This is a genomic window from Sinorhizobium sp. P24N7 (genome assembly GCF_042436655.1).
Classification (GTDB): Bacteria; Pseudomonadota; Alphaproteobacteria; order Rhizobiales; family Rhizobiaceae; genus Sinorhizobium; species Sinorhizobium meliloti_A.
In genome coordinates this window covers 57,672-114,569 of the sequence record NZ_JBHMIW010000010.1, presented here as the reverse complement: position 1 = coordinate 114,569, position 56,898 = coordinate 57,672, and the positions used below count along the sequence as shown (strand labels likewise).

The following is a 56,898-nucleotide window of genomic DNA, read 5'->3' as shown; positions in this document are numbered from 1 at the left end:
GCCCCAGCCGGTCACCAGGACCTCTGCCTCCGCCAGCAATCGCTGCGACCGCTCATCGGCGAACTCCGTCACCGGGCGTTGATCCGGTATTCGGGCGAAGGCGCCGAGCCGCGCGAAAAGCTCCGGCGTCAGAACATGACGCGTCCTTTCCGGCTGCATCGCAAAGAAGACGGTCGGGAGGGTCATGGCATCGATCCGGGCGCTTGCATGGCGCTGACGGTCAAGCCTTCCGTCCTCAGCGCGTCGAGCGCCTCCATATCGGGCATCGACGGCGGGTTGGACCAGTCGTCGGCAGCGGCGGAAGCGTTGCGGGCGGCGAGCACGGCGCAGGCGAGTATCGTTTCCCCCGTGGGGATTTTGGCCCGCAACTGCGGGACCAGTGTCTTTGCGGCAATCAGATTGGTGTTGGGCGGCGCCTTCTGGACCAGGCCTTCGCGCAGGACGGTCGAGCCGAGATCGCGGATCCCGCTGAAATCTTCCGCGCCGATTGCATGGGCCCTCCCTTCCGCAGCGGCGAGCGTGTCCGCCTCGAAATCCCGTCGGGGAATGGCGAAGCCGCCTTCAGCAGTCTGCAAGGGCCGGGGCGTCGTGATCCGGTGCACGCGCACGTGCCAGGGCGAAGCGGGAACAAGCCACGTCTCGACAACGACGTCCGGCCAGGGGGACCATTCGGAAAACAGCACATCGTCCGCAAGCCGCACCACCTCATTGGCCTCGCGCACCCGGTAATGAATGCCGTCGTCGCTGAATGCCAGCATCGAATCGAAGGCGCCGCCGGCAAATGCCCGTTCGTCGCTCTCGACGCTGAAGGCGTATCGCGTCGAATAGGCGAATTTCGCATATTTCTCCGAGCCGAAACGCATCTGGCGGTTTTCCTGGCCGGAGGAAAGCGCCACCACGTCCCCTCCGACCGGCATCATGACCATGCCCGGATGGCGAAGAGCAACCGGTTCGGCCAGTGGCCGCAGCGGTTCTTCCGCGCTCGTCCAGAAGGGATGGTCTTCGCCGACGCCAAGCGGCAGGAAGGCCTTGAAGGCCCAATAGGGCGAACCGGCCGAATTGTAGTTTTCCGACATCAGGAGGTTCGGATAGCCGTAGCCGATGGAGAGAACGCCGTCCCGATCCGCTATCGGCTTGTCTGCCCACCATCTGAGGTGGCGGAGGCAGAGCCCCTTGATCTCGCCCCAGGGCAGCGCCTCGAGGTCGGCAAAGGCCAGTGCTGCCCAGAAGCCGGCGCAGGCGAAGCGATAGGTGAGACTACGGCCGAAGGGGAGGGTCGCTCCGTCTTCGGCGAACCAGTGGCGGAAATCCCGGGCGAAGGCGACCGCCCGCTCGCGATATCGTTCCGCATGGTCGTCTTCGACGAGGCGCGCATAGATCAGCCCGTAGAAGTGCATGGCAAAGGCGATGTAGTGGTCGACGCGCCGCACATTGCCGTCGCGATACCAGCCGTCCCCTATGTAGAAGCCGTCCAGTTCGGCGAGATAGGCCTTGGTCAGGCTGCGATCGTGCTCGATGCCGAGGCGATCGAGAGCGATGTCGACGAAAACGCGAAAGAACTTCCAGTTATTGTCGGCGTAGTCGAACTTGCGGGCATGGAGGAGATAAGCGACGAGATTGTCTCTTGCACGCCCGCTCAAGGGATCCCACAGTTTCTCCGGCGCCAGCGCCAGGGCGAAGCCGAGGGCGGCAAGCTCCACCATGCGCTGGTCCCGGCCGTTCACTTGTCCCCAATATTCCGGATGTTCAGGGTCGGTGCCGTTGGCGATCCCTTCCGCATAACGGTCCCAATGCGCGAAACTTCCGCCGCCTGCCGCAAAGGGAGCAAGACCCCAGAGAGGCCGCGCGAAGCCTTCCAGATCGGCAGCGGCCCGGTCGAAATGAGCCGCGGCGGCGTCGAGACGGACCCGCGCATTTCCTCTGGAGAAACAGGGGACCAGCGGATCGAAGAGATCGAGCAGCGCGCGCTGCATGTCGCCGCGTGTCTCGAGCGGATTTCCGGCAAGCGGGTTGGCGCTGGCGGGATCATAGGTCATGGGGTGTCTTTCGTGGCAATTGTGCCGCCGGGCACCGGGACGACGGCCTGAGTGACATGCCGGGCGGGCACGCCCGGATGACGGAAGCGAAACTGCATCATAGCGACCGCTTCACGGCCGAGCGCTGCGCGGTCGACGCGCATCGTCGATAGGCGCGGATTGGCCATGTCGGCGCAGGGCAGATCGTCGAAACCGATGATCGCGAAATCGTCCGGTACGCGCCGGCCGAGTTCGGTCACCGCCTCGAGAACGCCGACGGCGATGAAGTCGTTCATGCAGAAAGCCGCGGTGAAACCCTCGTCCTCGGCAAGAGCGGCGAGCGTTGCCGCGTGGGCTTCGGCGCTGGAGTTGTTCGCGAACGGCAGGCGGATGATACGCGCATCGCCGCCATCCACGGAGGCGACGGCCGCTTCGAAGCCGCGCACGCGCTCGCGGATCGTATGTCGATGCGATCCGGTCAGGTGGAGGATACGCCGGTGGCCGGCGTCCAGGAGCATCCGTGTCGCCGCGAAGGCGCCGAAGAAGTTCGGTGGCGAGACACCGTCGAAGCGCAATTGCGGATCGACGCCGTTGACGAGGACGATGGGGGTCCGGCTCTCCACGAGCCATTCCGCAAGAGCCTCGCAGGGATCTATGCCGACCAGGAAAAGCCCTTGCGCACCGACCGATTGCATATGTCCGCCAACGGCTTGCGGCGTCGCCTTCGCCTCGTTCACGAGGCGGATGTCGAAGGACATGCCCTGCTCGGCCGCCTCGGAGCGCAGGCCATCGACAATGCCCTGGTAAAATGCGCTCAGATTGCCGGTAACGCCGTTGCTTGCGATAAGCGCCAGCGTGCGAGGGCCTGCCGCGGCACCGGCTTTGAGAGGGTAGCCGAGGTCGTTGGCGACCTTGAGGATCTGCACCCGGACATCCTCGCTGATACCGGGCTCATTCGCGAGGACGCGTGAGACGGTGGAGACGGAAACGCCTGCGTGCGCGGCAATGTCGGCTTGACGGAGTCTTCGGGAGGGCCTTTCGATCATGGTGCAAACATTGCGCAATCAACGCAAATTTGCAAGAACGAAAAGAAATATTGCGCATGGAAGATTTTTGCATAAGCTCTTGCGCTGATTGGAACCTGCAGCCGCTGGAGGAGAGCGCTGGGCAGGGCAGCACAGGGGAGGACTGGCATGCTACTCAACAGACGCGGTTTTATGGTCGGCGCGGCTGGCGCGGCGACGGGCATCGCCCTCGGTTCCCGTTCCGGCTTTGCCGCCGAAAGCGTGCAGTTGCGCGCGATGTGGTGGGGATCGAACGACCGCTCGAAACGGACATTGGCGGTCGCCAAGCTTTTCGAGGAGAAGTACCCGGATATCAGGATCGTCGGCGAGAGCTTGAGCGGAGACGGGTACTGGACGAAGCTCGCCACGCAGATGGCCGGCCGCGCCATTGCCGATATCTTCCAGCTCGAGCCCAGCACGATTTCCGATTATTCCAAGCGCGGCGCCTGCATGGCGCTCGATCCCTTCATCTCTTCGGCGCTCGAAGTCGACGCCTTCGGCAAGGACGTGCTGAAGTTGACAACGGTGGACGGAAAGCTTTGGGGCATCGGCCTCGGTCTCAATTCCTTCGCGCTGTTCTATGACGCCGATGCCTTCGCCAAAGCTGGCATCACGCCGCCAGGGATCGACACCACTTGGGCGGAATATGCCGACATCGCCGTCGAGATGACCAAGGCGGCCGGCAAGAAGAATGTCTGGGGCGGGCCCTATGGAGCCCGCTATGCCTATGTTTTCGACGCCTGGCTCCGCCAGCGTGGCAGCAGCCTCTACACCGATACCGGCCTTGGATTCGGCGCCGAGGAGGCGAAGGAGTGGTATGCCTATTGGGAGGAACTGCGCAAGCGCGGCGGCACCGTCGGCGCCGATATCCAGACGCTCGACCAGAACACGATCGACACCAATTGCCTGGCGCTCGGCTACTCGGCGATGGGCATGGCCTATTCCAACCAGATGGTCGGCTACCAGCTCATCATGAAAAGCAAGCTCGGTATCGGCATGCTGCCACGTGCCGAAAAGGGCGGCCCCTCCGGCCATTACTATCGCCCTGCGCTGATCTGGAGCATCGGCGCGTCGACGGAAAACGGGGAAGAGGCAGCCAAATTCATCAACTTCTTCGTCAATGATGTCGAGGCCGGCAAGATCCTCGGAGTCGAGCGCGGCGTTCCCATGTCACCGACGGTTCGCGAAGCCATCCTGCCTTCGCTCAACCCCACGGAGACGGAAACGGTGAAATACATCAATGCCCTCAAGGATCAGGTGGGCGGCTATCCGTCGCCGGCGCCGCTCGGATCGACCGAATTCGACCAGCGCGTGCTGCGCCCGATTGCCGACGAGCTCGCCTTCGAGCGGATATCGATTGAAGACGCGGCGACACGGCTGGTGGAGGAAGGCAAGGCCACGGTCCGCGCCGGCTGATCCAGTCAGCGGAATTCGAGTTGCAGACATTCTTGGCATTTGCATGTGATGTGCATGTGGCAGGCTCAACGATCCGTTCGGCAGACGTGTGATTGAGACCTCGGAAGCTGCCGATGCAGCCGTGCGAATTATGGCCGCCTGGCTTTGTCTGTCCTGACAAGTTCGATCGATTGGTGCGCCCTGCGCACATCCATCATTCGCTCGATCGTTTACAGCAGCCGCGAAGACGCGTGATTACGACGTGGAGTGCGACCCTTTAATGACGCGCAGGAGGCAGCATAGAGCGACGTCGCCATCATCGAGGGGCAAGCCAGGAGCGCGTGAAGGTCGACAGGCTCCGAAATCGGAGCGCTTGAACGCTGGTCGAGGGCCGATGACGAGCGGTGTCACCATGATGAGTGCCGTCGCAGCTCGTCTGCAAAGGGTCAGCCCGCGTGACCTCGGCTAAAGGTCTTGAGCTTCGCCTCTTCAATCGCTGCTATGAAAGCGTCTCGTGCTCGGCGCCGCAGGGGCGGCGCCGAGCATCGCGTCTGTGCAGGCGTTCAAAGCAGCAGCGTATGTGCGTCCGTCCATCTTCGGCCAGTTTTTCGCTAAGCCAGGCGAGCTGCAAACGTGGGCGACCACACGATCTGGACACCATCCAGATTGAGAACCGCGACGATCACGCATTCATCCCATGTCTCGTCCATGTTGATATTCCTGTTCTTTTCGGGGTCCTAACCGAGTTCACTCTCAATCGTTCCAGCGCGTCTATCACTGCGTGCGAGGTGCGAAGAGCTATAGGAGGCGCACGACATTTGTGTTGCGCGCCTTGGCTAGATTGAAGCGCAAGTTCGACCGTTTTCGGCTCGCCTGACAGAGACATTCACTAGCCGCTGGAGTATAATCGCCTTTGGCCTGGGACATGGCACCCCGAGCGTGGCAGAACACGAAAACTGGGTGGTCACATGGACGATCCGACCGTGCACAGACGTCTGACGGCCATCCTTGCCGCAGACGTAGTGACCTACAGCCGCCTCATGGCCCGGGATGAGGCAGGTACTCATGCGGCATGGAAATCGCACCGAAAGGACCTAATCGTCCCCAAGATCGCGGAGTATGAGGGGCGTATCGTCAAGCTCACCGGCGATGGATTCCTGGCGGAGTTTCCAAGCGTCGTGAATGCAGTCACCTGCGCTGCCACGGTCCAGCGGTGTATGCTAGAGCGCAATGCGGATGTGCCGCGGCCAAGCCGGATCGAGCTTCGCATGGGCATCAATCTTGGCGACGTAATCGTTGAAAGCGACGACATTTTCGGGGACGGCGTCAACGTGGCTGTGCGCCTCGAAAAAATTGCGGCGCCGGGCGGTATCGCCGTATCTGCGGCCGTGCGAGATAACGTTGGCAATAGGCTCGATCTTCGATTTGAGGACATGGGCGAACAGGCGCTCAAGAACATCGACCGGCCAGTGCGCGCCTATAGCATTTCTCTGGATTTTCCTGTGGCTCAAAAAACGGTCGGCTCGGATACAGGCAGCCAAGACCCTTGGGAGATCGAGAAGCCGTCCATCGCGGTGCTGCCCTTCAACAATATAAGCGGTGACCCTGAGCAAGAATATTTCAGCGACGGGATCACGGAGGACATCATCACCGACCTGTCGAAAATCTCCGGCCTGTTCGTTGTCGCCCGCAATACGGCATATACCTACAAGAATAAGCCGGTGAAGGTGCAGCAGGTGAGCCAGGATCTCAGGGTGGGCTATATCCTAGAAGGAAGCGTGCGTAGGGTCGGCTCTCGTGTGCGCGTCACCGCGCAACTCGTCGAGGGCAAGGGCGGTGGTCATCTCTGGGCCGATCGCTACGACTGGGACCTCACCGAAATCTTCGCCCTTCAAGACGAGATCACCCATACCATTGTGGACCACTTGAAGGTCAAGCTGCTTCCGGAGGAGAAAAAGGACATCGGTCGAGTGCCTACCGGGAACTTCGAGGCCTATGCGTATTACCTTAGAGGACGGCAATTCCTGCACTGGCACTCAAAGTCGCATTATGTTCTGGCGAAGCGTATGTTCGCCATGGCGGTCGCACTCGACCCGCATTATGCACGGGCATACGCCGGAATTGCTGATTGCGACTCCTTCCTCTTCCTACACTACAACGCTGACGTGTCGATCGACGGCATTTTGGCCACCAGCGCAAAGGCGCTGGATCTTGAGAGCGGTCTCGCAGAAGCGCACGCTTCACTTGGCCTCGCCCTGTCGCTTCGCGAGCGACATTCGGAAGCGATGGCGGAGTTCGATCAGGCCATCGCCCTCGATCCCGATCTGTTTGAGGCCCATTATTTCTATGCCCGCGCCTGCTTCACCCAGGGTAAACTGGACGAAGCGGCCAGGCTTTTCCAGCGCGCCGCAGACATCAAACCTGACGATTACCAGGCCTTACTTGTGCTCATTAACGTTCTCCGCTCGCTCGGGCGCGAGCAGGAAATGAATACCGCGGCGCGGGAAGGCGTCGCGCGCGCCGAGCGTGAGCTCATGATGCGTCCGGAAAATCCAAGACCCGCCTATTTGGGAGCTGTGGGGCTTGCGGCACTTGGTGAGCTTGATCGCGCTAAGGAATGGGCGGGACGAGCTTTGGCGATCGATCCCGACGATCGCCTGGCCAAATATAATGTGGCTTGCTTTTACTCGCTCCAGGGCGAGCCTGATCGGGCGATCGACTTGCTAGTCGAGCTTCTCCCGGGGGCCACCCATGAAACAAAGAGGTGGGTAAAATACGACTCGGATCTCGACCCGGTCCGTAGTCATCCGCGTTTCCCCGAGGTACTTGAGCTCCTCGGGTGACAGATACTCCCGGCGATGATTTTTCGGCAACTTAGGCGAAGAGCAGGTCGAATGAGCTCTTGGGGTTGGCTTAAGACGTCCAAGTGCACCGCGAAAGGTTTAGCGGACGCATCGGGAACATCTACGAAACGCTCTGGCCAACCCTCGTCGAAAGACGATTCACCTTTCCGGACCTCCGGGACCGATATGCCGGACATGTATTCGTTGCCGGCAACCTGCGACCGGCCGGCAACGTCCGCACCCCGCCAGATGCACCAACGACTCCCGGAGTCCCAAGGGCCTGCCGCCCCGCAAATCTCGCCAGCCTCGCTACAACGGCACGCCCCCTTCGCTGAGATGGCTATTTGAAAACCATGCTGATCTCGCGAAGGCATTCGCGCAGCGCTTCCCAGCAGCAACTGGCGCGACTCTGCAGACGACAACAAACAAGAGATTGGCCGATTGGCCCGACTTTCGGCAAATTGATGCAGGCGGCCAGCGATGCGTTCCGCGTCTTCGTCAGAGATGGGATTCGCCACATTAGGCCCGGACTGGTAGTGAAAGCGGACGACGATGGCAAACGTACCACTCTTGCCTCGCTGAAGGTACACGACGGTCGGCTGGTTGAATGGGCCGCGACGCAGAAGGGCACCGACTCGCCCCTTGATCGCGTGAAGTCTGGCCTAACTAGCCAAGCGTCGCGACGTGATCCGATGCTCTATTTAAGCAGAGCGACTGCGCCTTCGCCGATGCACGCGTCGCCCTTGCCAAGGAACGTGTCCTACAGAACGGTCCTGCTACCTATGCTCGATCCCACTGACCGGCGTCGAAGCAATCGTGAGCTGCTGCGTAGCCTCGGCGTCGACTGCTCGGTTCGTCTCGACAAACTGCCGGTGCCTGCAACAAAGTGCGATAACGCCGTTGCAAACGGCGCTGGATTTCTGGGTGGCGTGTCATGTCCGAGCGGCAATTCGTCACGCGGTGCACAAGCGTGGTACGCTCCCGAATTCAGCAGGGCGACTTCGCAGCGGTGCTCAAAGAAGTCGCCGCGCGCGGCACGTTGAAATGCATTGGCTTACGCCTTGGTTAAAGCGACGCACACGCCGATCGAGCCGGCAAGGCTGCGCTCGTCGATGCCGCGAAAGTGATGGCTGCCGCGAACGATAATAAAAAGGTAGCGCAGCACGTGCGTTCGTGGCGCGATTTGACGTGATCCGTATGAAGGGATGAAATCCAATGCCCGCCTCGTGCGGGCGTTTTCCTTTCCGTCGGTGTGATCGCGACGGGACTCTGTGCCGCGTGCGAGCTTGGGGGTAACTATACGGCGCCATAGAACATAAGTACGCCCCTAATCAGAGGAACGGTGCTTCTTTGCGGAGGCCGCAGCGAGGTCCACAGATTTGATTCTGTTTTTGCTCCAGTGCATCGCGATTATCGGCGCGAGGTGCCGCAATTTTTATTGCCTACGCCGAGGCCGATCTTAGTGCCGCGCATATCCGCGAGTTGTCAGTGGTTCGTCATGCGCATCTCGGTCGGGATTTGCCACCTGCCAGCACATATACGCTGGCAGCGTACTGTCTACAGCGGTCGGCAATCCCGGTCTACAGCGGTCGGCAATCCCGCCTATCGTACCACCTCCCTCTCTAAGATGCGCACCCCCTGTGGTCACTAATATGTCAGTACCGCCACCTCGGCGCGCGCTTGGCATTGTGAAGCAACTCCGAAGCCTCCGCGAAATCGCCAAAAAGGCTGGTCAAGCGCTTCTCCTCCTCTTGAGGCAAGCGTTGCTGCCGGCAAAAAACGTGTATGTTCCATACCTTAGTAGTAGTTTGCTTAAAAAACTTATCGGCTTCAACGCGTTCTACCATCTTGCTCCTCCCAAAGCCAAGGAGGTTAGCCTATGCTACTTAAGTCTAATAAAGCAAGAACTAACTAAGTAATACTTATTGCCTGATCGTGATGGCTGCGATTAGTAGCTGACGCTAGAAAGATCTGCAGTGAAGTTGATGCCAGGTGCTGGCGGCGACGTCCCTTTGGCCAAGATGCTGTGGTCGGAAACACCCCCATGGGGATTTATGGTGACCTTCTCGACTCCGAAAACCGACGTGATGCCGTTGTGCGTCGTTGGGCGGTTTGTGGTTACGGCGGACGTCAGCCGGTCGCCTTCGGTCGCGTACTGACCCGACATATATAACCCGGCGTCCACCTGATATCTTGCCGTGGGTAGCGTGACGCTGGATGTCGCATTGCCTCAAGCAAAATGTTACCGATAGTGTTGATGCTCCCGATGGGATGGTCATGGTTCGCTGTCCCGGCTCGGGGGATGGATGGCACGGCGGATCAGCATGGCGACACGGACGGAACTGATTGAAGCAATCATCGAGCGTTATCGATCGAGCTGTCGCGCTGACAAGCATAGAATCCTAGATGAGTTCGTCGCGGTTACCGGCTACCACCGCAAGCATGCGATCAGAGTGCTCCGCCATCGTAGGTCCGAGCCGCCTTCCGCTAGGCAGCATGTTGTCCAGTATGGTCCCGACGTCAGGGAAGCGCCGGTGGCTCTATGGGAAGCGTCCGATCGTCTTTGCTCGAAACGCCTGAAGCCGCTGATTCCGATTTTACTGCCCGCCCTCGAGCGTCACGGCCGGCTCGAGCTGAACAGCGAGCTTCGCGATAAACTGCTAATGGTCAGTGCAGCGACGATGGATCGGTTGCTGTCAGGGGTACGTGTGGTGGCTCGCGGTGGCCAGCGTCGGCGTGCCGGAATGAGTTCCGCGGTTCGCCGGTCGGTCCCGGTGCGCACATTCGGGGACTGGAACGATCCGTTGCCCGGTTACGTCGAAGTCGATTTCGTGGCCCATTCGGGTACCTCTTCGTCCGGCAGCTTCGCGCAGACGATGGTGCTGACCGATATCGCCACGGGCTGGACCGAGTGCGTGCCGGTGCGGACGCGCGAAAGCGGCCTCGTGATCGCTGCCATCAAGCAGGCCCGCTCGCAGTTTCCATTTCCGCTGCTTGGCGTCGACTTCGACAATGACAGCGCCTTCATGAACGAACTGGTGGTCTGCTGGTGTCGAAGCCAGGGCTTGGAGGTGACCCGTTCGCGCGCGTATCGAAAGAACGATCAAGCCTGGGTCGAGCAGAAGAACGGTGCGATCGTGCGACGGCTGGTCGGTTACGGAAGGTTCGTCGGCGCGGAGGCGACGACAGCGTGGCTCGCCTCTATGAGGTGGTGCGTCTGCATGGCAACCTGTTCCAACCTTCGTTCAAGTTGCGGGAGAAGACGCGGATCGGCGCTCGTGTCATCAAACGCTACCATCCGCCCGTGCCGCCTGTTGCGCGGGTGCTGGCCCATTCCGGTGTGGCCGAGGCCGACAAGGATCGGCTGAAGGCGATGTTGGAAAGCGCGGATCCAGTGATACTGTTTGCCGGGATCCGCGCCGCCCAGGAGGAGCTCGGAAGGCGGGTCGATCGGCGTGGCCTAAACGCCAGATCCGAAGAACCGGTCGCCGTCGATCTGCAACGCTTCACCTTGAGCCTGAAGACCGCCTGGCAGGTTGGGGAGAAACGGCCGACACATCGGAGGCCATATCGTCGGACCAAGCCTTACCCGAAAAGGCAGAGCATGCTGGAGCCATTCGAGCCCCAGATTCGAGCGTGGCTTGAGGCGGATCCGGCGGTCTCGGCAGCCTCGGTCCTAGAGCGTCTAATGAGCGCCGATCCGTCACGCTTCACGAAGAAAAGCCTGCGGACGGTGCAAATGGCCGTCAAGGCTTGGCGCATCGAAACAGCCGGGCAGATTATTCGCGATGGAGACTGGATGAAGCGCGCGCCGTTATCTTCTCCCGTCGCGGCAGGAGAAGATAACGGCCATCTCAGCGCACCAAACTTCGGTAACATTCCTGGGTGAGGCAATAGGAGGGGTCAGTTTTTCATTTCGCCCGACACCTCGACCACACGTTCGGGGATGAGGCTGCGTGTTCGTTAAGTCCCGGACACCGATCAGTAAGTCCCCGCACAGCTATTCCGCGAAGATTCCATGGGGAGTGAATAGCGGCCGGCGCTCTGGCAAGGTGAGGCTGCTCATAGGTCAGGAGAGGTTGCTTCAGGCGGATGGTCTGGCTCGGCCAATGTCGGTAGTGGCTCAACCGGCCTTGCTGCTAAAGCTTTGAGGTCTTCGGCCAGGCCGGCAAGCTGCGCCGCAAAGTCCAGAAGGTCCGCAGCGGCACACTGTGCTGCGACTTCAGAAAGGTCCGGAGCCGGTTCAGCATCGCCGGCGCTTCTCGCTTCGCGATCGTCCATGTCCCAATCCCTTAACAACGGTGCTGGGTCAACGGCGAGGCCCGCCCACGGCTGCGGCCGGTGACGAGCCTCCCGAGCCGCCTACGAGGTGTGAGACGACCAGTTGCATTCTAAGCCGGACCAATTCGGCCCGCCATTAGCCAGTGTGGCTTAGTCCCGCTGAGCATTTTCAACAACTATCAGGAGTTACCATTGAGCGGCATCACCCCTCAGCACGTTCGCGACGCCGCAAAGGGCAGAGTGAACGAGATCAATCTTGCGTCCGTGCTGGTCGCTTTGGACAGATATGGAGATGTGTTCGGGGGGTGCGGCGCCTGTGTCAGGCACTACCCGGGCGGGGCCCGTCGCTGGAGGCAGGCGCCAGGCCTCTAACTGCCCCGTCCGCTGCGAGACGGCAGGACGGCTGCGCGGCGTTACCACAATGCGCCGGCAGTCTCAGCCTATTGCGGCTAAACCAAAGCCACGATCAGAGAAATCCATGAACAAGACTGTGCCGTCTCTGCAGCGTCAACCATTCTTGACATAAAGACCCGCGATCCGGGCGGGGATCACGGGTCAGCCGTACGCACGACACCAGGTGTATTTTGGGCGAGGCTCGTCGCCTTCTGCGGATAGTAACGAGCCTCTGGTCGCCTTAAATTAGGCGGCTGCTAACAGAAGCAAACCACAGAATAAGCTCCGGCAACCATTCAGCTGTTTGGCTTAATCCGCTCGTTCTTACGGCGAAGAGGATATCCCTTACGCCGTGGAGGTGAAGCCACAGGCACACTCCCATCGAGTAAACCAGGAGATACGATGAGCGACATAACCGCTAAGCAGGTTCGCGATGCGGCAAAGGGCAGAGTGAACGAGAACCATCTTGCATCCGCCTGTGTCAAGCGACACGAGGAATTGACCCCTTTGCCGACATCAGGAATTGACCCCCTTTACTGGCTGGACGTTTCGTTGGGTTCAAGCGCCGCTCCGGTCTTCTGCAGAAGGCCGGAGCGGCGCTTTTCGCGAAGCCGGTAGCTGTCGCCCCGGATGGTGATGACCGCGGAATGATGAAGCAAGCGGTCCAGGATCGCCGTGGCGACGACGGGGTCCCCGAAGACACCTCCCCATTCGCCGACGGATCTGTTTGAGGTGATCAGGATCGAGCCCTTCTCATAGCGCCGGGACACCAACTGGAAGAACAGGTGGGCGGCATTGGCCTCGAAGGGCAGATAGCCCAATTCATCGATGATCAGCAGTTTCGGCCGCGACAGAAGCGTCAACTGCTTGTCGAGCAAGCCGTCGCTATGGGCCTTGGCCAACGTCGCCACCAACGTCGCCGCCGTGATGAACTGCACGTTGTAGTTCTGGCGGATCGCCTCGCGGCCGAGGCTGACGGCAAGATGCGTCTTACCCGTTCCGGGAGGGCCAAGGAGCAAGAGCGTGTCGCCATGCGCAATCCAGCGGCAGGTCGCAAGCTCCCGGATCTGCCCTTGATCCAGCGAAGGCTGGGCATCGAAGTCGAAGCCATCCAGCTCGCGTACGAAGGGGAACTGGGCGATCTTGCTCGACATGGAGATACGCGCTCATCACGCCGGGCGATCTCCCGCGATACCAGGAAGCCCAGAGCCTCGCGCAGGTTCATCTTCGAGCGAGCCGCCTCGTCGAGCAGCGTGTCGAGCTGGTCGCGGATCGCCGTCAGCTTCAGCCGGTCGAGCGTTGCGATGAGCAGGTCATGGTCCACGTTCGTCATCACCAGCCTCCTCCGACAACGGCTTCATATTCCGCAAGCGGCCGCAGCAGCGCCGCGGGCGCGATCTCGATCGGCGCCAGGCGCACGGGTCCCTCGACACCGGCAATGCCGACAAAATGGGATCGGTCGACAATCCGTTGCCGTCGCCCTCGGTTCAGGGCATGGTCGGCCACAACCTGGCCCGCATGGCGAATGATCACGCGACCGGCCAGCACCACGACCTGGACACTCTCGCCGATCAGGCGCCAGGGCACCGAATAGCTGTTCGTGTCGAGATCGATGGCGCAGTCGGCCTGAACCTTGCGGACCAGATCCCGCAACTGCCCGAACGCAGCCCTGCCGGAAAGCGGACGTAGCGCCCCGGCCTCCGCAGCAAAGCGTTCCGCCGGCGCAACACCGGTGGTGCCGTGTTCCCGCTGGTCGGCAACCTCGCGCGTCCACCGATCCAAATGCGCCTCGAATGCCGCCCAGGTCTCGAAGCGGCGGCCGGCGATCGCGTTCTTCTTGACATAGCCGACTCCGCGCTCGTCCTTGCCCTTTGTGCGCGCCCGATACGGAGCGCAGGCGCGCGGCCTGAAGCCCCAGTAACGGGCAAAGGCGTGGAGCCGGGCATTGAACCTGACCTCGCGTGTCACCGCATCATGGTGCTCGACCAGCGCCTTCGCATTGTCGATCAGCACTTCCGCGGGAACGCCGCCAAAGCGCAGGAAAGCGCCCTCCATCCCCTCGAACCAGTCCGTCTGCCGCTGCCGCTGCGAAGCCCGGATATGCAGCCGGCGCGAATAGCCGAGCGTGGCGACAAACACATGAATCCGCACCCGCTCGCCGCCGATCCAGACCCGCGTGTCGCCGAAATCGATCTGCATCTGATGGCCAGGCGCCGTCTCATAGCGCACCGTCGCCCGCTTCTGCGCTTTCAGTTCACGCCGCCATTCCCGAACCCGGCGCTCCACCTGCCGTAGGCTGATGGCGATCCCGTGCTCGCTTTCCAGCTCCTGGCGAATGACGTCCGCGTTGCCTTCGTGGCGGAAGAAGCGCTCCCGCAACCACTCATCCAGACCATCCAGCGCCGACGCGCGCGGGCGTCCTTTGTAAGCAATAATCCCGCCTTCCCGAAGATAACGGCGAACCGTATTGCGGGCGCACTTGAATTCCTTCGCTATCCGTTTGGCTCCCCAGCCACTCTTATGCAGACGCACCATCGACATCACTTCGTCAGGTTCAAGCATCGCATCTCCCCGCATCCCTCTCGGCAATGCAGGATTCATCGAATTCTCAATCGACATCTATTCCTCCTCTCTAACGAGAGGGGTCAGTTCTTTATGTCGCTAGGGGGTCAATTGTGCATGTCGCCCGACAGCCTGGTCGCTTTGGGCAGATACGGCGACCGCTTCGGCCTGGATCGGCCGCACCGCCTCGCGCAGTATTTCGCCCAGCTCATGCATGAAAGCGGAGACTTCCCCTATGATGAGGAGATCTGGGGCCGAGGCCGGCCCAGCAGCGCTACGACACGCGCACCGATCTCGGAAACACGCCGGAGAAGGACGGAGACGGGCACCGCTATCGCGGTCGGACTGGTATGCAGCTCACCGGCAAGTACAACTACCGCCAGTTTCGCGACGGGTGCCGAGCGGCCGACCTTGCCTGCCCGGACTTTGTCGAGGATCCCGATGCCGTAAACACGCGTCCTTGGGAAGGTCTCGTACTGCTGTTCTATTGGGACACGCGCGGCCTTAACCGCTGGGCCGACGAAGGCGCTGCCGAGACCATCACGAAGAAGATCAATGGCGGTCAGAACGGTGTCGCCGATCGCTTTGATAGGTTGGCGCCGATCGTGCTGCTAGGGTGCCCCGACAACATCCGCGAGTTTCAGGCTGATCAGCGGTCCGGCGGCTGGGTGCCTTCGCTCGGGGGGGAAGAAGACGAAGAAGAAAAAGAAGAGGCGATCTGGTCTCCTGCGGTCTGCAACTCCTCGGCCTTGTTGATAATCCCGATGAGTTTCCACACGCCTACGACGATGCTCGTCAGCCACACCGCCAGTCCGAGCACCACATCGAATGCCAGCGTCAACAGCAGCAGAGAATATTTAAGCGCCCATGCAAGGACCCCGGCAGTAATTGGTATAAACGCCAGCCAATAGACGAACGCCAGCCCGCTCCGGATAACGATGGGGACCACTAACAAGGTGGTCAGTGCTAACGTCAGGCCTAACACAAGACGGGCGGTCCATCCCTGCTCCCAGACTATGTAGAGTGTCCTCATAATTGCCGTTCCACGCCGCGCCAGAAAGCCCCATCCCTGCTCTAACCAACCTTTCGGCTCCTCCACCTCGGGCGGCGATCTAAACCCAGGGTTCTCCTCCCAGTTACAATCGGTCAATTCTGTAAAGGTGAAAGACATGCTGCACATATATACGGGCCCATTCGAGCAGACCGTTCCCTGCTGGGCGTCGTAGCGGCAAAGGTGCATGCTCTCGGAGAACGCACGCGAAACGAAGAATGGATCGAGTGAACTTAGAGCCTGAATGACCACTTGATTTGCTTTTTCGACCGGCGCGAGGACCGCGACCCCGGCGAGGAGGCGTCCGATGAATGTTAGCAGCAACAACAGGGCGATAAAGGGCCACAAGCGAGGCCGAAGGAGCTTGCGAAGCGGCTCGACCACATAAAACAGGGCGTATCTCAGGAAGCTGCCCACGACGATGACCCCAAAAGGGACAGAACTTTATCATGGTTGATGCTGCGAGTCCCATTTCCGCGTCGTGTTTGCTCTTTTGGGGGCTGGGTAAATCTCAAATGCTGCCCATTCTCAACGGAGTTGATGAGTGATGCAGAGCCCCCTGAAGCACAACATGGACACGAAGCTTTCAGGTTTGAGACTCCAGTCGTACCTCCTCGCCGAGCTTAACCAGCTCGGATATGAGGTGGTCGGAGATATGCAGTACCTGTCCGCAGTTGAAATCCTGCGGCTACCTGGGATGGGCGGGCACAGCTATCGGAAGATTGCAAAGACACCGGGGAGTGAACCATTCCCTTCCTTGAAGAAGCTTTGATCTCCGGCGCGTTCCCTTGATTCCACTTCCGCTGAGAGTACAATATGGACATGCGACGTTCGAAGCGGTTCCCTTGGATGGAACGGGCGAAAGCCAGGTGAAGATGGAAAGCGTCGCGATTGGAGCTGCAGCGGTGGCCCTCTGCAGCTCTTTTATGTCAGGCTATTTCTCGGTCTCGAGGAGCGGGGCTGCCGCCCGTCGCCGCCACCATCGTCATCTGGCCACCAGCCTTGCCAATCGTCTCCTAGCGCTTCCTTTGCCTGGCTACCGTCGAGAGGGGCGATGAGCATCTGCATCAGTTCGTGCTCCGAAATGCCGCTCTCGTCGGGCAGGTACGCGGCGATGTCTTTCTGGCAGTCCCAGATCAGCTGTTTCATTTTCAGCGCATCAGCCATGGTATGTCTCCTCGGCCGTTCAACACGTCACCGCGCGTGAGGTTCCGGACTTGGACGCCGGTGTGACCGCAGCGACAAAGCGACGAGGTTCTGGAACCGCAGGCCATGCACGCGCGTTCAGTTTGATTCAGCCGTACGGGGATGGGCATGGAAGCGGTTACAATATTGCTCGCAGACGATGAAGCGCTGCTGCTCATGGATTTCGAGCTCGCGCTCACCGATGCGGGATTTCACGTGACGGCGGTCACGAGGGGCAAGAAAGCGATAGATATTCTCAGGTCTGCAAACGCGGCAATTGATGGAGTGGTTACCGACATTCGGTTTGGCGAATATCCGGATGGTTGGGAAGTGGCGCGCGTTGCTCGCGAGATCGACCCAGACATGCCAGTTGTTTACATCAGCGGGCACGGTGCTCTGGACTGGGCGTCGAGAGGTGTCCCGAACAGCATTATGATCGAAAAGCCGTTTACCTCATCGCAGCTGCTAACGGCCGTTTCCCAACTGCTTAACGCGAGACCACCACGTGCTTCTCAGCCTTAAGCCGGCGACACGGGATGACTGCGCGGAATTCGCCCAATCACGGAGGCCTTGCCATTTGCGCAGCATGTCCCGGTCGCGTATGCCGGATTGAAAGAGCGAGATTAGCCTTACCGCGACAAGTTCTGCATCTTCGCAGTCTCGGCCGAGTCCTCTTTCGGTCATGAGTTGGGTCAAGACTTCGTCCAGAAAGTTGATGCCGTCGGGCATAATCGCATCTGGTTGCTGATGGTGATACAGCATAGGGCGACCTCCGCATTGGGGCGAATGCGCGATGACCTCTCAGCCAGCGGAGCCCGTGCCGTGTCCCGCTGATAGTCGCATGGTGCGCTCAAAGGCGACTACAGTAGCAAGAATGTTTATCTCCCGGAGCTCCACACCAAGGCATGGCTTGTAGGCTTGTGAACGCCGCCGTCCGTGTTCGCAGCGGAAAGCTCCTGAATGAGTCGTTCGAGGAAATGGCGGCGCCTTAAATTGCGATCCATGCAAAGGCGAATAGCGCAATGACAATGAGCAGAATTAGGATGCCGGTAACATTGAGGGAGCTCATTACATACCTCCTCGGCATGTCAACACGCCACCAGGAGCGAAGTTTCCAACATTGCCGAACTGTGAGCGGCCCATTTCCTTCTTGTTCGTACAGCTATTAAGGCCGTCTCAGCCTTTCGAATTAATCCGGACGTCTTGCTGGACGGGGAAAGCCGCTTGGCAAATACTGTATGTGCTCGCAGCGCTGGAGCACGAAAGGCAACAAGCTAGGTTTTTCAGCAACAATTTAGAGCAGACCCCGCCACGAGCCACGGGATGTTGGTGGCGGGGTCGCTTGCGGCGAAGGTCAATGCCGCGGCTGTGCCTCATGCCGCAACGTCCATTCCAACCGATGCTCGGAGCAGAACCAGTGCGGCCCCGCCGGACCGATGGCGAAGCCGAAGCTGCCCCATCTGGGGCAGCCCGGATACTCGCAGTAGTGGACATACGGCCCGGGTTCGTAGCGAAGCTTCGCGCCTAGTTCGTCACTCAATGGACGATCTCCTGTGGTCGCCGCCCCAATTTTGGGGAGTTCGAGCATCGGTTGATTGTTCTTCTTTTGTTCTTATACTATTTCATCGCCATGGTCGAGACAATTGGCGAGGCATTCAGCCTTGGTTGGCAACTTAAAGCGCGATGTGCATTCGGCAACCGCGAAGGCATGAAGTCTGTTCGCCAGTGCACGTGGATCTATGATCTCGATATGCTGACGCTGGTTGCGACGCGCGGACGGGACTTTCCGCTGGCAATGCTCGCCAGTCGCCTTCGCTGCCCTCGGTGCGGATCAAGGAGGGTGGCGGTCGTGTTCATGCCACCGATCCGAGGGTGATAGACGGCGAGGGGTCGCATGATACTTCGGCGTGCTAGCCCTCTCGTGCATCTATTTCGATATGCTTGCAGCACTACTATCGTCTGTCGTGGCAAGAAGAACGCGAAGAAGAAGGCTCCCGACCTCCCACCGCTGGACCCTGTGCCGGCGCGCGTCGATCCCTGCCTTGCAACGCTCGTCGACAAGTTACCCCGGCCCGGATTGGACCTACGAGGTGAAATGGAACGGATACCGGCTGACGTGCACGTCGAGCCCGGTCGGGTGAGGTCCTCACGCGCGGCGGCTATGACTGGACCGGGCGCCTTTCGACGATCGCAGATGACGCGCGGAGGCTCGTCGTGCAAACCGCCATCCTCGATGGCGAGGCGTTCGTTCTCGACGGCCATGGCCGATCTGATTTCGGCATGTTGCAGGGGGCGGTCGCCTCCCGTCCGCGATCAAGGCCGGCCCGATCGTTTTTCTTTCCTTCGATCTTCTCTATCTCGACGACCACGATTTGCGCCGACTACCGCTGCGCGAGCGTCGCCGGTTGCTGGAGCCGCTCGTCGCCGGCCGCGAGGGTGCGATCCGTCTGTCTGAGGAGGTCGATGCGGATGGGGCGGTCCTCCGCCCTGCGCGCAGGGCCTTGAAGGCATTATCGGCATCGGGAGAAGGCCTACCGCTCCGACCGGGGCGAGTGGTGGCAGAAAATCACCTGGAAGCGGCGCGACAGCTTCGTGGTGGTTGGCTTTGAGGCGTCGACCGTGCCCGCTCATCTCGGCCGGCAGCTGCCGGCGGCGCGCAAGGATGGCGAGCCGGTCTGTCAGCGGCAGCGGTGCCGGCTGCTCAAATGAGCTTTCGTGAGAGCTGCGCAGGCTGCTGGAGGGCAGAGCGATGAAAGCGCCGGCCGTCGCGCTGAAGAGGAAAGCCGCGGTCGTAGTCGAGCCGGTTCTCGCCTCCGAAGTTGAGTACCGCGCATGGACAGACGAGGGAAAGCTCCCTCACGCATCTTCCAAAGGCATCCGAAAGCGGAAAGACGGGGTGGATAAATTCGACCCCTCAGCCGAGTGAGCCTGACTTTTCCTGCTGTGAAAACCTATCAACAGAGATGCCGGTCGTCTTGCCGTCTGCCACAGCGGCCGAGAGTTCATGAGCATCCCGTCGACCTGCCTGATAGAGACTGATCAGCCTCGCAGCGAGTTGTTCTGCTTCTTCGCTGCAGCGGGACAGCTTTCGTTTGTGTAACTCAGCCCGAAAGACAGAATCGATCACGTTGAGGTCATAAGGACTGATTGGATTGACGTGGAAAGTTATATCGGCGTGCATGGCGCATTCTCCACCATCGGGGCGAAAGCGCAATGATCTCCCAGCCATCGGTGCCCGTTGAAATGGCCGATGATGGAGACAGTATACACCCCATCTGGAGAAACGCGAGCCTCGGTACGCTGCCGGACGGAACGGTTGGTGGCAACGGCCGCGAAAGAGGACGAGGCGGTGTTTGGTCTCGACCTCAGAACGCCCAAATGCAAATCCGAGTGACGGAGTCACAGAATAATTCCCGAAGTGACCTTCTGGACATGCCGCAAGCATTGTGTACCAGGGCGTCCACAAAATGGTCTTCTCTCCTGGAGCTCAAGAGCGATGCCGCACTTATCCGTTAGGAGCGATCTCATTCACCACTGCTGGCCGGCACGCATCCCTACTCCGCATCGCTGACAAGAGGACGTGTCGAAAGAAGTAGCGCGGCGGACTTGCTGCTCATCTCATCGCTTGTTTGGCGGTTCTGGGCGGGACACGATGAAGGCACCGCAGGTAAACATGATCCCCGCAACCACGATCAAAGCGATTGCCGGTGGTTCGAACGCAACCCACAAATAAATGAGTGCCAAACTCATCAGCAAAATTGCAGATATCTTGGCGCGACGTGATATTGCTCCTTCTTCCTGCCAGTCACGTAATGGCGGCCCGAACAACGGGTGGTCCATCAGCCATTTCGCGAGGCGCGGCGAGGAACGCGAAAACAACCACACCGCCAGGAGGAGGAAAGGCGTCGTCGGCAGCAGCGGGAGAAAGATTCCGGCAATGCCGAGCCCGACCATCGCCCAGGCGAGGCCGAGAAGTGCAAGGCGCACGGAAAGGTTCATCTGCCTTTTCTCCGGTCAGTTGCCAAATGGCGGCGACGCGCGTTTCCGCCGACACGAAATAGACCTCCGGATGGGACAGACAAGGTGCTTCCACAACATACAGGAGTGGCGGGGAAAAGGCGCCTCGCTGCTCTAGGCCCCGCCAAGCGTCCCCGTCTCGTCGATTGCGGTGTCTCTGCCGAGTTCTGATTCGTCTTCGGTTAAGGCGAGATAACCGTGACTGCCTAACCAGTCTCGAACGATGAGACGAAGGGCGTCTTCCCGGTTGACCGCGTATTCAGCCATAAAGAGCTGAATTCCGCGTTCTGACTCTTCTTCGAGGTAAGTCATCGAGCTGCCCCTGTGTTGCCGGTATCGATCAAATCGAAAATTCAATCACATGACAAGGCTCCCGTTGTGGAGCCTTTTTCTTCCAAGCCCTCGTCATTCCATGCAAATATCTCTGGGTACTCTGCCGGGAATTTTCTCGACCGGAGAGATGGCGAACGTCGGAGGTTGCCAACCTTTCGGCATGTCGTAGCGATCTCCACCAGGCCCGCGACCTTTCGCTCTCGCCCAGCCGAGGCAGTTCACGCGGGACGGGGCGTGCTTTGAATTCCGTCACAGCTGCGTTTCGAATGTTCCGGTTGCCTTGGATATCAATCGACGTGGCTGCAGCAGGACTTCTTGAAGGACGCCCGGTAACCAGCATCTTCAATCGCAGCGATGAGTCGGATCCGATCACCGATTCAATCGAGGCGGTTTTCGCCTCGATATTGACGGCCACTTTGGCCTGCGGGTCGGCGGCTTTGACGGCCTTCTCGACCGTGGCGGCGCAATGTCCGCAGGTCATGTCTTCTACAGTGACGTGATGCATCGAAAGTCTCCTTTGATCTGACTTGAGTGAATGTGGAGATTCGATGCAATGCGGCCGATTGCAGGTAACGCTGTGCCCCAAAGCGGCCGTTTAACAGGTCCACAGCCGGTCGCGAGCCGCTGCTCCAAAGCGTCAAGGCGGCTTTCCGGTGAACTCGACGGAGCTGAGATTGGACACTCCAGCGTCGATTTCCAGCCACAAACTGGGCAGTATCATTTGTGCAACGCGTGCGTTGACGGCGAGAAATCACTTGTAAACATTGAACCAGGCGCGGCAGCTGCTCGTCACTTCTGCGTGGATGTATTGGCCAATTTCGAGCTGCCAGCGCCTTGGCGAAGGCGCGGCTTGCAAGTAATAGGGTCACGATGGTCGCGCTTATTCACTCTTTGTGCCCAGTTCGGCACGCCTGCGAGCGGATTGAGGATCGACGGCTGCAGGACATGTGCAGCAACTGGGAACGGAGCAAATGATTACAAGCGTTTTGGCAGCAAGTGGCGGCGTCAAGCAAGTCATCTGCATCAATTGGGGCACAAAATATGGGGCTCCCTTTATTAACAGGCTGTACGCGATGGTTGCTCGCAACATCACGCCGCCATTTACCTTCACCTGTTTTACCGATAACCGCGCAGGTCTGAACCCCGCGATACTTTGCGAAGACTTGCCTCCACTCGACGTGGAGAGCATGCCGACGAACACGAGAGGCATATGGCCCAAGGCGCGGCTCTGGGGACCGACCTTGGGAAGTCTGAAGGGCCCGGTGCTTTTTCTCGATCTGGATCTCGTGATCGTGTCGTCGCTGGATGGTTTCTTCGAAATAGGGGAGGCGGATGACATAATACTGTCGAGAAACCAAACCACACCCTTTGAGCGTCTCGGGCAAACTTCCCTCTTCCGCTTTCCCGTTGGGAAACTCGCGCCGCTGCAGGACAAGTTCCGATCCGACCCCCAGGGCGTGGCCGACGAGTACCGGTACGAGCAGCGCTTCGTAAGCCGCAACGCGCCTGGTGGGATAACGTTTTTTCCACGAAAATGGGTTCTCCATTTTCGCCAGGACTGCCGCTGGCCATTTCCGCTCAATTATTTCTTTGCGCCACGCCTGCCACATGATGCACGTGTCGTGATTTTTCCGCGCGGTCTGCACCCGCAGCACGCGATAGAAGGCCGATACGGAACAAAGGGTCCCCGCAAGACGGCGTTCAAACACATAGCGGGAGTCCTCGATGCGAAGCAAAGGAAGAACAAAGGACCGCTACAGTACTTGCGCCACTATATCCATCCGACACCTTGGGTGGCGGAGCACTGGCGCGAATAAGTGCGTCCTCACTTAGGAACTCACGGGCGGTTGAGCTGGGAACGAATTACCGAGGCGATGCGGCGCGTTTCATCGAGGGGTTCGTAGCTGTAGGGTTCGATCTTTCCCTCGAACGGCCGGGTCAGCTGCAGAGTTTCATGCAGGTCCCGGTGATAGCGCTCGAACTTGTCCAGCCGCGGACCCGCGACGTGGGTCAAGTCGAGTGTAAAGACCGGCTTGCCGGTCGCCAGGGCCTCGCAAGGCATCGTGATCGAGTCCTTTGCGATGACGAACGCGTCGGCGGCCGCCATATAGTCGAGGTAGGGGTTCTCGCTTCGCCTGTCCCAAACAGCGATGCTTTCGCTGTTGAGTGTCGACAGGGTCTGCTGCGTGTGGTCTTCAGATCTACGTGAGACCGACACAACGATGCGCCAGCCCTGTTTCTCCAATTGTTCGATAGCGCCCTTTATGTTTTGGTGGGTTCTGTCGTCGTAAACGTACGCGCCGTTTGAGCCGCCTACGAAGACGGCAACTATTGGGCGCCCGTCTGGCGACAACCGTCTGCGCGCAGCATCCCTAAGAGGCGCGAGCCGTGCCCAGGTAATCTGATGCGGTACTCCGACCATCGGATGAAAGTTCGGTCGCCGGTCCAGTTCCTCGACCCAATCGTGACGAGAGACGAAAACGAGATCATATCCTTCTATGCGCGGGCGTTGGAGATGGACGGTGAGAGGCTTGCCGCCATAGGCCGCTTTGATGTCGAGGACCGCCGGTTCAGCGCGGAAACCGCAGGAGATCACGAGCTCGGGACGCGGTTCCCTTTTACGAAACAGTCTGGGTTCGAATAGTTTTCTCAGGCCGCGAGTCCGACTGATCAGCTTTACCACCGGTTCCTGATAAAACTCCTTTCCAACGCCGAGGCACTGCGTAAGCGTTCCCGCCTTGCTTTCCGCCACAGCCCACACACAGTTCGTGCTGGGCGTTTTCACCATTCTATCGTCGTTGTCTTGCAAAGCTGAGCTCCGATGTGACGCTTGTTTTCTTTCGCCCGCGCCTCGCGCGGCTTCAAATCACCGGCCAAGATCGATCCCGTTCTCTTCGACGAATTCGAGCATGCTGCGGTCTTCGACAACGTTCGCTTCGATATACTTGATCGTGGCCGAGACCTTGTTCCGGTATTTCTCTGCAGATCCGTCGAAGGACCAGCCTCTTTCCGTCTTTTCCTTCAGCTCCTCCATCGATTTCGCATAATAGTGATTGAGCTGAATGAACTCGGCGGAGTAAAAATCGGCAGCCTTCCGCCCTCGTCGCGATGCCACTTTCCCCGAATCATTCGCCGTGCTGTCGCCGTGGGACCTTGTTTCGAAGTGATGCACGCCCACTTTCGTGACCTCGACCGGATCGACGATGCATTTGAAGTTGCTTGCGTCGAGGCTCTGTCGCATGGGGTCGGAGACGCGCATTTTATAGTTGAGGCATACAGGCCCTGCCGGTCGCGAAACATGACCGCTATGGCCGAACATGTGCCAAGGCAACGAGATGTTGGGAAAGTCACCTGCTCCTCGCAAGGCTTCCTCCAGTGTTCGCCCGTTTTTCGGCAGGAGAAACTCATCGACGTCGATGAACGCCATACGCTCGAAGCGGCTGCCAAAATTCAGGATCGCATGGGCGAAAGCGATCGTCTGCCCGTTCAGGAACTCACCGCTTCTTTCGTCCCGCATACGCATCTTCCAGGGCACGACGGTCAGTTCCTCGCGGGCCAACACCCGTTGCAGGATATCGAACGTCCCATCGGTCGAGCCGTCATCGTAGAGGCAGAAATGGCGAACGCCGACGCCTCGGTGAAAACGCACCCATTCCTCGATGTAGCTGGCTTCGTTCTTCACGCAGGCGACGATCGCGATCCCTTGCCGGCCGCCGTCGCCCGGCGGAGGAGTGATCGCAAGTTCTCTCGTAAGATGTCGCTCAGCCTTTATTTTGAACATTTACATCCCTTGGTTTTAAAAACATCGAGCCGGTGGCTTCTACTTCGAATACATCGCCTTTATAGAGGGTGGGAGCCGAACTTGGAATCAGGCTTGGCAACATCGAGAGGTCGCGGGCTCAAAGCACGCCAGGGTTGGGACGAGCAGGCATGGACTTTCCCGCTTCGGGAGCGACGGAGAATTTGGCGACGCCTGAGCAATGGCGGGCCCTGTTTTCCAGGTTTTCACACGTTGTCCTCGTTGCCAACAGTGACGAGGTAAGCGTGAAGGAACTCCAGGAGGAATACCCTGGGACGGCCCTCTTCGTGTTCTTCAACAAGGTTTACAAAATCCTCGATGAACAATTTTCCGGCAACTCCCTCCTGATATCGCGCGCTCAGCCACGAGGCGCCAACATCGTATATCGAAACGAGGTCGCCGACGTCGTCAAGCTGCTCGCGTCCCAGAAGTTCCTGGGCATCATGAACATCCGGCTGGCGGAGATCGAGAGGCTGAACACAAGCGCGGATTACCTGGGCACGCCCACCGGCCACCTGGATCTGGTCGGCTTCTGCGCAGACTTTTACCCGAAGGACAAGGTCGCCACGAGCGGCTTCGCCATGGCCCTGTGGCTCGTGAACCAGTCGCTTCCGGCTGAAATCGTTCTTGCAGGGTTCTCGGCGAAGCGAAGCGACAAGTGGCGGGTTGTGAACGTCCACGACTGGACTTTCGAGCAGGTCTTCCTGCGCCTCTTCGCGCGTGTCGGCAAGCTGACCATGCATGGCTCCAGGCCGGCCAACAGTTACATGACGCTTGCCTCCCGCTTCCCGGAGCTGCCCGCAGCCGAAATCTCCGCGACGATCGCAGAAGTCCTGTCGCTGCGTCTGAGCCAGACCGATGCGCAAGTGGACAAATTGATTTCCCTGACAAACGCATTTCGATCCATTGACGAATTCCTGCGTCGGCTGAAGCCGAAGTTTCTGAAGAAAACCAAAGCATAGCAGCATCGAAAGTTCTAATATCGATTTCTGGCGAGGATGTATGGGGTCGTGGATCTCCGATGCGCGCAAGCGCATATACCGAAATCTGAAGTACCGTATACTGCGCCCGGATCCGCCGGCTGCCCCGTTTCGGTTCGACAGCCCCGTCGTGGTTGTCGGATCCGCGCCCGTCTCCCACAGGCCGGCGGGATTGGACGACAGTTTCAGGATCATTACCGTGAACGGCTCGCAATCGGTCATCGCCAAGTGGGGCGTCGATGCGCCTGACATCACGATGATGATGTTCAACCAGGTCGAAGGAACCACCCCCAACGCGATCGAGGTGAGGCGCGTCCTGAAAGGGCAGCGTACAGGGACGCTCTACGTATTTCTGTGGCGCAAGGACGATCGCGCGCGCCTGGAGGAAGGTTTGCGAGCGTTCGATTACAAATACGATCGGCTGGAAATCATTGATCGATACGAGCGGATGGCCTTGCTGGATCGTGTGGCTGACTTGCGCTCCCTCGAGATGGACGCCGATTCAAAATGCTCAAACGGTATGAACGCGGTCCTTTTTGCCCTCTACAACGGAGCACCCGCCGTCATCATCACGGGAATAAATCCGAACTCAAGCGGTCACGTCTACAATTCAACGGGTTTGACGCGTCTTCATGTTCAAATGGATAAAGTCCTTGTTTCGAAGCTCATTAGCGAGGGCCGCCCGATCTTCACGGCGGATCCGCCGGTTTCGGAAGAATTAGGCATTCCGTTGTGGAGCGGTTCAAGCCGCTAGTACTGTGCATATTTGTCCTTATGTCGTCGTTTTGCTCGCTCAACGCCTGCGTTAGAGAAATCAATGATTTCAAATCGTCCCTTTTCACGTTCCTGCATCAAGATCGCCGTTCGGCTTCTCCTGGGTCGTTCCAGGGCGCATGTTCAGGACTGGTTTCCCGGACTCAAGCTCGAACTTGCAAGCGCTGATCGAGAGGGCACGATCCAGTATCGCGGCGAGTTGGTAGGACGTCTCACGAGCCCCTCGCGCGCCTTGGAAGAAAGGCCGACCAACGTGCTTATCGTCGGCTCCGGCCCCTCGGTCGCCCGATGCGATCTGACCCGCGCAGACGGGTCTTCGTGCCTGCTCTTGAACGGCGCGTTGCACCTTTTCCCCAGCGTGATAGCAAAGCCTCTGGCGATAGCAATCGAAGACGAACGGTTCGTATGGAGACACTTCGATCTCGTGAAGCGGATTCCTGCCGGATGCGTCTGTCTGCTGTCCGTGAGCGTCATAAGGGCGATCTGCGAGCTGGATGGCACATGGCTGCGGGACAGGCCGGTCGTATTGATCGATAACGTGCGAAAGCCGTACGGGGTAGCACGTCGGGACACCGAGGAATTGCGCAAGCTGCCGTATGTGCGGCTGAGCGAGGACGGCGACGTCGGCTTTTCCGAAGACCCCTTGGCCGGCATTTTCCAGGCAGGCTCGGTCGCGGTTTCAGCCGCACAGTTTGCCGTCGCCTGGAGGCCCCGCTCAATCGGTTTTGTGGGGATAGATCTCAGCAATGCCGATGAACCGAGGTACTACGAAACAACCGACAAGGCCTATTCGGGAATCGTCGCGGCCCAAAAGCGGATCGTCGACCATTTGGTCATGGCACGCAGCATAGCCGCCGAAAGCGGCATCGAGGTCGTAAACCACTCGCCGGTCTCGGCCCTTGTCGGAATGGGGTTCGGCTACGACTCAACTTTCGCCCGGTAATGCTCCAACGCCAGTGATGCTCCATCGCCAAGTGGTTCTCTGACGAAAGTGCATCGCCGGCGCATCGGCAAGGACGAGGCGAAGTGACGGGCAACCGCCCCCGATGAAAATGGCTTATTGGGTGTCGAGCGATTAAGCCGAGCGCTGCGTTACATGAAGAACACGATCACGTGCAGCGAACCATTCCTCGGCGTAGTCATCGTTCTTGTACTCATCGAAGTAAGGCCCGCCATCGGTGAAATGGACAAGCTTTGCATCCGGCGAATATTCATACTCGTTTACGAGCCAGTTCCAGCTCGCGGGCAGTTCGCCGATCAGGTCGTCGGAATCCAGCCACTTGAACTGATGCAGCTCCAGCCCGGTAGCAGTATTGACGTAATCCAAATCGAGCTTTCGGCACTTGGCATTGTTGAACAGGATCACGCTCGACCAGTTCTTCTTTTCGTACTTCGTTTGGACCTGGCCCAGGAACTTCGTTTCGACTTTCGGAACGTAGTCGTGCTTTACGCACATCGCTGCGTAGCGATCGTCTCTCAGTTCCCACAACTGGGCGATATCAGTCCGCATTAGCATGTCGCAATCAGCGAAAAGAGACCAACCCTCATAGCGGCTTAGATAAGGCACGAGGAATCTGGAAAAGGAAAACTCTGTAGATTGGAGAGGATTCCGCTCGCGCGTAAAAATCCTGTCGACGTTGTTCAAGGATATCGGTGTGAACGTGACCGGGATGGAGCTCTTTTCCAAAATACTTTGGCAAAGAACATGATAGGCGACGACTTCCTTGCTGTCGAAGCCGATGTAAATATGAGCACTTTCCGTCATTAAACCTCCGATAACAGGTAGGCTTCAAGCGTGCTTGGCAGCCGCGAAACGACTCAAACTCACTTATTTGCGTATAAGCAGCTTTCAGGTGTAGCCAAAAAAGGCGGCGCCGTGAAGCCTCGTGTAACGGATAACGTTCTCTCGCCGGCAGCGACCGCTTTCCGGCCGCACCGTCTCGTCATGATGAAGCGAAACGATGTGTTTGGTTGTTCGCGGTCCTCGATTGGGCCTCTGGCAATTCCCTCGAACTTCGCCTAGTAGCTTGTCCCTGGTCCGCGATATTGCCACCAGTACAGGCAGGGACGATGGGGAGAGGAATGCGCAGCCTCCTGGTTCGAAGACCGGATTTCTTATATGTTCTGATTGCCGGTTATTGCCTGCTCAGCATCATCTTGAAAATCCTGCGCCCGGACTCGCTCGAGATCGACGAGTCCGAGCAAGCTCTGCTCTCACAATATCTGCTGCTCGGATACGGAGCGCAGCCACCCTTCTACAACTGGCTTCAATATGGAGTGGTGGCCCTATTTGGTATCTCCGTCGCGTCGCTGACCATCGTAAAGAACGGTTTTCTGTTCCTCTTCCTTCTATTCTATGGGCTCACGGCCGGTGTCCTCTCCAACAGTCGGCTCGCTCCGGCGGTCGCGGTGCTGGGCGTCCTGACACTGCCACCGGTTTTCCTTCTGTCACAGCGCGACTTGTCGCACACCGTCGCCGCGCTTTTTGCGGTGTCGCTTTTTCTCTACGGCTTTTTCCGCGCCTTAAAGAACCCCCCGAACCTTGGCCATTACCTGCTTGTCGGCGTTGCCGTGGGGCTCGGGGCGCTTTCGAAATACAATTTCGTTATCCTCCCCGCGGCGGCATTGCTCGCCATCCTGCCAGAGGCAAAGCTGCGCAAATATCTGTTCGACTGGCGCGTGCTCGCTTCAGTTGCGGTGTGCGCGGTGATCGTGGCACCCCATGCCTGTTGGGTTGTCAATAATCTTGGACATGCGACTAGTGTCACTGTCGCTGAAATGAAGGAGGGGGCGGACAGCGCGCTGCTGCCGCACGCGATCCAAGGACTTGTTTCGCTCGCAGTTGCAAGCCTCAAGGGCGTCGCGCTGACCCTTGCCGTCTTCGGATTGGTCTTCTACGCGGATCTCGGGAAGATCCTTCGCGCCGAGAGCCTGTGGACGAGGGTCGTCGGCAGGATGATTCTCGCCTGCTTCCTCATCATAGCGATTATCGTCGTTGCAATGGATGCGACCCACATCCGTGCGAAGTGGTTGGCGCTTTTCACTGCGCTTCTCCCACTTTATCTGACGCTGAAAATCGATGCCGCCGGTCTGGACCCTGCCCGTCGTCTGCCTGCACTTCTTTCGATCGCGGGCGTGCTATCCGTCGGCGTAATCGTGATGCTTTGGGCAAGGGTTTTCATCGGTCCGATGATCGGCGACTATTCCTTCGCACATACGCCCTTTAACGGGTTCGCCCAGGTTGTGCGCGCTGAGCCCGGCCCGCCGCCGGTCGCCATCGTGGTCGACGACAGGATCGTGGCGGGTAACCTCAGGGTTCAGTTTCCCGACACCCCGGTCATCCTGGCGGGACTTTCTCAGGAGGCGGAAAGACGTCTTCCGGCAGGCCGAATTTTGGCGGCTTGGTCGGCCGAAGGCAGGGGGCGAGAAGAGATCCCGCCTCGCATTTCGGCTCTACTGCAGCTCATGCCCGCAACAATTGCCGGCTCGAAGCCGACGATCGCCTCGGTTCCCTACAACGCCGGACGCCCGGGCGACGTATACACGTTTGCCTATGTTTGGGCAGACGTCCGCTGACGCCGATCCGGGCGGATCGGGGTGCCCGGCTTGACGGCGAGGTCGCTTTTATCGCGAATGAAAGGCAGGCCGATATGCTCGGAGAGTTCCAACTCGGTCGTGAAGACGTTTCCTCGATCTCTCAACTGCGTCAGAACGAAGGTGTCTTCGGCAATCTGCCTCCGAATTCTCCCCTTGTCGTCGTAGGAATGACCCATCTTGGTGACAGAGAACCCCGCCAGTGTCACGGACGGCACTCCCATGAAAAGAGCGTAGCACAGGGCGGCAACTCCGTTCGTCACCTTGCCGACTTCGCCAATATCCGGGGGAAGTCCGCCGCTCACGGCCTCGACGATCGCCTCGCGCTCAGCTTTGGTGGCGCGCATCAGGCTCTTGTAGCGAACGTGCGGCATTGCCAGAAGTTTCAGGTACATCACCCAGATAGACTTTGTATGAAGCCATAGAAGCCCCCTCGTCCTTACATAGGGATGCTCTTCCCACGACTTCTTCCGCTTTCGAAATGTCAAATCGGCGGGTGGGAGACCCAGTGCATTGGCCGTCTTACCAGCGTTATTGACGTCGACGCGTGCGCAATATCCAACCAGGTCCGGCGGAATCGTGGGGGAGGGCGCCGAACCGAGAATCAGCCACGGCTTATCGATAATGCCGAGTCGCGAGAGCCAGCGGCGGTGCTTTTCTCGCAATTTTTCAAGCGCTTCAGGTTCAATCGTCATCGCGAATTCCATTGACCAGGTAGGTAGGCGAGATTCACTTAAGGGACTGACATCTTATGTCTCGCACAAGCCAGCCTACGTGTCCATTCGCGGCCCGGTTCTTCGCCTAGAAGGGGGTGAGCCGGTATTGCAATTCTTTCAATACTCCGTCGCCCCGCTTCAGAGCCTGACCGAAAAAGAGTTGAGTGAAATCAGTCATTTGTGATTCTGTTTGTTTGCTTATGACGAACGGAGACCACAATGGGTTGGACTGATTTCACCCGTCGGCAATATGCCCGACGCGCGAGCCGCTATGCAAGCGATCTGACGGACCTGGAATGGGGATTGATCTCGCCTTGCCTACCTGGGCCAAGGCGTTTGGGCAGGCCACGTAGTACCGATCTTCGCGAGGTCGTGAATGCGCTGCTTTACATTGCTTCGACGGGTTGTCAGTGGCGAATGCTGCCAAAGGACTTTCCACCGTTTACGACAGTTCAGGCCTATTTCTACGAATGGCGGGCAACGGGTTTATGGGCCCGGATCAACCATCGTCTTGTGATGGAGACGCGCGAGCTGGAAGGTCGGCAAGCCTCGCCGTCCGCTGGCGTGATCGACAGCCAGAGCGTGAAAACCACGGAAAGCGGCGGGATTTCGGGCTATGACGCCGGCAAGAAGATCAAGGGGCGCAAGCGCCACATCATTGTCGACACGCTGGGGCTGATGGTCGGCCTGACGGTGCATGGCGCGGACATTCAGGATCGTGACGGGGCATCCGACCTCCTGAAATCGATCCGCCACCGCTGGCCCTGGCTCCGGCATGTCTTCGCCGATGGCGGCTATGCGGGCGACAAGCTGAAGGGGAGATTGGCGAAGTTCGGCCAGTGGACGATGGAAATCGTCAAGCGTTCCGACAAGGCCGAGGGCTTCACCGTCCTGCCGCGCCGCTGGGTGGTGGAACGGACCTTCGCCTGGCTCGGTCGTTGCCGTAGACTGGCCAAGGATTGGGAGAAAACGATCGCCTCCGCCGAGGCCTGGATCACAATCGCCCACATCCGCATGCTCACGCGGCGGCTTGCAAAATACAGATATTGCTGAGGTCTTTTTGAGTCAGCCTCTCAGAAAGCGTGGAAATACCCATGCATCGCACAATTTAGCCATCTTGATTTGATTTCGAAGACTTCAACGGTAAGCGACGCCTTTAGCACCGGTCGTCGATAATTACGGGCAGTCAAGAAATGAACGTGATTGTAAGTGACCCAATACTGGCGTCGATCAGTCGTACGATCGCCACTGCCGCCGACGGGATCAATGCCCTGGCGGCCTGTCTCAAGGATGATGCGGCCTTGCGCCGTAGTTTTGTCGACGCCGTCGAACTCGTCGCCTCCCAGCGGGGGCGGGTCGTTGTCGCGGGTGTTGGCAAGAGCGGGCATATCGGACGCAAGATCGCCGCGACGCTTGCTTCTACCGGAACATCCGCCTATTTCGTGCATCCGACGGAAGCAAGTCACGGCGATCTTGGCATGATCACCGCGCAGGATCTGCTTATCCTGCTTTCATGGTCCGGTGAGACCGTCGAACTCGGGAACGTCCTCACTTACGCCAAGCGCTTCAACGTTCCGGTCATTTCCGTCACGTCGAATGCCGGCAGCACAATCGCTCGCAACTCCACGATCCCGCTCGTCCTGCCGAAAGTGCCGGAGGCATGCCCTCATGGTCTGGCCCCGACCACGTCTGCAATGCTGCAGTTGGCGGTGGGGGATGCTCTCGCAATAGCCTTGCTCGAGCGCAGGGGGTTTTCGGCCGAGGACTTCAAGACCTTTCATCCGGGCGGCAAGCTCGGCTCGCAGTTGCTGCTTGCCCATGAGCTGGCTCATTCGGGCGAGGCTGTGCCACTTTTGCCGATCGGTAGCCCAATGAGCGAAGCGGTCATCCAGATGTCCTCGAAGGGTTTCGGGGTCGTCGGCGTCGTTGGTAGCGACGGTGAGCTTATCGGTGTCATTACCGACGGCGATTTGCGGCGCCATATGTCACAAGATCTTTTGCTCCTCACGGTCGAGACCGTGATGTCGCATATGCCTCGCGTGATTACGACTGGAATGCTGGCAAGTGCGGCAATGGAAATGATGCAATCGCAAAAGATCACGGTGCTGTTTCTGGTCGATGATTTTGGCCGGCCGTCGGGTATCTTGCACGTCCACGATCTTCTGCGTGCCGGCGTTGCCTAGACAAATGGTGCCGCCCGGAGAAGGTTGACGAGCCGACGTCCCCTGGAGCAAACCGTACGATCTAACGTGGACTTGAAACGCCGCATTGGCTTTGGCAGTCCGTCACGAAAATGGGAACGCGCTTGGCAGTAATCCACCGAGACTTCGACTATCGCCCGGACCTGGACGGTTTGCGAGCTGTGGCGATCCTGCCTGTGCTCCTCTTTCACGCAGGCTTTAATTCGTTCTCCGGCGGATTCGTCGGGGTCGACGTCTTTTTTGTATTGTCCGGCTATTTCATGGCCAGGATCATCCTCACCGACCTCGAGCGTGGCAGCTTCAGCTTTTGGGCGTTCTACGTTCGGAGGATGAGACGCATTTTCCCGGCATTGTTCTCGATGATTGCCGTTTCGGCCGTTGCGGCATGGTTTTTGCTGATGCCGCAGGAGTTTCGGTATTTTGGCGATAGCGTACAAGCTGCTGCCGTATTCACTTCGAACATCCTGTTCCGCAGCGAGAGCGGCTATTTCGATCTCTCGTCAGAAATGAAGCCATTGCTTCATACCTGGTCCCTGTCTGTGGAAGAGCAGTTTTACCTGATTTTTCCCATCGCGGTTTTCCTTGCTTTCAAATTCGCACGTAAGCACATTCCCGCAATCGTTTTGACGGTGGCGCTCTTGTCCTTCGGGGCAAGCACTTGGGGGATCGTGCACGCACCGGAAAAAGCATTCTACTTGCTGCATTTTCGCGTTTGGGAGCTGCTGATCGGAGTCCTTGTCGCCGTTGCTCCTGCCCCGACTTTTCGGCCCCGCGCCTCCCTGGCATTGGCGGCACTTGGACTGCTGGCAGTTCTCCTGGCCGTTTTCGGCTATTCTCCCGATACGCCCTTTCCCGGTATTTATGCCGCAGTGCCCTGCCTCGGTACGGCACTGGTGATCTACGCACACTGTCGAGGCGGAGCGATAGGCCGCGTACTGGGTAATCCCGTCTCGGTCTTCATCGGACGCATCTCATACTCCCTCTACCTCTGGCATTGGCCCGTAATCGTGTTTTTGCGCTACGGCCTTGGCCATGAACTGACAACCGGATGGGCGCTGACCGCCGTGGCGATGTCCTTCGCGCTGGCATACATTTCATGGAGGTTCATCGAGCAGCCCGCGCGGTATGGCGTACTGGCATCCTCGCGCATCGCGATCGTCGGCGTGAGTAGCGCTGCTATTTCTTCGGCAGTCGCCTTCGGCTTCATCGTCAATGGTCTGGAAGGCATTCCCCAAAGATTGCCCGAAAAGGCCCGAACGCTTTACCAGGCCACCTACGATGAGAGCCCGTTCTCCTCCAAACGGTGTTTCACCGATTCAAATGGGGAAGGTCTGACACCGGTTCAGATAAGGAGAGGGGATATCTGTCGGGTCGGGCTCGAGACTGCAGGCGAGCCGCGGTTCCTCGTTTGGGGCGATTCTCATGCCGCTGCGATCGCTCCTGCGATTGACATTGCCGCTCGCCAAATGGGTATCTCGGGCATGTTCGTCGGGCGCGGATCGTGCCCGCCCTTGCCAGACACGGATTTCGGTCCCCCGGGGGCGGTCAAGAGGTGCATCGATCACAATTCCGCAGTGATGTCGCTGATCGAGAAGAGAAAGTTCGCCTTCATTTTCATGGTGGGCTATTGGCCCAAGTACGTCCACCGAGAAGAGCTTCCGGGGCAGGGGATTTTCTTTGACCCTCGCGTCGTACCCTCCCGGACCGATTGGTCTGTTCCGGTGAGGAAGGGACTTGATGCGACTTTGACCAGGCTCGCTCGGCACGGATCGAAGGCGATTTTGGTGATGGATGTGCCGGAGATGGGTTTCGATGTCCCGGAGGCCCTCGCACGAGCGGCTGCGTCCGGTCGCTCGCTCGATATCGCTCCTTCTCTTGAATATACCAACCGGCGGCAAGCCTTGGCCCGGCGGGTGTTGGCGGATGCGGCCAGATCGAGCGGAGCTTTGGTCGTCGATCCGATGCGCGCAATCTGCGACGCCTCCAGGTGTCATGCCATGCGTGAGGGCACCGTTCTCTATAAGGACGGAGATCACCTGTCGGCGAAAGGTGCGGAAAGTCTCTCGGCAGTCTTTGGTCCGGTGTTGAGCAGAATGCGGGAGAGCGTCCAGGTTTCGAATCGCTGAGTCGGCGCGACCGGCACACGTCCGACGTGAGACAGTTCTCCGTCATCCAATAAACTTTGAATATTGCGCCGCGTTCGGTCCTATACTTCGTATACTGTAAATCCGAATTGCCACTGACAATCGCCCCTGTTAATCTCCGGTCAAGGTGCGATCACCGGGGGGCAGAATTTTGCATTTCGAAGATGACGGCTTGCGAGTCGCGACCCTTGAGTTTCTGGTGAAAGTCCTTGCAACCAAAAGGCTCAGGGACGATCCCGATGCCGACCTCAAGCAGGACGTTCTCAGCGCACTTGAACGTATACCGCTGCAATTCGTCTCCAGTGAAGTGGAACGGGCCGAGATCAGAGCAAAGATGCATGCCGAGGCAAATGCAATTCTGAACTGGGCGGTGGAGGGGCGGACGACCACGATCTCGCCGATTACGGGTAGGCCGCTATCTGCCTCGCATTACCGCCAATGGCGATAGTTCGGAATGCGCGCCGCTGTCAATGGCCGCCCGCCGCAGCAGCGGCTCGTCGCGCCGGGGACCGGCTATAACGGCTGCTCAGCCATAGCGCGTTTTAGGAAATGAACGTATTTCTCCGCGGCCGTTGGTCCCGGATGTCCCTTCGATACGCCACTGCTCAGCACCGCGGCTGCCGCGGCATCGAGGTCCGTGTGCGGGTGCACAAGCGTTATCAGAGGAGAGTAGCGCCCCAGCCACTGGTTTTTGTGTGTTTGAACGTCGAAGAGGAGAGAAGGAACGTTACAGAGGAGACTGAAGATCGCCATATGATATCGCCCGCCTATGTGCAGGCGGCATTTTGAGATCGTCTCGGCAGCATATTCTATACTGGCCGTCTCAGCAAAAATGCCGCCACGGCCAATGATCTCGGCCTCATATGGTAAGAAGCGTTCAACTGCGTGCGTAAGAACGACGGGGCGAAGCTTCAGCGCCTCGCAGACCTTCAGTGCAGCCTTGAGGATTTCAACGTCTTCTTCGGCATTGTTTCTGGCGCCGGTGGTTATCAGGCAACCGTCGCGTTCGGCCACAGGTGCTGGCGATATTCGGAGGAATGCGGCATCCACCAGAAATTCGATCCCGTAATGCTCCGCCGAGATTTCGTCCCGTGCGGCTACATGGCCGAGTTCGCGAAAGAGCCCTGTGAGATAGTCCGACCGTTCGCCTTCGTAGACAGGTATCGTTCCGTTCAATACAGCAAATGGCTTCCTCAGCTTCCTGGCGGTAAGAATAGGAGTGAAGAAAGTTGCAAGCCCTTCTGCCGTTGTCCGGTGGTCCAACGATCCCTCCGGCTGAAGGATTACAAAATCGGCGGCCGCTATATGGTCAACAGCGTCTTCGCCATATGCGGCAGAAAGGCGGGTTTCAATGTCCGAGAGTCCATATCCTTCAGCGGATGCGGGCTTCGGGAACTCCTTTCTGAAGGCTGAGAAATTGAAACCGATGGATGTGATCTCGGCGCCCGGGAACGCATCTAGAATCTGTTGCTTGAGCCCCTGGCTTGTCAGCCGGCATCCGATATTGACCCTGAAGTCTGTGTCGTTGAACAGAGCGATCTTGATTTTCGAACCAGACACTTCTTGGTGTCGGCAGGAGCTTGCGAGCTCGTCAACGAAGCTCTCGTAATGCCGCCAAAAGCCGGATCGGTCGCCTGTCGATATCTGTTCCCGGCAAATCGTGCGAGCGTCCGAGTACCTTTTGTCTGCCACGAGGAATCCCACAGCGCGCCTGGCTCTGGAAACGTCTGCCCCGCGTCCTGTAGCTGCCAGTACCAAGTGCCTTGCAGCTCTGTCAGGATCTGAATTCCTCAGCTTTTTGGCGAACCGCCAATGTATGGCGGACTTTATCCTCTCGAACAATTTTCGTGCTTTCGATCAGGTTCAGGATAATGGCTCCTGTATCAGTGCACAAATTTCAGTCTGACATCAAGAAATTGCGAAAGGGCCTCGGCTTACATTGAGCCGAAGCCTCGCCCGCCCGGAAAACATTGAAAATGGATTGATGGTAGAGCGGGTGGCTTCCGACCGCATTCGCGCTGAAAGGCTGTGAAGTTGCAGAAGAGAGGCGGCTGAAAGGCTGAGCCGTTGGGCTCTGCCATGACAGGGTGCCGCCCATGACTGGTCAAGACGGTCACAAGGCACTATAGAGACCCGGGAACGGCGCTAGTACACGGGCACGCCATGCGTGATTGCAGGGACGGGACTATTTGAGCGTTAAGGATCGAAAAGAGCGCGAGGTCGATACTGAAACGATCGCTGGGGTCCTAAGGCGCGTCATTGCCGAAAACGGCCGCGACCATATCCGCGGCTATGCCTTTGCCATTGCGTGCCTGATGGTTGTGGCCGCAACGACGGCCTTCACCGCTTGGATCAGTGAAACGGTGGTCAACGAAGCTTTCGCCAATAAGCGCGGCGACGTCGTTCTACTCGTCTGTTTCTCGATATTTGCTGCCTTTGTGCTGAGAGGCCTGGCGACTTATGGGCAAGCCGTCGCCTTATCGAAAATCGGCAACAATATTGTCGCACGTTATAAGCGCCGGCTTTATACGCATCTGATGGCGTTGAGCATTGGCTTTTTCCAGGAAAAGCGCTCGACGCACCTCACCGCCAAGATCAACCAGAACATCTCCGGCATCCGCGACGTGCTCAATATGACGGTCACCTCGGTCGCCCGCGATGTCCTGACCTTGGTCGGCCTTGTCGGCGTCATGATCAGCAAGGACTGGCTGCTCTCGCTCATCACCTTCATTGGGGCCCCTCCGTTGCTCCTCGGGCTTCGTTACATTTCCAGGCGGCTGCGTCTGGCGACGCGCGAAGCGGTCGAGGCCAACAGCCGCGTCCTAGGCGCGATGCAGGAAACCATTCAGGGCATTTCCATCGTCAAAGCCTTCACGATGGAGGACGAGTTGGGCCGTAAGGTCGAGGGGATCATCAAGGGCGCGGAGAACCGCGCCAACCGCATCGCGCGCTTGAGTGAACGGACGGCGCCGTTGACGGAGACCTTTGCAGGCCTGGCAATCTCGGGCGTGCTTGCCTATGCGGCTTTCCGCACCATCTACAGCAACGTGGCCCCGGGTGCCTTGTTCGCTTTTGTAACGGCGCTTCTCTTGGCATACGACCCGGTGCGGCGCCTCGCTCGCCTGCAGGTGTCGCTGGAGCGCGCTGCCGTCAACGCCCGCATGCTTTACGAAATTCTGGACACGGTTCCGCATCAACGTGACCTACCCGGGGCTACTCAACTCGCCTTCAGTGAAGCCACCGTCGAGTTTCGGGACGTGCGGTTCTCCTATGGCAATGGCGAGGAGGTCCTCAAGGGAGTTAGTTTCCTGGCGGAAGGTGGCAAGACGACCGCGCTCGTTGGCCCGTCCGGAGCCGGAAAATCGACGATCATCAGCCTCATTCCACGCTTCTACGATCCACAATCGGGCGTCATCCTGATCGACGGGCAAGACATAGCCGCTGTTACCAAGCAGTCTCTGCGCAACGGGCTCGCCTATGTCTCACAACAGGCTTACCTCTTCGAAGGCTCGATCCGCGATAACATCCGCTACGGCCGGCCCGAAGCGACGGACGCGGAAGTAGAGGAAGCGGCCCGGCTTGCCTATGCGCATGATTTCATCCTCGCGCAGCCACAGGGGTACGATACACCCGTGGGCGAACAAGGTATGACGCTATCCGGAGGCCAGCGCCAGCGTCTTTCGATTGCCCGAGCGCTCGTGCGCAACGCGCCCATTCTGCTTCTGGACGAGGCTACCTCGGCTCTTGATACGGAGTCGGAAGCAGCTGTTCAGAAGGCACTCGATCAAGCGATGAGCGGCCGCACCGTCATTGTGATCGCTCACCGGCTTTCCACCGTCGTTAATGCTGACAAGATCGTCGTGATGAAGGAGGGGCTGGTCGTCGAGGAGGGGACGCACGAGGAACTCGCGCGTCGTCCAGACGGCGTCTACGCTCGCCTCCACAACATCCAAGGTGGCTTTTTGGAATTGACTGTTGGAGCCGATGCCACTTAGCTATCGATGTCTCGCCGGCGATCGTGAGGAGGCGCTGACATTGCGTCGATAATCTCTTTGGTCAGCTTGCTACCTCATTGCGCATCCTCCTTTGGAATTACCTTGATCGCCGAACGTTGGACGGCCCCATCGTCGGGGCTTGCTGTAGCCGGGGCCATGCATAGGATGCGAATACGGGAGGCATCGGCTTCAGTTTGCTGCTGTCTTCGCTTTCGATGACGGGCGGTTTCGACTTTTTCCGGCTAAGGAGTGGCCAGGCAGTGATTATATCCCATCGCCACAAGTTCATTTTCATCCACGTGCCGAAAACCGCCGGCAGCACGGTTTCTGCCTATCTCGCTCGCGAATTTGGACCATGGGATCTGCAGCTTGGGTCCTGGAAGGATGCGCTCGCAAATGGAGCGAAAGCCAATCGCCTAGCGCTAATTGCCATGTTCTGCCACCTTTCTCCACTTAAGATCGCCCAAACCTTCATCCGCAACCACAGTGTCGATTCATTGGCCGGTGTCGCTCTCAGCCGGCGTTTTGCAGGCAAGCTCGCGGATCATTCAAGCGCATGCGAAATCGAGGCCTTCGATCCCACTACCTGGAAACAGTATTTCAAGTTCTGCTTCGTGCGAAACCCGTTCGAGAGGGCTGTTTCTCTTTACAATTGGCACTACAGGAAGGCCGATACCCGGCCGAGCTTCTCGCAAATGCTCTGCCTGATCGAAGCCGGTGCAGCCGAGAAGGAGCGTATCAATTGGAAGTCGTGGCAGCTCTACACCAAGAACGACGAAGTCGTTGTCGATTTCGTGGGTCGGCAGGAGCGCCTCTCGGAGGATCTACGCACTGTATGCGACCAAATCGGGCTGCCTTTTGATGAACGATTTTTGACCAGAGCGAAGGCTAACCCAAGGAGGCCGGATATTCGCAGTTATTATAAACCAGGTGATCGGGAACGCGTCGAACGGCTGTTCGGCGCCGAGATCGAACATTTCAAGTATCGCTTTCCCGATTAGCGCATTCGCGCTTTTCGCCGAATAGTGGATAGGGCTCTAACCGGTCGTTCTCCCGCCATTCCGAACCAAAACCGCTGCGCATTTTTCCTGGACTTGGTCTAACCGTCGGCACCCCGCGGCTCGGTTCCGTTGCAAGAGGTCGCGTTGGATACCGAAGGAACTGCTAAATGCTTCATCGGGCCGTCGGCCTCATCACTGGCCTCCTGTCCGTTGTTTGCCCGTTGTTTGCCCGTTGTTTTGTGGGTGCGTCGACTGTCGCCTGTTCGACCTTTGAGGGCACTTCCACTGCCGCCTTGAGCCCATTTCTGCGGACCGGGCCGACGAGCGCGCCCGCATGCTGGCTTTGCCGGAAGCGCGCATCGGGCCGCCAATGACAATCGGGGCAGAAGCGAAGACAGCGCAGAGGACGAGGATGGACGACGGGAGCCCTCATCCAAAGTATTGACATCCTATGGGATGTCTATAAATTATCTCCCATGAGACTGGTTCTGGATACCAACGTTATCGTGGCAGCGTTCCGCAGCCGCAATGGCGCAAGTAACCTGCTTTTGCGTTTCGCTGATCGGGGTATGGTGACGCCGCTTTGCTCGACGGCGCTGTTTCTGGAATATGAGGCTATGCTGAGCCGACCGGAAACCCGGCAGGCGACCGGCCACAGCCTTGAGGATGTCGCTTCGGTGATGAGCGCGCTTGCCGCTATTGCCGAGGGCGTCGATATTTCGTTTCGGACGCGGCCCATGTTGTCCGATGTCGCGGACGAAATGGTGCTGGAAGCTGCCTTGAACGGACAGGCCGAGGCCATCGTGACGCATAACGTCAAGGATTTCCGTCCGGCGCTTGGGTTGGGCGTGACCGTGATAACACCGGGAGAGATCGTCAGGAGACTGAACACATGACGCAGACCCAACGATATAAATACCCGCTGCAACTGCCGCAGTCGCTCAAGGAGACGGCGACACGCCTGGCACAGGAAGACGGCGTGTCGCTCAATCAGTGGATCATCTCTGCGGTCGCGCAGAAGATCGGGGCCGTGGAGACGGCCAATGAACTCCTGAAAGCGCGTGCAGGTACGACGAAGCGCGGTGCGCTGACAGGCTTGCTGGACAAGGCGCCCGATGTGCCGCCGCTGAAGGAAGACACCATTTGATGCAATGCAACGGGCCGGAATGCATCTGCAGTGAAAGTCTTTTTGCTTGAATGATTGGGCCGGAACCGAGCCGCCCCCTCAAGGCCAGTCGCTTTGCGGGGGTGCTGCCGCACCCGCCTTGACCGGGCGGCTCCGTCCCCGCGTGGGCTTCTGAAGCAGAAAAGGCGCGGCGTGCGCTGGCAGGCAGTGCCAGCCATGACGCTCCGGCGCCAATGTCGGCAGTCACAGAGCATTGCCGAATGAAGGAGAAGCAGACCATGACCCGTGCGGCCCTTATGCCCGCTATTCATCCGACAGTCAGAGCGAGGCGCCGATTGAGGACCAGTTCCGGCTTTGCCGGGAACATGCGGGCCGGGAGCAGTGGGAGATCGTCGGTTCCTACGAGGAAGTGGCCATATCGGGTTCCAGCACTATCCTGCGTTCCGGCATCCAGCGGCTTGTGCGGGACGCGCAGCGCGGAGAGTTCAAGATATTGCTGGCTGAGGCTCTGGACCGGATCAGCCGCGATCAGGCCGATGTCGCCACTCTCTAGAAGCATTTGAAGTTTGCGGGTGTCACCATCGTTACCTTGGCCGAGGGGAAATCTCCGAGCTTCATGACTGTCTGAAAGGCACGATGAATGCCTTGTTCCTGAAAGACCTTGCGATGAAGACCCATAGCGATTTGCGTGGCAGGGTGGAGAAGGGGAAGGCAGGCGGCGGGCTTTGCTACGGCTACAAGGTGATGAAGAAGGTCGATGCCAACGGCGAACCGATCCGGGGCGACCGAGAGGTTGTGACGGAGGAAGCCGACACCATCCGCCGCATCTTCCGCGAATTCGCGTCCGGTAAAACCCGAAGGCCATTGCCATCGATCTGGGCCGGCAGGGCATTCCCGGGCCGCTTGGCCGCGCATGGGGTGATACCAGCATTCGCGGCCATGTCTCGCGTGGCAATCATCAACAACGAGCTTTATGCGGGCGTTCTCGTGTGGAACCGCCTGCGGTTCATCAAGGACCCGTCCCCCGGCAAGCGCGTGTCGCGCATCAACCCGGAAGCCAGTGGATCAGGACCGAGGTTCCGCATCTGCGTATCGTGGACGACGAACTTTGGGGCGCCGCCCGCGCACGGAAGAAACAGATATCGGAATCTTTGGCACCAATCCCGCCAACACGCTGGAAGGCCGAATGAAGCGTGCGCATCTGGCGAACCGCCGGTTCATCTGCTCTCCGGCCTTCTGACCTGCGGATGCTGCGCGGCAAGGTAGGCATCATCACGCCGAACCGCTATGCCTGCCTCAACCATCACCGGCGCGGCACTTGCGACAATGGCGGGTCCATCACCTCGACAAGATCGAGGCCCGCGTGCTGACTGGCCTGAAGAGCGGCTCGTCTCGTCGGAAGCAGTCGCGGAGGCGGTGCGCGCCTATGCGGAGGAAATGAACCGGCTGAACCGCGACCGGCGCGTGCAAGCGACCACGGATCAGAAGGCGCTTGCCCAGATCGAGAAGGCGATTGCGGGTATCATCGCGGCCATCGAGGGACGGGCATGCACCAGCCATCCATGAAGCGCGCATGGACGACCTTGAACGGCAGAAGGCGGAGATCGTCGCCCGCCTTACTGAGGCGCCCGTGGACATGCCGGACGTTCATCCGAACCTCGCCAACCTTTACCGCCTCCGTGTGGAGCGCCTGACCGACGCCCTCAGCGATCCGGACGGCGGCAGGCAGGCGGGGGAATCCCTTCGTTCCCTGATCGGAGAAATCGTCCTCACGCCAGGAGCCAAGCGCGGCGAGGTTCATCCAACCCTACGCGGCGAGTTGTTTGGCATACTCGACTTTGCCAAAGTCGAAGAAACTGGCAGGCCAGCCGGTTTTATGCCAGCGGTTGAAGCCAGCCCCCGCAACCAGCTTAACCTGCTCAATCAGGTCATCCGTCCGGTTCTCCAGGCGGTCTTTCTCTTTGCCGCCCGGCATGACAAGGCGGTTTCTAGCGCTGCATTGAAGGGCGTGCTGGTTCGACCTCAGCCGCGTTCAGCGTCGCGTTCTTTTTGCTGCACAGGCGGTTCAGATGCCGCGTGTGCCGCCTCGATCCCAAGGAGTGGCATCGCCTCGAAAACGGTGCGCTCTCACGCCGCCATGGACGAGAGAAGCTGGAAATCGACAGGCTGCGGCGCTTGCATACGCGCCTCAATACGCGTGAGCGGGCATCGCTGAAAGAGACCGGCGAGGGCAAGGATAGCTATGCGCCGGACCTGCGGAACGACGTTTACGACGATGGCGGGCCGCCCCGTCACGGACATCACCGCGCCAGGGTTATGGTTACAGGAGGGGCGAGTAGACTGGGGGCTTTGAGGCGATTTTCGACCTGAGAGACTGTATTGCGGCGTATCGCGCCAGAAATGAATGGTTTTCGACCCAAAAAGTTGATATGGTGGTTTTCGACCCGCCTCCCTTTCTAGGCGGATTTTTCGACTACAAAGAGGGGCTTTTCGACCTATGCAGCTGGAGCTGGCCCATGCGCCCCATTTTCAAGAGAGCGCCGTTCCCGACGGGACGCGCCTCGCCGGTTGGGCTGCGCTGGCTCAGGCGCTGTCGATCAAAGCTCCCGTTCGGCGGCCCAGCTGCGTCTCGGAGAAGCATATCAAAGGCAGCCGGCGTGAAGAAGACACCTGGCAGGTGTTCGACAAGCGATACTGGCCCGGAGATACCTTTGCCGATCATCTCACATTCGCTTTTCGGCATGAAGTTCTCGATCTTCTGAGCCTCAAACGCGTTTTCGACGCCGCTCCCATGGACGCCGTCGAAGAGCTCGTGCGCGCAGCGCCGACGGGCGTTCCGGCACGGCGCCTCTGGTTCTTCTATGAGAAGTTGACCGGGAGAACGCTCAACCTGCCCGACGCCCAGAACGTCGCGGCCATCGATCTTCTCGATCCCGCAGCCTACGTCACGGCCAAGCCGCGCCTGTCACGACGCCACCGCGTCCGCGATAACCTTCTGGGCGCTGCGCGCTTCTGTCCGGTTATACGCCGCACCAAAGCGCTGGAGGAGTTCGTCGGCCGGGCGCTCGACGAGAAGGCGCGCGAGACCGTCGGTCGCACCGGCTCCCACCTCGTCGCCAGAGCCGCGAGTTTCATGCTGCTGGCCGATAGCCGCGCGAGCTTCGAGATTGAAGGCGAACGTCCGCCACGCAACCGGTTGGAGCGATGGGGCCGCGCCGTTATGCAGGCGGGGCGCAACAAGCTTGATGTCGACGAGATCGTCCGGCTCCACCAGGTGCTGATCGAGGATACGAGGTTCATAAAGCCCGGGCTACGGCGAGAAGGCGTGTTCCTAGGGGAGCGCGACCACAACTACGATCCGCTGCCGGAATTCATCGGGGCACGGCCTGACGACCTCGCCGACCTCATGGAAGGACTGATCGAGGCGAACGACCGGATGAGTGAGGCGGGAATCGACCCCGTCTTGCAGGCTACAATCACGGCCTTCGGGTTCGTCTATATCCACCCGTTACAGGATGGCAACGGGCGGCTTCACCGTTGCCTGATCCACCATGTTCTTGCCGAACGGAAGTTTGCCCCGGCAGGCATGGTTTTCCCGGTTTCGTCGGTCATGCTGGACCGAATCGACAACTACCGGACCACCCTTCAGGCTGACACCGGACCTTTGATGCCGTTCATCGAGTGGCGGCCAACGCCGGACAGGAACGTCGAGGTTCTCAACGATACCGCCGATCTCTACCGGTACTTCGACTACACTGCGGCTGCCGAATTCCTCTACGGGTGCGTCCAGCGGACGGTCGAACACGACCTGCCGCGCGAAATCGAGTATCTGCGCCGCCATGATGAGGCGCTGCGCCGGATCATGGACACGGTCGAGATGCCCGACCGGCTCGCAGAAAACCTCATCATGTTCATTCGGCAGAACGGCGGGGTTCTTTCGAAGAGGCGGCGACAGGGCGAGTTCGAGGCACTTTCTGACGAGGAGGTCGCCAAATTGGAATTTATCGTCCAGAAAGCGTTCGATGGCTTCGACGAAATCGCGGTGTCCGCCGCATGACAGCGCTGCGGCTATCCCGGTAAACTCGCAGAGACAGGCCAGACGCTTGTATTCTGCGACGACACCGACCTCACCGGTAGCGGACCGCACTGACACTACCCAGTCCGAGTTGGTGCGCGGAGCCGGGCGTGCAGTAGTCTGCCGAAATCGGATACCTTTCTCTCTCGTTCAGTCAGAAATACCCGCCGGTTCTTCAGGTGATCCGTTTCAATGCGGGGTAGCAGGTTAAGGCGGTCGCAAGCCCCCGCCACCGCTGTCGATGGTCGCTAGCCATCTTCGCTGCGGTGCGGCTCCATGACGGTTAGCCGGGAAGCTGCGGTGCGAGAAGCCAGCAAGAGACAGCGCGTCAATAGCGAGATCTGCCAGACGCCCCAGGGGCGTCAGGCGATCCTGCCGCTTGTGTTCGAGCGCCGCAGCGCTGGGGGGAAGAGCGGGCTTCGGCGGAAGCGTGAGCGAGATCTTGTCCGGGATCACAGCATTGTTGAGCGCCGCCATGAACGATTTGCAGATCGAGAACCAAACCAGTCTGATCGTCAATACGTCCAATCGGCAAGTGAACGGATTGAACAGCGTCGCTGACGAACAACGTCGCCATAGGTTCTCTCCATTCTGCACCACGGGCATTCGGAGGCTGCCCTGAACGGCGCTTTGCTTCGCGACTTCACTCTCGCGATGCGGCAGGATATCCCGGCCAAAATCATGTTTGCCGACTACGTCGACGGCGATAAGGCAAAGAAAGTAAGTGGCATGCAGGATCAGGGCGCGCCAAGACGATGGCAGGATAGGTCGGCTAGCGCAGGAGCTTTTTGAACAGGCTCTCCATCGGACTGTCCGCCTCACTACCGGGCAGTGCAGTTCCGTTTGCCGGCTGTTCGGCGGGTGCGTCGGCCGTGGCCGGTTCCTCGTTCGAGGGTATTTCCACAGCCGCCTCGTCCGGTTTGGGCGCGCCGTCGCCGCCAATTATCTCCTCGATCGAGAGCTGCTGTTCTTCCTGTTTGAACGCCTTGTCTTTGAGCACCTTTCCAACGGCGCCGCCGAGCAGGTCCTTCACCGAGCCTCCCGAGCCGCCTCCTTTAATGAGGTCGCCGATCGGCAGCTTGTCGACCGGCAGTCCGAAACCTTTAAGCTTTGCCAATGCGGCATCGGGGTTCTTCAGCAGGTCCGAAAGGTCCGGATAGATGCGCGGTGCGGCGAAGCTGCCTTCGACCACCACGGGGACGCCGATGCCGTCGGTGGAGATCTCGGCGCCCTGGCCCTGGAGAGAAGCGACGAGCCGGGGCTCGAGCCGGAAGTTCAGAGCGCGTTCGGCAAGGTCGGCCGCACCGTTTCCTGTCATGCGGACCAGCGGGCCGACAAGCTTGATGTCTTCGGTGCGGGCAACGCCACCTTCGATGACAAAGGATGCCGCGAGCTCGGTGAATGTCGTCGCTTTGCTGCCGTCCTGCTTGAAGCCTGACGACATCAGGCTCACAAGATTGTTGTAGACGTCGGCGATGTCGATGCCGCGAATGGCGCCATCGGAAAAGGCCACATCCGCTGTGCCCTGCAGCGACTTCGCGAGCGTCCTGGTCGTGCCGCCCGCACCCGTTACGTCGAACCGGGCTTTCAATGCGCCCTCGAGATATCTGAAGCCCGCCATGTCCGTCAAAAGCGGTGCGGCCGAGGCTCCGGAGATGGAGGCCTGCAGGGCGATCGAGGGCTCGGCCTGGGTGCCGTCGGCCTGGAGGCTCGCGACGATATGGCCGCCATAGAACGGGCTTTCGGGCAGCGTCAGGCTTGCGACGCCGTCGGAGACGACGAGACTGGTGGCAACCGGTCCGGCAAAGACCTTGCCGTAGCCGAGCTTCTTGGCATTGAGCTGGACGGTTGCATCGATCGACCGGAGCGAAGAGAGATCCAGCGGAGCGTCGGCGGGTTCAGCCCCTTTCGCCGCTTTTGCCTGCGGAGCGGTGGATTGCGCCCCAGCCAGGCGCGCAAGGTCCAGCTCGTCGAAGTTCAGCGCAGTCGTGATCTTCAGCGGTGCCGCAAATTCGACGGAGCCGCTGCCGGCACCTTCGACGCCGTTGACGGATATGGTCCCCTTTTTGAATGAAACGCTCGTCGTGCCCGCATCGACATGCCCGTTGAACGCCAGCGGACCGATGCTCTCCGCACCGCTCTGCCCGAGGCCGGCGAGGAAGGCAGAAAGGTCGGCGGTGGAAAAATCGAGTTTTCCCGCATAGCTCCCCGGCAGAGCGGCTTTGCCGTCGAGGGATAGGTTTGCGTCGGGCATTTTCACCTGAAGCTTAAGCGGGATCCCCTCGGCGGCAAGATTGCCGGCGAGAAGTGTATCGGCGGCGGGAAGTTGCATATCGACATCGACCGGTTTGTTGCGCCATTCCAGGCGGCCGGCCACGCGCAGCGGCTTCGCGAGGCTTTCGATCCGGGCCGTGATCTTCTTCGCTTTCACCTCGCGCATCGTCTCATCGGCAATGCCCGGCAGGGTATAGGCCGCATCCCGCAGGCCGATCGTTCCCGTGAGATCGACCGTCTTTCTGATGTGTTGCGCATCAAGGCCGCGAAAGGCAAAGCCGGCGTCGATCGTCAGGGCTCCGGAAAGCGGGACGGTTTGGCCGGCAAGGGCTGAAAGCTTGGCTATGTCGAGCCCCTTGCTTGCGAGGCGGCCCCGGAAGACCGGGTCGTCGGCGCTGACGTCGGTCGCGACGTTGGCGGCAAGGTTGCCGGCATCGATCCCCAAATGCCCGAGCTCGGCAACCAGCTTCCCGTCCTTGAGTGCGGCCGAAAAGGAAACGTCCGACGCTGAGATTTCGCCGAGGGTCAAAGCGGCCGCGTTGAGGCTCATATCGGCGTCGAAGCCGGCCAGAAACTGCAGATTCGCAGGCTTGGCCGTGTCCGCGGCCGGCGCTCCCGGCTGCGACGTTCCCGGTGTGGCGTCCATGAACGGCGTCAGGTCGAGCCGGTCGGCTTCGAGATCGACGAGAAAGCGCGCACGTCCCCCGGGGACGAAGAGCGCGTTCAGGCCGAAGGCCTGTTCGCCGGCTTCCACTTTGCCGCCTCTTATCTGATAGCTGCCATTGGCGTTCAGGGTGACCTGTCCGCTCGCCTCGAAGTTGGTCAGGCCTGGCGCCGGAGCCGGTTCCGCTTCCACGGTAAGGGTGATATCGGCGGGCTGGCGCTCGAGCAGCGACCGCAGGGTCGAGATGGTGAAACTCGTCTCGTAGCTTTGCTCCCCCATGCGGGCGGATGCGGAAAGAGAGAACTCGTCATCGATGTCGGGTGCCGTGAGCGTGAGCTCGACATCGGAAACGACCTCCTCGGGATTGCCTGCGCTTCGCCGTACGAACGTGCCGGAGGTGATGGAGACTGACTCGATTGCGCTTCGTTCGAGAAAGGCGACGAGGACGGGAAGCGGGTCGCCGGAACCGGTCTCATCGCCGCCGTTCGGAGGCGGCGTCGCGTCGCCCGGCGCCTTCTCGTTGAGGACGACGACGGGACGATCGAGCGCGATCTGCTTGATGTGCAGCCGGTCCGACCAGAGCGAGGAAAGCGCCACCGAACCGGCGACCTCCGCAAATTCGGCGGTGATCCCTTCCGCTTCGGCCGAGAGGGTCACGTCTTCCGCGACGACCGCAAGATAGGGAAATGCCGAAAGTTTCACAGGACCGTTGAACGCAATCGAACTGCCGGTCGCAGCCGACAATTTCCGTCCGAGTTCGGCCCGCATCCAGTCACTGGAAATCAGGGTCGGCAGAATGGCGATTGCAGTGACGGCGAGCGCGGCAACGCCCAGAAGACAAAGAATGAAGCGCCGCATCACTTTCTCCTGGTTGCGAAAGCTGTTGATTCGCTATCGTTTTCCAGAAAGCGCGATTTCGCAAACGTCTTCGCGACGCCGGCGTCAGATATTTTCCGGCGTATAGATGTCGAAAGGCAGGAAAGTCTGGCCGGGCACGCTCGAAGCACCCCGATCGATCGCGCCGACCATGAGGTCTATGGCCTCCCGGGCCAGAGCAGGAACGGGCGTCGAGACTGCCATCAGCACCGTTTCGTCGGCAAGGGCCGCGCGCGACTCCGGCGTCAGCTCGTTGACGACGGCGAGCAGCTTGCCCCCGAGCTTTTCTTCGCGGATCGCCGAGATGGCGCCCTCCATGCCGCCGCCGCAGACGTAAAAGCCCAGGAGATCCGGATGGCGCTGCAGGAGATCGAGCGTCGCCTCGTGGGTGATCTCGGGCGTGTCGAGGTTCACCATCGTGTCGAGGACCTCGAAATCGGGTGCGTTCTCGCGAAAATAGGAGCGAAAGCCGATCTCGCGCAGTTCGTGCCCATGGAAACGGTGGCTGCCGACGAACGCCGCGACCTTTCCCGGCCGCTTGGCCGCCTTGGCGATCATCCAGGCAGCCGTCCTGCCGACTTTTTGATTGTTCAAACCGATATAGCCTTCGCGCACGCCGGCCGCGAAATCCGACAGGAGGGCGAAGACGGGGATGCCGCGCTCCTTCAGTTCCTCGAGTGCCGCGGTCACGGCCGGGTAGTCGGGCGACACCAGCGCGATCGCCTGATTGCGCGCGGCCATCACCTTCAGCTTTTCGACGATGGCGCCGGGCGTGGAGCTTGCGACGAAATCCACCTGGGCGTTGGCGCGGACATGCGTCACCGAGAGCGCCGCGTTTTCGATCTCCTTTGCCAGGGCCTTGTAGAACGACTGCTCCGGCTTTTGCAGGAGAAAGCCGAGCCGGTATTGCGGCAGATCCTCGAAGACCCTTTGGCGCAGCAGTCCGACGGCATGATAGCCGATCGTCTTTGCCGCATCGTAGACGCGGCGCGCCGTTTCCTCGCGCACCGGATGGCGGCCGTTCAACACCCGGTCGACGGTTGCGACGCTCACGCCGGAGGCGCGGGCAAGATCCGCGATCGTCGGCCTCTTGGTCATGTCTCCTCCGTGAAACTATTCCCTCATCCGTGAGGCTGTCACGCTGATAGGATTTGAAAGAATATATCATGACTGCATTGAGAAGCGTCGGAAGTCAACCTATCCTCGGCTCATCGAATGAAGGCGCCGATCGGGAGCGGGCGCCGATTCAAAGGCTGCAGCCGCATTGCGCGCCCGTGAGTGGCGCAACGCTGCAGGGGAGGCAGGAATGACGACAGTTGCGACGAAGCGCGATTACAGCCTGCTCGGCCGCGATGCCGAGGCGGCGGTTGCAAGCGGCCTTGCCGCGGCCGAATGGTATCACACCGACATTCCGCGCAAGCAGATGAAGGAGCTGATGAAGCGGGAGGACGGTCCCGCCATCCGCGACACCGCGCTCTGGCTCGGCAGCATGGTTCTTCTTGGCGGCCTCGGCGTCTTTTTCTGGGGCAGCTTGTGGGCGCTGCCCTTTTTCCTCGCCTATGGCGTCCTTTACGGCTCCGCTTCCGATAGCCGCTGGCATGAATGCGGCCATGGCACCGCCTTCAAGACGATGTGGATGAACGACGCCGTCTACCAGATCGCCTGTTTCATGATCATGCGCAACCCGGTCACCTGGCGCTGGAGCCATACCCGCCATCATACCGACACCGTCATCGTCGGCCGCGACCCGGAAATCGCCGTCATGCGGCCGCCGGATCTAATCCGTCTGGTCCTCAACTTCTTCGGCATCATCGACGTCTGGCATGCGATCACCGACATGGTCAGAAACGCCTTCGGCGTGATCAGCGCCGCCGAGAAGACCTTCATTCCGGAAACGGAGCAGCCGAAGGCGATCCGCGTCGCCCGGATCTGGCTTGCCATCTATCTGGCGACGATCGGGCTTTCACTCCATCTCGGCTCGATCCTGCCCCTGATGCTCATCGGCCTGCCGCGGCTTTACGGCGCCTGGCATCACGTGCTGACCGGGCTTTTGCAGCATGGCGGCCTTGCCGACAACGTGACCGACCACCGGCTGAACAGCCGCACGGTCTACATGAATCCGGTCAGCCGCTTCGTCTACTGGAACATGAATTACCATGTGGAACACCACATGTTCCCGATGGTGCCCTATCACGCGCTGCCGAAGCTGCACGCCATGATCAGGCACGACCTGCCGGCGGCCAATCCTTCGATCCTTAACGGCTACCGTGAAATGATCCCCGCATTCCTGCGGCAGCTGCGCAACGAAGATTACTTCCTGAAGCGCGAACTGCCGCCGACGGCAAAGCCCTATCGCGAAGAGTTCCACAACGACCGGCTCGTTCCAGCCGCGCAGTGAGGCGACGCGGGCGACCGCAGCAAACCATCGAATGGAGGAAAGAAATGAGCTCGAACTGGGTGGAGGTCTGTGCGGCCGAGGAGATCGACGAGGAAGACGTCGTCCGTTTCGATCACGAGGGACGCACCTTTGCCGTCTATCGCAGCCCGGACGACGAGTACTTTGCGACCGATGGGCTCTGCACGCACGAGCAGATCCATCTCGCCGACGGCCTGGTGATGGGCGACATCATCGAATGTCCGAAGCATAACGGCCGCTTCAACTACAAGACCGGCCAGGCCAGGGGCGCCCCCGCCTGCGTCAACCTCAGGACCTATCCGGTCAAGGTGGAGGCGGGGAGCGTGTTCATCGGGCTTTCCTAGAGCACTTCCAGGAAAGTGTGTAACTGCTTTTGTCCGGAAGTGCGCAGTTTCAAAGACTTAGAGCGTTTGCTTCCATGAAGCATGGAGCGTTCTAAGGGGATGAGCTCTCGGCGGGATGCCCCTCCTCCGCCTGCCGGCACCTTCTCCCCGCAGGCGGGGAGAGGGTTTGGGTGAGGGGCATTCGCCGGGGCTCAGGCGTCCCGCAGCCACGGTCTCGGAAGGATGAGAGAGCATGACGCATATCGTTATCATCGGCGCCGGCGAATGTGGCGCGCGGGCAGCCTTTGCCCTCCGGGAAAAGGGCTTCGGCGGCGAAATCACGCTGATCGGCGCCGAACCGCATCTTCCCTATGAGCGGCCGCCGCTTTCCAAGGACGGGCTCGCGGAAGCCTCCCCGCCGAAATTCATCGCGGGTGCTGCGCGCTACGAGGAAGCGCGGATTGCGGTCCTGACCAGTGTCACGGCGCAGAGCATCGACCGGGCGCAGAAGAGCGTCACGCTCTCGGACGGACGATCCCTCACCTATGACCGGCTGCTTCTGGCAACCGGCGCCCGGCCGCGATGCTTCCCGGGCGTGCCGGAAAATGCCGGGCGCATCCGAATGCTGCGGACGCATGCCGATGCGCTTGCGATCCGCGCCGCCCTGACGCCGGGTGCAAGACTCGCCATCATCGGCGGCGGCTTCATCGGCCTGGAGCTTGCCGCGACCGCGCGAAGGCTCGGCGCCGAGGTCGTGCTTGTCGAAGGCCTGCCGCGCGTTCTCTCGCGCGGCGTGCCGGAGGAGATTGCCACCGTCGTCGCCGAGCGGCACAGGCGGGAAGGCGTGGAGATCATCTGCGGCGCGCAGATTGCGGCAATCGAGGAAGCCGCTGACGGCGTACGCCTGCTGCTTGCCGACGGAGTCGGCCTTAAGGCCGAGCTTGTTGTCGTCGGCATCGGCGCGGTGCCCAACACCGAACTTGCGGAGGCCGCCGGGCTTGCGATCGAAAACGGCATCGCCGTCGACGAGAGGCTCTGCACGTCGGACCCCGACATCTACGCCGCCGGCGACTGTTGCTCCTTCCCTCTGCCGCATTATGGTGGCCGACGGGTGCGGCTGGAAGCCTGGCGCAACGCCCAGGACCAGGGCGCGCTTGCCGCCGCCAACCTGATGGACGCACGAGAAACTATGGCCAGCGTGCCGTGGTTCTGGTCGGATCAGTACGAGTTCACGTTGCAGATCGCGGGGCTTGCCCACGGTGCGGAAACGACCGTCCGGCGCGACATGGAGGAGGGCGCCTTTATCCTCTTTCATCTGAATGGCGAGGGACGGCTGATCGCCGCCAGCGGCATCGGCCCCGGCAATGCGGTCGCCCGCGATATCCGCCTTGCCGAAATGCTGATCGCCGCCGGGGCAAACCCGGATCCGCTGGCGCTTGCCTCACCCGAAACCAGGCTCAAGAAGCTGCTGGCGGCCTGAGAGCCGCCTTCTTTGAAACGGCGCACTTCCGGACGGAAAACCGCTGCTCGCCTTTCCTGGAAATGCTCTACCGGAGTTATCAGATGAGACACCACCGCCCGACCGTTGCCGATCTCCTGTGGATGAAAGGAAAGCGCCAGCTCACCATGCTACGGGTCATGACGCTGGAAGAGGCGGAGGCTGCGGAGAAAGCGCGCATCGACCTCGTCTCCGTTCCGCCGGCGCTGCTCGGCCCTGAATTTCGCGAGGCGGCCCCTTCCGTCTTCGCCTTTCCCGGCCTCGAATATGGGGACCATGTGACCGCCGAGGATTATATCCGCGCCGCCTTTCAGGCGCTGAAGGCCGGCGGCGATGCCGTCTATTGCGCCGCAAGCCTCTCGACGGTCAGGCGCATGCGCGAGGAGGGCATTCCCGTCTGCGGCCATGTCGGGCTGATCCCTTCCAAGGCCACCTGGACCGGCGGCTTTCGCGCCGTCGGCAAGACGGCCGCAAGCGCGCTCGAGATCTGGCGCCAGACGAAGGCGCTGCAGGACGCGGGGGCTTTTGCCGCCGAGATCGAGGTGGTGCCGGGCGAAGTCGCCGCCGCGATCAGCGCGCGCACCTCCATGCTGATGCTGTCGATGGGGGCGGGGACGGGCTGCGACGCGCAATATCTCTTCGCCGAGGACGTGCTCGGCGCCCACCGCGGCCACTATCCGCGCCACGCCAAGACCTACCGCAACTTCGCCGCCGAATACGACCGCCTGCAGCAGGAGCGCATCGCCGCCTTCTCCGAATTCGCTTTCGACGTCCGCTCCGGCGCCTATCCGGAAAAAAACCATCTTGTCGGTATTGAGGAGAAGGAGCTTGGCGCTTTCCTGAGCGAACTCGAAGGCGAGCGCTGAGCAGGACGAGCTCACCTCCCAGTGGGGCCGCCTGGCCGCCTCGACCGAAAGGTTCGGGGCGGCCTTTTTTGTCTGGCAAGGGAGATCGCCAAAGATTTGCCAGCAGGAGCGGTTTGTGGAATATGGCGGCGGGATGCAGGCGCCGCCCCTTACGCCGCAGCATGCCGCCTGTCCCTTTTCCCGCCTGTGGGGAAGGTGCCGGCAGGCGGATGAGGGGCGGCGGCCAGGTCATCCATGGCAATACAGTTGAGGTCGGACGTGAATCTCATCCAACAGCACCTGAGAGTGACGGCAGCGCTGATCGTTCGCGAAATGTCGACGCGCTTCGGCTCGAAGCCGGGAGGCTATCTCTGGGCGATCTTCGACCCGGTGGCCCATGTCGCGCTGATGACGCTGATCTTTCGGGTAATCGCGAGAATGCCGGCTCTCGGCCTGAGCTTCCCGCTGTTCTTCGCCAGCGGCTATCTGCCCTTCGCCTTCTATCAACGCATGTCGGCCTTCATGGCCGGCACGGTGAAGGCCAACAAGGCGCTCTTCTCCTATCCCATCGTCACCCCCTTTGATGCGATCGTCTCGCGCTTCATCCTGCAGCTGATGACCGATACGCTGGTGACGATCCTCATCCTTCTGATGATCCTCGAACTCAGCGGTGTCACCCAGCCGATGAACATCGCCGGCATGATCGAGGCCGCGGGAGCCGCCGCCCTGCTGGGCCTCGGCATCGGCACGATCAACATCGTGATGTTCGCCCGTTTCCCGCTCTACGAGCAGATATTCGGCATCGTCAATCGCCCGCTTTTCTTGATGTCGGGCGTCTTCTTCCTGCCGGAATCTCTGCCGAACCCTTTTCGCGACTTCATACTCCACAACCCGCTCGTGCACGTCATCATGTGGTTCCGCGCAAGCATCTACCCGGAATACCGAGCCGAGTTGCTGGACAAGGGCTACGTCATAGAATTCGCGCTTGTTTGCTTTATCGCCGGACTGCTGCTGCTGACGGCCTCGATGCGGGAGATAAGGGAAGATAGGCTCTGAGCCATCGATATATGGATCAGTGTTGCTCTCTTTGTCTTGACTTTTGAAGGCGTATGGGGCGGTACAGAGCCCTCGGTGAGATGAGCAGCGGCTGGGGACAGCCGAATTCGTCCAGTCAGAAGTGGTGATAAGTGTGCGCAATCTACTGCAACCTGAGCGGTTTAATGAAACTTTTCGTAAAGCATCTCGTCACGTGGCCAACTTGAGGCACGTACGATATGCAATGAAAAGGCTAGGCATTGCTAAGGACAGGCACCGCGGGCCTAAAAAAACGACGAACGCTGCCGTGCCGGAGCTGCGGATTGAAGGTTTTGAAGCCTTTCACGTGGTCGGTAAGGCATGGCTCGAAGATGGCGCCAGTAAGCCTATCGTGATCCTTTTTGGCTACAATCCCTGGAAGCGTGAACCAGTCGCGGAATTTTTATCGTCCTATCGGGTCGCATTCGCTCGCAAAAGTACACCGTGGCGAAAATTGCAAGAGTGCCTTGAGCAACATCAGCCCAAGAGTTTCATATTCTGGGGCATGTATAGCAAGCGGCCCGCGATTAAATACGCCAGGAAGCATTCAATTCCCGTGTGGAGAATGGAAGATGGCTTCCTTCGATCAATTGGACTGGGTGCCGAGCATGTCCACCCGTTATCACTCGCAATCGATCAGAAAGGAATGTATTTTGATAGTACACGCCCGTCAGACTTGGAATGCTTGATTTCGGAATTCGAGCCGGCGCACCGCGATTGCATCCTTGAGCGCGCAAATCAATGCATCTCGATGATCTCGGAGTTTGGGTTAACAAAATACAATCTTCACAAAAATGTGAAGCTGAAGCAGCTTCCCGCAACGGAACGGCGACGGGTATTGGTCGTCGGGCAAGTCGAAGATGATGCTTCGATCATATATGGAAGCAAGACTAGATATAACAACAACGATATTGTGCGGGCCGCACGTAATGAAAACCCTGACGCGGAGATTATCTATAAGCCCCATCCAGACGTATTGGGGGGACACAGGGCGGCGCTTTCTAATCCTAAAGACGTCGCAGATATTTGCACAATTATTGAGGGTGCTTACGATCTGCACGATTTGCTCGCATCAGTCGATCACGTCTATACCATTACGTCACTTGTCGGTTTCGAAAGTTTGTTGCGCGGAAAAGCGGTAACCGTTTTTGGTGCGCCATTTTACGCAGGCTGGGGACTCACTGATGACCGACAAGAAATTTCTAGGCGTCGGAAAACCAGGACCCTACAAGAGCTTTTTGCAGCTGCATATATTTTATATCCGAGCTATTGCGTGGGCAGCCTCGGCACATCAGCTGAAATCGAGCATGCAATCCTGGCCTTGGTGCTGGAGACACATGGAACGCCCCGCGGGCTTGCCGAAAAGATAGCAAGTCATTTCGAT

The 56,898-nt window shown here is 59.6% G+C and carries 52 protein-coding genes and 5 pseudogenes (2 of these 57 running past the window's edge); 33 read left to right on the top strand and 24 right to left on the bottom strand.

Annotated features, from left to right (window positions below):
• The 3 genes in view from ACFHWW_RS18875 to ACFHWW_RS18865 are tightly spaced (each overlapping or abutting the next) and all read right to left on the bottom strand, a layout consistent with a single transcriptional unit that may run on beyond the window.
• Positions 1-186 carry the start of a hydroxyacid dehydrogenase gene (locus tag ACFHWW_RS18875; protein WP_379940014.1) on the bottom strand. It extends 825 nt beyond the left edge of the window, so 186 of the gene's 1,011 nt are visible here — the first part of the coding sequence; its start codon is at positions 184-186; its stop codon lies beyond the left edge, outside the window.
• Positions 183-2,036, bottom strand: a complete 1,854-nt coding sequence (locus ACFHWW_RS18870; protein WP_379940012.1) for a DUF2264 domain-containing protein — start codon at positions 2,034-2,036, stop codon at positions 183-185. Before ACFHWW_RS18870 ends, ACFHWW_RS18875 begins: the two co-directional genes overlap by 4 nt.
• On the bottom strand, positions 2,033-3,061 hold the full coding sequence (locus tag ACFHWW_RS18865) for a LacI family DNA-binding transcriptional regulator (protein WP_379940010.1): 1,029 nt from the start codon (positions 3,059-3,061) through the stop codon (positions 2,033-2,035). Before ACFHWW_RS18865 ends, ACFHWW_RS18870 begins: the two co-directional genes overlap by 4 nt.
• 147 nt (positions 3,062-3,208) lie before the next feature.
• Here ACFHWW_RS18865 and ACFHWW_RS18860 point away from each other — a divergent pair, with 147 nt between their 5' ends.
• Positions 3,209-4,495 (top strand): ABC transporter substrate-binding protein, encoded by a 1,287-nt coding sequence (locus ACFHWW_RS18860; protein ID WP_379940008.1) that lies wholly within the window; start codon positions 3,209-3,211, stop codon positions 4,493-4,495.
• Positions 4,496-4,920: 425 nt separating this feature from the next.
• Here ACFHWW_RS18860 and ACFHWW_RS18855 read toward each other — a convergent pair.
• Positions 4,921-5,184: pseudogene (locus tag ACFHWW_RS18855) on the bottom strand (DUF982 domain-containing protein).
• A 258-nt stretch (positions 5,185-5,442) separates the two neighbouring features.
• Between ACFHWW_RS18855 and ACFHWW_RS18850 the strand changes: the two are divergent.
• Entirely contained in the window at positions 5,443-7,317 is a 1,875-nt protein-coding gene (locus tag ACFHWW_RS18850) for a TPR end-of-group domain-containing protein (RefSeq protein ID WP_379940006.1), read from the top strand.
• A 1,655-nt stretch (positions 7,318-8,972) separates the two neighbouring features.
• On the opposite strand, the gene ACFHWW_RS18845 is transcribed toward ACFHWW_RS18850, so the two are convergent.
• Positions 8,973-9,164, bottom strand: a complete 192-nt coding sequence (locus tag ACFHWW_RS18845; protein WP_324764036.1) for a hypothetical protein — start codon at positions 9,162-9,164, stop codon at positions 8,973-8,975.
• Positions 9,165-10,129: 965 nt separating this feature from the next.
• Positions 10,130-10,276: a hypothetical protein gene (locus ACFHWW_RS18840; protein WP_379940004.1), complete on the bottom strand. Its 147-nt coding sequence runs from the start codon at positions 10,274-10,276 to the stop codon at positions 10,130-10,132.
• A gap of 231 nt (positions 10,277-10,507) precedes the next feature.
• Between ACFHWW_RS18840 and ACFHWW_RS18835 the strand changes: the two genes are divergently transcribed.
• Positions 10,508-11,206, top strand: a complete 699-nt coding sequence (locus ACFHWW_RS18835; protein WP_379940002.1) for a hypothetical protein — start codon at positions 10,508-10,510, stop codon at positions 11,204-11,206.
• Positions 11,207-11,379: 173 nt separating this feature from the next.
• On the opposite strand, the gene ACFHWW_RS18830 is transcribed toward ACFHWW_RS18835, so the two are convergent.
• From ACFHWW_RS18830 to istA, 3 genes and pseudogenes are all read right to left on the bottom strand, one after another.
• Positions 11,380-11,598: a hypothetical protein gene (locus tag ACFHWW_RS18830; protein WP_379940000.1), complete on the bottom strand. Its 219-nt coding sequence runs from the start codon at positions 11,596-11,598 to the stop codon at positions 11,380-11,382.
• 926 nt (positions 11,599-12,524) lie between these two features.
• A pseudogene (gene istB, locus ACFHWW_RS18825) lies at positions 12,525-13,324 on the bottom strand (IS21-like element helper ATPase IstB).
• Positions 13,324-14,610, bottom strand: a complete 1,287-nt coding sequence (istA, locus tag ACFHWW_RS18820) for an IS21 family transposase (protein ID WP_379939998.1) — start codon at positions 14,608-14,610, stop codon at positions 13,324-13,326. The pseudogene istB and the gene istA overlap by 1 nt, the downstream one beginning before the upstream one ends.
• Before the next feature lie 75 nt (positions 14,611-14,685).
• Between istA and ACFHWW_RS18815 the strand changes: the two are divergent.
• Positions 14,686-15,209, top strand: a pseudogene (locus ACFHWW_RS18815) (glycoside hydrolase family 19 protein); the annotation flags it as partial.
• Here the strand turns inward: ACFHWW_RS18815 and ACFHWW_RS18810 are convergent.
• Positions 15,203-16,021, bottom strand: coding sequence for a hypothetical protein (locus tag ACFHWW_RS18810; RefSeq protein ID WP_379940267.1), 819 nt, complete (start codon positions 16,019-16,021; stop codon positions 15,203-15,205). The pseudogene ACFHWW_RS18815 and the gene ACFHWW_RS18810 overlap by 7 nt on opposite strands.
• 154 nt (positions 16,022-16,175) lie before the next feature.
• Here ACFHWW_RS18810 and ACFHWW_RS18805 point away from each other — a divergent pair, with 154 nt between their 5' ends.
• Positions 16,176-16,376, top strand: coding sequence for a hypothetical protein (locus ACFHWW_RS18805; protein ID WP_379939996.1), 201 nt, complete (start codon positions 16,176-16,178; stop codon positions 16,374-16,376).
• A 152-nt stretch (positions 16,377-16,528) separates the two neighbouring features.
• Here the strand turns inward: ACFHWW_RS18805 and ACFHWW_RS18800 are convergent, their stop codons facing one another.
• Positions 16,529-16,771, bottom strand: coding sequence for a hypothetical protein (locus ACFHWW_RS18800; RefSeq protein ID WP_379939994.1), 243 nt, complete (start codon positions 16,769-16,771; stop codon positions 16,529-16,531).
• Between the two features lie 147 nt (positions 16,772-16,918).
• Between ACFHWW_RS18800 and ACFHWW_RS18795 the strand changes: the two genes are divergently transcribed.
• Positions 16,919-17,311: a response regulator gene (locus ACFHWW_RS18795; RefSeq protein ID WP_324764031.1), complete on the top strand. Its 393-nt coding sequence runs from the start codon at positions 16,919-16,921 to the stop codon at positions 17,309-17,311.
• 832 nt (positions 17,312-18,143) lie between these two features.
• Here ACFHWW_RS18795 and ACFHWW_RS18790 read toward each other — a convergent pair.
• Positions 18,144-18,329, bottom strand: coding sequence for a hypothetical protein (locus ACFHWW_RS18790; protein ID WP_379939992.1), 186 nt, complete (start codon positions 18,327-18,329; stop codon positions 18,144-18,146).
• Positions 18,330-19,101: 772 nt separating this feature from the next.
• On the opposite strand from ACFHWW_RS18790, the gene ACFHWW_RS18785 reads away from it, so the two are divergent.
• Positions 19,102-19,398 (top strand): hypothetical protein, encoded by a 297-nt coding sequence (locus ACFHWW_RS18785; protein ID WP_379940254.1) that lies wholly within the window; start codon positions 19,102-19,104, stop codon positions 19,396-19,398.
• Between the two features lie 140 nt (positions 19,399-19,538).
• Positions 19,539-19,715, top strand: coding sequence for a hypothetical protein (locus ACFHWW_RS18780; protein ID WP_379939990.1), 177 nt, complete (start codon positions 19,539-19,541; stop codon positions 19,713-19,715).
• Here ACFHWW_RS18780 and ACFHWW_RS18775 read toward each other — a convergent pair.
• The 4 genes and pseudogenes from ACFHWW_RS18775 to ACFHWW_RS18760 form a co-directional block, all read right to left on the bottom strand.
• Entirely contained in the window at positions 19,704-19,970 is a 267-nt protein-coding gene (locus ACFHWW_RS18775) for a hypothetical protein (RefSeq protein WP_379939988.1), read from the bottom strand. The two genes, ACFHWW_RS18780 and ACFHWW_RS18775, sit on opposite strands and share 12 nt — an antisense overlap.
• A gap of 437 nt (positions 19,971-20,407) precedes the next feature.
• Positions 20,408-20,788: a YbaN family protein gene (locus ACFHWW_RS18770; protein WP_324764028.1), complete on the bottom strand. Its 381-nt coding sequence runs from the start codon at positions 20,786-20,788 to the stop codon at positions 20,408-20,410.
• 132 nt (positions 20,789-20,920) lie between these two features.
• Positions 20,921-21,118 carry a hypothetical protein gene (locus ACFHWW_RS18765; RefSeq protein WP_324764027.1) on the bottom strand — a complete coding sequence of 66 codons (198 nt, stop codon included), beginning with the start codon at positions 21,116-21,118 and terminating at the stop codon, positions 20,921-20,923.
• Between the two features lie 308 nt (positions 21,119-21,426).
• Positions 21,427-21,644 (bottom strand): annotated as a pseudogene (locus ACFHWW_RS18760) (heavy-metal-associated domain-containing protein).
• A gap of 466 nt (positions 21,645-22,110) precedes the next feature.
• Between ACFHWW_RS18760 and ACFHWW_RS18755 the strand changes: the two are divergent.
• Entirely contained in the window at positions 22,111-22,956 is an 846-nt protein-coding gene (locus tag ACFHWW_RS18755; RefSeq protein WP_379939985.1) for a glycosyl transferase, read from the top strand.
• Positions 22,957-22,976: 20 nt separating this feature from the next.
• On the opposite strand, the gene ACFHWW_RS18750 is transcribed toward ACFHWW_RS18755, so the two are convergent.
• Positions 22,977-23,948: a mitochondrial fission ELM1 family protein gene (locus ACFHWW_RS18750; protein ID WP_379939983.1), complete on the bottom strand. Its 972-nt coding sequence runs from the start codon at positions 23,946-23,948 to the stop codon at positions 22,977-22,979.
• 57 nt (positions 23,949-24,005) lie between these two features.
• Complete coding sequence (locus ACFHWW_RS18745) at positions 24,006-24,920, bottom strand: glycosyltransferase family 92 protein (RefSeq protein ID WP_379939981.1); 915 nt, start codon at positions 24,918-24,920, stop codon at positions 24,006-24,008.
• A 149-nt stretch (positions 24,921-25,069) separates the two neighbouring features.
• Between ACFHWW_RS18745 and ACFHWW_RS18740 the strand changes: the two genes are divergently transcribed.
• From ACFHWW_RS18740 to ACFHWW_RS18730, 3 genes are all read left to right on the top strand, one after another.
• Positions 25,070-25,900: a 3-deoxy-manno-octulosonate cytidylyltransferase gene (locus ACFHWW_RS18740; protein WP_379939979.1), complete on the top strand. Its 831-nt coding sequence runs from the start codon at positions 25,070-25,072 to the stop codon at positions 25,898-25,900.
• Between the two features lie 40 nt (positions 25,901-25,940).
• A complete protein-coding gene (locus ACFHWW_RS18735) occupies positions 25,941-26,672 on the top strand; it encodes a membrane-anchored protein (RefSeq protein ID WP_379939977.1) in 732 nt (243 codons plus the stop codon).
• A gap of 63 nt (positions 26,673-26,735) precedes the next feature.
• Positions 26,736-27,635 (top strand): glycosyl transferase, encoded by a 900-nt coding sequence (locus ACFHWW_RS18730; RefSeq protein WP_338283329.1) that lies wholly within the window; start codon positions 26,736-26,738, stop codon positions 27,633-27,635.
• A gap of 132 nt (positions 27,636-27,767) precedes the next feature.
• On the opposite strand, the gene ACFHWW_RS18725 is transcribed toward ACFHWW_RS18730, so the two are convergent.
• Positions 27,768-28,457, bottom strand: a complete 690-nt coding sequence (locus ACFHWW_RS18725) for an LPS glycosyltransferase (RefSeq protein WP_018098610.1) — start codon at positions 28,455-28,457, stop codon at positions 27,768-27,770.
• 317 nt (positions 28,458-28,774) lie between these two features.
• Between ACFHWW_RS18725 and ACFHWW_RS18720 the strand changes: the two genes are divergently transcribed.
• The gene (locus tag ACFHWW_RS18720; RefSeq protein WP_379939974.1) at positions 28,775-30,268 is read left to right on the top strand and encodes an ArnT family glycosyltransferase; all 1,494 of its coding nucleotides are present in this window, start codon (positions 28,775-28,777) and stop codon (positions 30,266-30,268) included.
• Here the strand turns inward: ACFHWW_RS18720 and ACFHWW_RS18715 are convergent.
• Positions 30,244-30,981: a hypothetical protein gene (locus ACFHWW_RS18715; protein WP_379940252.1), complete on the bottom strand. Its 738-nt coding sequence runs from the start codon at positions 30,979-30,981 to the stop codon at positions 30,244-30,246. The genes ACFHWW_RS18720 and ACFHWW_RS18715 overlap by 25 nt on opposite strands.
• A 240-nt stretch (positions 30,982-31,221) precedes the next feature.
• Between ACFHWW_RS18715 and ACFHWW_RS18710 the strand changes: the two genes are divergently transcribed.
• The 4 genes from ACFHWW_RS18710 (at position 31,222) to ACFHWW_RS18695 (ending at position 35,795) form a co-directional block, all read left to right on the top strand.
• On the top strand, positions 31,222-32,055 hold the full coding sequence (locus tag ACFHWW_RS18710; RefSeq protein WP_379939972.1) for an IS5 family transposase: 834 nt from the start codon (positions 31,222-31,224) through the stop codon (positions 32,053-32,055).
• 140 nt (positions 32,056-32,195) lie between these two features.
• Positions 32,196-33,185: an SIS domain-containing protein gene (locus tag ACFHWW_RS18705; RefSeq protein ID WP_379939970.1), complete on the top strand. Its 990-nt coding sequence runs from the start codon at positions 32,196-32,198 to the stop codon at positions 33,183-33,185.
• Between the two features lie 110 nt (positions 33,186-33,295).
• On the top strand, positions 33,296-35,329 hold the full coding sequence (locus ACFHWW_RS18700; protein WP_379939969.1) for an acyltransferase family protein: 2,034 nt from the start codon (positions 33,296-33,298) through the stop codon (positions 35,327-35,329).
• Positions 35,330-35,498: 169 nt separating this feature from the next.
• Positions 35,499-35,795: a hypothetical protein gene (locus ACFHWW_RS18695; RefSeq protein ID WP_100674340.1), complete on the top strand. Its 297-nt coding sequence runs from the start codon at positions 35,499-35,501 to the stop codon at positions 35,793-35,795.
• Positions 35,796-35,860: 65 nt separating this feature from the next.
• On the opposite strand, the gene ACFHWW_RS18690 is transcribed toward ACFHWW_RS18695, so the two are convergent.
• The gene (locus tag ACFHWW_RS18690; protein WP_379939968.1) at positions 35,861-37,189 is read right to left on the bottom strand and encodes a polysaccharide pyruvyl transferase family protein; all 1,329 of its coding nucleotides are present in this window, start codon (positions 37,187-37,189) and stop codon (positions 35,861-35,863) included.
• A gap of 347 nt (positions 37,190-37,536) precedes the next feature.
• Between ACFHWW_RS18690 and ACFHWW_RS18685 the strand changes: the two genes are divergently transcribed.
• The 10 genes and pseudogenes from ACFHWW_RS18685 to ACFHWW_RS18640 all read left to right on the top strand — a co-directional run bounded on the left by ACFHWW_RS18685 (position 37,537) and on the right by ACFHWW_RS18640 (position 45,526).
• Positions 37,537-39,342: an ABC transporter ATP-binding protein gene (locus ACFHWW_RS18685; RefSeq protein WP_379939967.1), complete on the top strand. Its 1,806-nt coding sequence runs from the start codon at positions 37,537-37,539 to the stop codon at positions 39,340-39,342.
• A gap of 260 nt (positions 39,343-39,602) precedes the next feature.
• Positions 39,603-40,343 carry a sulfotransferase family 2 domain-containing protein gene (locus ACFHWW_RS18680; protein ID WP_379939965.1) on the top strand — a complete coding sequence of 247 codons (741 nt, stop codon included), beginning with the start codon at positions 39,603-39,605 and terminating at the stop codon, positions 40,341-40,343.
• A 476-nt stretch (positions 40,344-40,819) separates the two neighbouring features.
• A complete protein-coding gene (locus ACFHWW_RS18675; RefSeq protein WP_379939964.1) occupies positions 40,820-41,239 on the top strand; it encodes a putative toxin-antitoxin system toxin component, PIN family in 420 nt (139 codons plus the stop codon).
• Positions 41,236-41,490, top strand: coding sequence for a toxin-antitoxin system HicB family antitoxin (locus ACFHWW_RS18670; protein WP_379939963.1), 255 nt, complete (start codon positions 41,236-41,238; stop codon positions 41,488-41,490). Before ACFHWW_RS18675 ends, ACFHWW_RS18670 begins: the two co-directional genes overlap by 4 nt.
• A gap of 232 nt (positions 41,491-41,722) precedes the next feature.
• Complete coding sequence (locus tag ACFHWW_RS18665) at positions 41,723-42,022, top strand: recombinase family protein (protein WP_379939962.1); 300 nt, start codon at positions 41,723-41,725, stop codon at positions 42,020-42,022.
• An 83-nt stretch (positions 42,023-42,105) separates the two neighbouring features.
• Positions 42,106-42,438, top strand: a pseudogene (locus tag ACFHWW_RS18660) (hypothetical protein); the annotation flags it as partial.
• Between the two features lie 20 nt (positions 42,439-42,458).
• Positions 42,459-42,659: a hypothetical protein gene (locus tag ACFHWW_RS18655; protein ID WP_379940250.1), complete on the top strand. Its 201-nt coding sequence runs from the start codon at positions 42,459-42,461 to the stop codon at positions 42,657-42,659.
• A gap of 97 nt (positions 42,660-42,756) precedes the next feature.
• Entirely contained in the window at positions 42,757-43,035 is a 279-nt protein-coding gene (locus ACFHWW_RS18650) for a hypothetical protein (RefSeq protein ID WP_379939961.1), read from the top strand.
• 7 nt (positions 43,036-43,042) lie between these two features.
• Positions 43,043-43,684: a hypothetical protein gene (locus tag ACFHWW_RS18645; protein WP_379939959.1), complete on the top strand. Its 642-nt coding sequence runs from the start codon at positions 43,043-43,045 to the stop codon at positions 43,682-43,684.
• 282 nt (positions 43,685-43,966) lie between these two features.
• Positions 43,967-45,526 (top strand): Fic family protein, encoded by a 1,560-nt coding sequence (locus ACFHWW_RS18640; protein ID WP_379939957.1) that lies wholly within the window; start codon positions 43,967-43,969, stop codon positions 45,524-45,526.
• A gap of 225 nt (positions 45,527-45,751) precedes the next feature.
• On the opposite strand, the gene ACFHWW_RS18635 is transcribed toward ACFHWW_RS18640, so the two are convergent.
• From ACFHWW_RS18635 to ACFHWW_RS18625, 3 genes are all read right to left on the bottom strand, one after another.
• Complete coding sequence (locus ACFHWW_RS18635) at positions 45,752-46,150, bottom strand: hypothetical protein (RefSeq protein ID WP_379939955.1); 399 nt, start codon at positions 46,148-46,150, stop codon at positions 45,752-45,754.
• A gap of 166 nt (positions 46,151-46,316) precedes the next feature.
• On the bottom strand, positions 46,317-49,340 hold the full coding sequence (locus ACFHWW_RS18630) for an AsmA family protein (protein WP_379939953.1): 3,024 nt from the start codon (positions 49,338-49,340) through the stop codon (positions 46,317-46,319).
• An 84-nt stretch (positions 49,341-49,424) separates the two neighbouring features.
• The gene (locus ACFHWW_RS18625) at positions 49,425-50,456 is read right to left on the bottom strand and encodes a LacI family DNA-binding transcriptional regulator (protein ID WP_379939951.1); all 1,032 of its coding nucleotides are present in this window, start codon (positions 50,454-50,456) and stop codon (positions 49,425-49,427) included.
• Positions 50,457-50,664: 208 nt separating this feature from the next.
• Here ACFHWW_RS18625 and ACFHWW_RS18620 point away from each other — a divergent pair, with 208 nt between their 5' ends.
• From ACFHWW_RS18620 to ACFHWW_RS18595, 6 genes are all read left to right on the top strand, one after another.
• A complete protein-coding gene (locus ACFHWW_RS18620) occupies positions 50,665-51,756 on the top strand; it encodes a fatty acid desaturase family protein (protein WP_379939949.1) in 1,092 nt (363 codons plus the stop codon).
• Positions 51,757-51,800: 44 nt separating this feature from the next.
• Positions 51,801-52,118: a MocE family 2Fe-2S type ferredoxin gene (locus ACFHWW_RS18615; RefSeq protein ID WP_379939947.1), complete on the top strand. Its 318-nt coding sequence runs from the start codon at positions 51,801-51,803 to the stop codon at positions 52,116-52,118.
• A 232-nt stretch (positions 52,119-52,350) separates the two neighbouring features.
• Positions 52,351-53,577 carry an NAD(P)/FAD-dependent oxidoreductase gene (locus ACFHWW_RS18610; protein WP_379939945.1) on the top strand — a complete coding sequence of 409 codons (1,227 nt, stop codon included), beginning with the start codon at positions 52,351-52,353 and terminating at the stop codon, positions 53,575-53,577.
• An 83-nt stretch (positions 53,578-53,660) separates the two neighbouring features.
• Positions 53,661-54,461 (top strand): 3-methyl-2-oxobutanoate hydroxymethyltransferase, encoded by an 801-nt coding sequence (locus ACFHWW_RS18605; protein WP_379939943.1) that lies wholly within the window; start codon positions 53,661-53,663, stop codon positions 54,459-54,461.
• A 258-nt stretch (positions 54,462-54,719) separates the two neighbouring features.
• On the top strand, positions 54,720-55,496 hold the full coding sequence (locus ACFHWW_RS18600) for an ABC transporter permease (RefSeq protein ID WP_379939941.1): 777 nt from the start codon (positions 54,720-54,722) through the stop codon (positions 55,494-55,496).
• Between the two features lie 223 nt (positions 55,497-55,719).
• Positions 55,720-56,898: the 5' portion of a lipopolysaccharide-processing protein gene (locus tag ACFHWW_RS18595; RefSeq protein ID WP_379939939.1), read on the top strand. 2,820 nt of this gene lie beyond the right edge of the window; 1,179 of the gene's 3,999 nt are visible here — the first part of the coding sequence; the start codon lies at positions 55,720-55,722; its stop codon lies off the right edge, out of view.

Coding starts and splice junctions, on each gene's coding strand:
- ACFHWW_RS18745 (WP_379939981.1), bottom strand. CDS start 24,920: ATGTTCAAAATAAAGGCTGAGCGACATCTTACGAGAGAACTTGCGATC.
- ACFHWW_RS18830 (WP_379940000.1), bottom strand. CDS start 11,598: ATGGACGATCGCGAAGCGAGAAGCGCCGGCGATGCTGAACCGGCTCCG.
- ACFHWW_RS18605 (WP_379939943.1), top strand. CDS start 53,661: ATGAGACACCACCGCCCGACCGTTGCCGATCTCCTGTGGATGAAAGGA.
- ACFHWW_RS18805 (WP_379939996.1), top strand. CDS start 16,176: ATGGACACGAAGCTTTCAGGTTTGAGACTCCAGTCGTACCTCCTCGCC.
- ACFHWW_RS18865 (WP_379940010.1), bottom strand. CDS start 3,061: ATGATCGAAAGGCCCTCCCGAAGACTCCGTCAAGCCGACATTGCCGCG.
- ACFHWW_RS18715 (WP_379940252.1), bottom strand. CDS start 30,981: ATGACGATTGAACCTGAAGCGCTTGAAAAATTGCGAGAAAAGCACCGC.
- ACFHWW_RS18740 (WP_379939979.1), top strand. CDS start 25,070: ATGGACTTTCCCGCTTCGGGAGCGACGGAGAATTTGGCGACGCCTGAG.
- ACFHWW_RS18710 (WP_379939972.1), top strand. CDS start 31,222: ATGGGTTGGACTGATTTCACCCGTCGGCAATATGCCCGACGCGCGAGC.
- ACFHWW_RS18725 (WP_018098610.1), bottom strand. CDS start 28,457: ATGACGGAAAGTGCTCATATTTACATCGGCTTCGACAGCAAGGAAGTC.
- ACFHWW_RS18670 (WP_379939963.1), top strand. CDS start 41,236: ATGACGCAGACCCAACGATATAAATACCCGCTGCAACTGCCGCAGTCG.
- ACFHWW_RS18640 (WP_379939957.1), top strand. CDS start 43,967: ATGCAGCTGGAGCTGGCCCATGCGCCCCATTTTCAAGAGAGCGCCGTT.
- ACFHWW_RS18625 (WP_379939951.1), bottom strand. CDS start 50,456: ATGACCAAGAGGCCGACGATCGCGGATCTTGCCCGCGCCTCCGGCGTG.
- ACFHWW_RS18755 (WP_379939985.1), top strand. CDS start 22,111: ATGATTACAAGCGTTTTGGCAGCAAGTGGCGGCGTCAAGCAAGTCATC.
- ACFHWW_RS18610 (WP_379939945.1), top strand. CDS start 52,351: ATGACGCATATCGTTATCATCGGCGCCGGCGAATGTGGCGCGCGGGCA.
- ACFHWW_RS18840 (WP_379940004.1), bottom strand. CDS start 10,276: ATGGCAGCGATCACGAGGCCGCTTTCGCGCGTCCGCACCGGCACGCAC.
- ACFHWW_RS18720 (WP_379939974.1), top strand. CDS start 28,775: ATGCGCAGCCTCCTGGTTCGAAGACCGGATTTCTTATATGTTCTGATT.
- ACFHWW_RS18730 (WP_338283329.1), top strand. CDS start 26,736: ATGATTTCAAATCGTCCCTTTTCACGTTCCTGCATCAAGATCGCCGTT.
- ACFHWW_RS18650 (WP_379939961.1), top strand. CDS start 42,757: ATGCCTGCCTCAACCATCACCGGCGCGGCACTTGCGACAATGGCGGGT.
- ACFHWW_RS18630 (WP_379939953.1), bottom strand. CDS start 49,340: ATGCGGCGCTTCATTCTTTGTCTTCTGGGCGTTGCCGCGCTCGCCGTC.
- ACFHWW_RS18845 (WP_324764036.1), bottom strand. CDS start 9,164: ATGGTAGAACGCGTTGAAGCCGATAAGTTTTTTAAGCAAACTACTACT.
- ACFHWW_RS18775 (WP_379939988.1), bottom strand. CDS start 19,970: ATGCACGCCGATATAACTTTCCACGTCAATCCAATCAGTCCTTATGAC.
- ACFHWW_RS18675 (WP_379939964.1), top strand. CDS start 40,820: ATGAGACTGGTTCTGGATACCAACGTTATCGTGGCAGCGTTCCGCAGC.
- ACFHWW_RS18870 (WP_379940012.1), bottom strand. CDS start 2,036: ATGACCTATGATCCCGCCAGCGCCAACCCGCTTGCCGGAAATCCGCTC.
- ACFHWW_RS18635 (WP_379939955.1), bottom strand. CDS start 46,150: ATGCCCGTGGTGCAGAATGGAGAGAACCTATGGCGACGTTGTTCGTCA.
- ACFHWW_RS18770 (WP_324764028.1), bottom strand. CDS start 20,788: ATGAACCTTTCCGTGCGCCTTGCACTTCTCGGCCTCGCCTGGGCGATG.
- ACFHWW_RS18860 (WP_379940008.1), top strand. CDS start 3,209: ATGCTACTCAACAGACGCGGTTTTATGGTCGGCGCGGCTGGCGCGGCG.
- ACFHWW_RS18780 (WP_379939990.1), top strand. CDS start 19,539: ATGAAAGCGCCGGCCGTCGCGCTGAAGAGGAAAGCCGCGGTCGTAGTC.
- ACFHWW_RS18705 (WP_379939970.1), top strand. CDS start 32,196: ATGAACGTGATTGTAAGTGACCCAATACTGGCGTCGATCAGTCGTACG.
- ACFHWW_RS18615 (WP_379939947.1), top strand. CDS start 51,801: ATGAGCTCGAACTGGGTGGAGGTCTGTGCGGCCGAGGAGATCGACGAG.
- ACFHWW_RS18645 (WP_379939959.1), top strand. CDS start 43,043: ATGGACGACCTTGAACGGCAGAAGGCGGAGATCGTCGCCCGCCTTACT.
- ACFHWW_RS18620 (WP_379939949.1), top strand. CDS start 50,665: ATGACGACAGTTGCGACGAAGCGCGATTACAGCCTGCTCGGCCGCGAT.
- ACFHWW_RS18800 (WP_379939994.1), bottom strand. CDS start 16,771: ATGGCTGATGCGCTGAAAATGAAACAGCTGATCTGGGACTGCCAGAAA.
- ACFHWW_RS18850 (WP_379940006.1), top strand. CDS start 5,443: ATGGACGATCCGACCGTGCACAGACGTCTGACGGCCATCCTTGCCGCA.
- ACFHWW_RS18795 (WP_324764031.1), top strand. CDS start 16,919: ATGGAAGCGGTTACAATATTGCTCGCAGACGATGAAGCGCTGCTGCTC.
- ACFHWW_RS18735 (WP_379939977.1), top strand. CDS start 25,941: ATGGGGTCGTGGATCTCCGATGCGCGCAAGCGCATATACCGAAATCTG.
- ACFHWW_RS18765 (WP_324764027.1), bottom strand. CDS start 21,118: ATGACTTACCTCGAAGAAGAGTCAGAACGCGGAATTCAGCTCTTTATG.
- istA (WP_379939998.1), bottom strand. CDS start 14,610: ATGTCGATTGAGAATTCGATGAATCCTGCATTGCCGAGAGGGATGCGG.
- ACFHWW_RS18700 (WP_379939969.1), top strand. CDS start 33,296: ATGGGAACGCGCTTGGCAGTAATCCACCGAGACTTCGACTATCGCCCG.